The organism is Halosolutus amylolyticus, assembly GCF_023566055.1.
GTDB lineage: Archaea > Halobacteriota > Halobacteria > Halobacteriales > Natrialbaceae > Halosolutus > Halosolutus amylolyticus.
On record NZ_JALIQP010000003.1, the window covers coordinates 507,316 to 564,072 of the forward strand.

At 66.4% G+C, this 56,757-nt stretch carries 51 protein-coding genes, 1 tRNA gene and 1 pseudogene (1 of these 53 only partly in view); 27 read left to right on the plus strand and 26 right to left on the minus strand.

The annotated features are described in order from the left end of the window. Nucleotides 1-212 precede the first annotated feature (212 nt). The 5 genes from MUN73_RS14955 to glmU form a co-directional block, all read right to left on the minus strand. Nucleotides 213-1,892: a right-handed parallel beta-helix repeat-containing protein gene (locus tag MUN73_RS14955; protein ID WP_250141299.1), complete on the minus strand. Its 1,680-nt coding sequence runs from the start codon at nt 1,890-1,892 to the stop codon at nt 213-215. Between the two features lie 226 nt (nt 1,893-2,118). Continuing rightward, the gene (locus MUN73_RS14960) at nt 2,119-2,781 is read right to left on the minus strand and encodes a helix-turn-helix domain-containing protein (protein WP_250141300.1); all 663 of its coding nucleotides are present in this window, start codon (nt 2,779-2,781) and stop codon (nt 2,119-2,121) included. A gap of 184 nt (nt 2,782-2,965) precedes the next feature. After that, a complete protein-coding gene (locus MUN73_RS14965) occupies nt 2,966-4,648 on the minus strand; it encodes an alkaline phosphatase family protein (RefSeq protein ID WP_250141301.1) in 1,683 nt (560 codons plus the stop codon). A 237-nt stretch (nt 4,649-4,885) separates the two neighbouring features. Then, on the minus strand, nt 4,886-6,211 hold the full coding sequence (gene glmM / locus MUN73_RS14970; RefSeq protein ID WP_250141302.1) for a phosphoglucosamine mutase: 1,326 nt from the start codon (nt 6,209-6,211) through the stop codon (nt 4,886-4,888). Nucleotides 6,212-6,340: 129 nt separating this feature from the next. Continuing rightward, on the minus strand, nt 6,341-7,936 hold the full coding sequence (gene glmU, locus MUN73_RS14975) for a bifunctional sugar-1-phosphate nucleotidylyltransferase/acetyltransferase (protein WP_265339238.1): 1,596 nt from the start codon (nt 7,934-7,936) through the stop codon (nt 6,341-6,343). A gap of 61 nt (nt 7,937-7,997) precedes the next feature. On the opposite strand from glmU, the gene MUN73_RS14980 reads away from it, so the two are divergent. Continuing rightward, nucleotides 7,998-9,878 (plus strand): polysaccharide deacetylase family protein, encoded by a 1,881-nt coding sequence (locus tag MUN73_RS14980; protein ID WP_250141304.1) that lies wholly within the window; start codon nt 7,998-8,000, stop codon nt 9,876-9,878. Between the two features lie 91 nt (nt 9,879-9,969). Here MUN73_RS14980 and MUN73_RS14985 read toward each other — a convergent pair whose 3' ends face one another. The 9 genes from MUN73_RS14985 to MUN73_RS15025 all read right to left on the minus strand — a co-directional run bounded on the left by MUN73_RS14985 (nt 9,970) and on the right by MUN73_RS15025 (nt 19,581). After that, nucleotides 9,970-11,097: a guanosine monophosphate reductase gene (locus MUN73_RS14985; protein WP_250141305.1), complete on the minus strand. Its 1,128-nt coding sequence runs from the start codon at nt 11,095-11,097 to the stop codon at nt 9,970-9,972. Between the two features lie 128 nt (nt 11,098-11,225). Beyond that, the gene (locus MUN73_RS14990; protein WP_250141306.1) at nt 11,226-11,489 is read right to left on the minus strand and encodes a lipoyl domain-containing protein; all 264 of its coding nucleotides are present in this window, start codon (nt 11,487-11,489) and stop codon (nt 11,226-11,228) included. 2 nt (nt 11,490-11,491) lie between these two features. Continuing rightward, complete coding sequence (locus tag MUN73_RS14995; RefSeq protein ID WP_250141307.1) at nt 11,492-12,517, minus strand: alpha-ketoacid dehydrogenase subunit beta; 1,026 nt, start codon at nt 12,515-12,517, stop codon at nt 11,492-11,494. Continuing rightward, nucleotides 12,517-13,536, minus strand: a complete 1,020-nt coding sequence (locus MUN73_RS15000; RefSeq protein ID WP_250141360.1) for a thiamine pyrophosphate-dependent dehydrogenase E1 component subunit alpha — start codon at nt 13,534-13,536, stop codon at nt 12,517-12,519. The genes MUN73_RS14995 and MUN73_RS15000 overlap by 1 nt, the downstream gene beginning before the upstream one ends. Nucleotides 13,537-13,718: 182 nt before the next feature. Continuing rightward, nucleotides 13,719-14,222 carry a hypothetical protein gene (locus MUN73_RS15005; RefSeq protein ID WP_250141308.1) on the minus strand — a complete coding sequence of 168 codons (504 nt, stop codon included), beginning with the start codon at nt 14,220-14,222 and terminating at the stop codon, nt 13,719-13,721. After that, nucleotides 14,212-15,588, minus strand: a complete 1,377-nt coding sequence (locus tag MUN73_RS15010) for a signal peptidase I (RefSeq protein ID WP_250141309.1) — start codon at nt 15,586-15,588, stop codon at nt 14,212-14,214. Before MUN73_RS15010 ends, MUN73_RS15005 begins: the two co-directional genes overlap by 11 nt. 1 nt (nt 15,589) lies before the next feature. Further along, nucleotides 15,590-16,747: a hypothetical protein gene (locus MUN73_RS15015; protein WP_250141310.1), complete on the minus strand. Its 1,158-nt coding sequence runs from the start codon at nt 16,745-16,747 to the stop codon at nt 15,590-15,592. 473 nt (nt 16,748-17,220) lie between these two features. Beyond that, nucleotides 17,221-18,702, minus strand: a complete 1,482-nt coding sequence (locus MUN73_RS15020) for a vWA domain-containing protein (RefSeq protein WP_250141311.1) — start codon at nt 18,700-18,702, stop codon at nt 17,221-17,223. Between the two features lie 30 nt (nt 18,703-18,732). After that, nucleotides 18,733-19,581, minus strand: a complete 849-nt coding sequence (locus tag MUN73_RS15025; protein WP_250141312.1) for a SipW-dependent-type signal peptide-containing protein — start codon at nt 19,579-19,581, stop codon at nt 18,733-18,735. Between the two features lie 291 nt (nt 19,582-19,872). Between MUN73_RS15025 and MUN73_RS15030 the strand changes: the two genes are divergently transcribed. Beyond that, nucleotides 19,873-20,421 (plus strand): DUF7344 domain-containing protein, encoded by a 549-nt coding sequence (locus MUN73_RS15030; RefSeq protein WP_250141313.1) that lies wholly within the window; start codon nt 19,873-19,875, stop codon nt 20,419-20,421. 130 nt (nt 20,422-20,551) lie between these two features. Further along, nucleotides 20,552-22,330, plus strand: a complete 1,779-nt coding sequence (locus MUN73_RS15035; RefSeq protein ID WP_250141314.1) for a histidine kinase N-terminal 7TM domain-containing protein — start codon at nt 20,552-20,554, stop codon at nt 22,328-22,330. Here MUN73_RS15035 and MUN73_RS15040 read toward each other — a convergent pair. Then, the gene (locus MUN73_RS15040) at nt 22,302-23,417 is read right to left on the minus strand and encodes a hybrid sensor histidine kinase/response regulator (protein ID WP_250141315.1); all 1,116 of its coding nucleotides are present in this window, start codon (nt 23,415-23,417) and stop codon (nt 22,302-22,304) included. The two genes, MUN73_RS15035 and MUN73_RS15040, sit on opposite strands and share 29 nt — an antisense overlap. A gap of 206 nt (nt 23,418-23,623) precedes the next feature. Between MUN73_RS15040 and MUN73_RS15045 the strand changes: the two genes are divergently transcribed. Further along, nucleotides 23,624-24,445, plus strand: a complete 822-nt coding sequence (locus MUN73_RS15045) for a winged helix-turn-helix transcriptional regulator (protein ID WP_250141316.1) — start codon at nt 23,624-23,626, stop codon at nt 24,443-24,445. Between the two features lie 122 nt (nt 24,446-24,567). Beyond that, complete coding sequence (locus MUN73_RS15050) at nt 24,568-25,152, plus strand: DUF7344 domain-containing protein (RefSeq protein WP_250141317.1); 585 nt, start codon at nt 24,568-24,570, stop codon at nt 25,150-25,152. 165 nt (nt 25,153-25,317) lie between these two features. Here the strand turns inward: MUN73_RS15050 and MUN73_RS15055 are convergent, their stop codons facing one another. Continuing rightward, entirely contained in the window at nt 25,318-25,824 is a 507-nt protein-coding gene (locus MUN73_RS15055; RefSeq protein ID WP_250141318.1) for a GNAT family N-acetyltransferase, read from the minus strand. A gap of 217 nt (nt 25,825-26,041) precedes the next feature. Here MUN73_RS15055 and MUN73_RS15060 point away from each other — a divergent pair, with 217 nt between their 5' ends. Continuing rightward, nucleotides 26,042-27,460 (plus strand): DolP-mannose mannosyltransferase, encoded by a 1,419-nt coding sequence (locus tag MUN73_RS15060; protein WP_250141319.1) that lies wholly within the window; start codon nt 26,042-26,044, stop codon nt 27,458-27,460. A gap of 187 nt (nt 27,461-27,647) precedes the next feature. Here the strand turns inward: MUN73_RS15060 and MUN73_RS15065 are convergent. Beyond that, nucleotides 27,648-27,750, minus strand: a tRNA-Gln gene (locus tag MUN73_RS15065). A 101-nt stretch (nt 27,751-27,851) separates the two neighbouring features. After that, entirely contained in the window at nt 27,852-28,601 is a 750-nt protein-coding gene (locus tag MUN73_RS15070) for an HNH endonuclease (protein WP_250141320.1), read from the minus strand. Between the two features lie 306 nt (nt 28,602-28,907). Between MUN73_RS15070 and MUN73_RS15075 the strand changes: the two genes are divergently transcribed. Continuing rightward, nucleotides 28,908-29,369, plus strand: coding sequence for a universal stress protein (locus MUN73_RS15075; RefSeq protein WP_250141321.1), 462 nt, complete (start codon nt 28,908-28,910; stop codon nt 29,367-29,369). A 44-nt stretch (nt 29,370-29,413) separates the two neighbouring features. Here the strand turns inward: MUN73_RS15075 and MUN73_RS15080 are convergent, their stop codons facing one another. Together MUN73_RS15080 and ribH are read right to left on the minus strand one after the other, a co-directional pair. Continuing rightward, entirely contained in the window at nt 29,414-30,562 is a 1,149-nt protein-coding gene (locus MUN73_RS15080) for a pyridoxal phosphate-dependent aminotransferase (protein ID WP_250141322.1), read from the minus strand. 25 nt (nt 30,563-30,587) lie between these two features. Beyond that, complete coding sequence (ribH, locus tag MUN73_RS15085; RefSeq protein ID WP_250141323.1) at nt 30,588-31,001, minus strand: 6,7-dimethyl-8-ribityllumazine synthase; 414 nt, start codon at nt 30,999-31,001, stop codon at nt 30,588-30,590. Nucleotides 31,002-31,254: 253 nt separating this feature from the next. On the opposite strand from ribH, the gene MUN73_RS15090 reads away from it, so the two are divergent. The 14 genes from MUN73_RS15090 (at nt 31,255) to MUN73_RS15155 (ending at nt 45,437) form a co-directional block, all read left to right on the plus strand. Beyond that, nucleotides 31,255-32,466, plus strand: coding sequence for a 5-(carboxyamino)imidazole ribonucleotide synthase (locus MUN73_RS15090; RefSeq protein ID WP_250141324.1), 1,212 nt, complete (start codon nt 31,255-31,257; stop codon nt 32,464-32,466). 71 nt (nt 32,467-32,537) lie between these two features. Beyond that, nucleotides 32,538-33,170, plus strand: coding sequence for an AIR carboxylase family protein (locus tag MUN73_RS15095; protein WP_250141325.1), 633 nt, complete (start codon nt 32,538-32,540; stop codon nt 33,168-33,170). A gap of 218 nt (nt 33,171-33,388) precedes the next feature. Then, the gene (locus tag MUN73_RS15100) at nt 33,389-33,802 is read left to right on the plus strand and encodes an NADH-quinone oxidoreductase subunit A (RefSeq protein ID WP_250141326.1); all 414 of its coding nucleotides are present in this window, start codon (nt 33,389-33,391) and stop codon (nt 33,800-33,802) included. Then, a complete protein-coding gene (locus tag MUN73_RS15105) occupies nt 33,799-34,506 on the plus strand; it encodes an NADH-quinone oxidoreductase subunit B (protein WP_250141327.1) in 708 nt (235 codons plus the stop codon). Before MUN73_RS15100 ends, MUN73_RS15105 begins: the two co-directional genes overlap by 4 nt. Further along, nucleotides 34,503-36,170 carry an NADH-quinone oxidoreductase subunit D gene (locus MUN73_RS15110; RefSeq protein WP_250141328.1) on the plus strand — a complete coding sequence of 556 codons (1,668 nt, stop codon included), beginning with the start codon at nt 34,503-34,505 and terminating at the stop codon, nt 36,168-36,170. Before MUN73_RS15105 ends, MUN73_RS15110 begins: the two co-directional genes overlap by 4 nt. Nucleotide 36,171: 1 nt before the next feature. After that, a complete protein-coding gene (locus MUN73_RS15115) occupies nt 36,172-37,260 on the plus strand; it encodes a complex I subunit 1/NuoH family protein (protein ID WP_250141329.1) in 1,089 nt (362 codons plus the stop codon). Beyond that, nucleotides 37,257-37,718, plus strand: coding sequence for a NuoI/complex I 23 kDa subunit family protein (locus tag MUN73_RS15120; RefSeq protein WP_250141330.1), 462 nt, complete (start codon nt 37,257-37,259; stop codon nt 37,716-37,718). The genes MUN73_RS15115 and MUN73_RS15120 overlap by 4 nt, the downstream gene beginning before the upstream one ends. A 38-nt stretch (nt 37,719-37,756) precedes the next feature. After that, entirely contained in the window at nt 37,757-38,023 is a 267-nt protein-coding gene (locus MUN73_RS15125) for an NADH-quinone oxidoreductase subunit J (protein WP_250141331.1), read from the plus strand. Beyond that, nucleotides 38,020-38,463, plus strand: coding sequence for a hypothetical protein (locus MUN73_RS15130; RefSeq protein WP_250141332.1), 444 nt, complete (start codon nt 38,020-38,022; stop codon nt 38,461-38,463). The genes MUN73_RS15125 and MUN73_RS15130 overlap by 4 nt, the downstream gene beginning before the upstream one ends. Continuing rightward, nucleotides 38,460-38,765 (plus strand): NADH-quinone oxidoreductase subunit NuoK, encoded by a 306-nt coding sequence (gene nuoK, locus MUN73_RS15135; RefSeq protein WP_250141333.1) that lies wholly within the window; start codon nt 38,460-38,462, stop codon nt 38,763-38,765. The genes MUN73_RS15130 and nuoK overlap by 4 nt, the downstream gene beginning before the upstream one ends. Nucleotide 38,766: 1 nt before the next feature. Further along, on the plus strand, nt 38,767-40,809 hold the full coding sequence (nuoL, locus tag MUN73_RS15140; protein WP_250141334.1) for an NADH-quinone oxidoreductase subunit L: 2,043 nt from the start codon (nt 38,767-38,769) through the stop codon (nt 40,807-40,809). Continuing rightward, nucleotides 40,806-42,335, plus strand: a complete 1,530-nt coding sequence (locus MUN73_RS15145) for a complex I subunit 4 family protein (RefSeq protein WP_250141335.1) — start codon at nt 40,806-40,808, stop codon at nt 42,333-42,335. The genes nuoL and MUN73_RS15145 overlap by 4 nt, the downstream gene beginning before the upstream one ends. Then, nucleotides 42,335-43,903, plus strand: a complete 1,569-nt coding sequence (locus MUN73_RS15150; protein ID WP_250141336.1) for an NADH-quinone oxidoreductase subunit N — start codon at nt 42,335-42,337, stop codon at nt 43,901-43,903. The genes MUN73_RS15145 and MUN73_RS15150 overlap by 1 nt, the downstream gene beginning before the upstream one ends. A gap of 49 nt (nt 43,904-43,952) precedes the next feature. Beyond that, a complete protein-coding gene (locus MUN73_RS15155; protein ID WP_250141337.1) occupies nt 43,953-45,437 on the plus strand; it encodes a DHH family phosphoesterase in 1,485 nt (494 codons plus the stop codon). 41 nt (nt 45,438-45,478) lie between these two features. Here the strand turns inward: MUN73_RS15155 and MUN73_RS15160 are convergent, their stop codons facing one another. Next, entirely contained in the window at nt 45,479-45,712 is a 234-nt protein-coding gene (locus MUN73_RS15160) for a hypothetical protein (RefSeq protein ID WP_250141338.1), read from the minus strand. A gap of 147 nt (nt 45,713-45,859) precedes the next feature. Between MUN73_RS15160 and MUN73_RS15165 the strand changes: the two genes are divergently transcribed. The 4 genes from MUN73_RS15165 (at nt 45,860) to acs (ending at nt 51,469) form a co-directional block, all read left to right on the plus strand. Then, nucleotides 45,860-46,666, plus strand: coding sequence for a CBS pair associated ParBc domain-containing protein (locus tag MUN73_RS15165; protein WP_250141339.1), 807 nt, complete (start codon nt 45,860-45,862; stop codon nt 46,664-46,666). 118 nt (nt 46,667-46,784) lie between these two features. Continuing rightward, on the plus strand, nt 46,785-47,528 hold the full coding sequence (locus MUN73_RS15170; RefSeq protein WP_250141340.1) for an NAD(P)H-binding protein: 744 nt from the start codon (nt 46,785-46,787) through the stop codon (nt 47,526-47,528). A 76-nt stretch (nt 47,529-47,604) separates the two neighbouring features. Continuing rightward, a complete protein-coding gene (locus MUN73_RS15175; protein WP_250141341.1) occupies nt 47,605-49,305 on the plus strand; it encodes an acyl-CoA mutase large subunit family protein in 1,701 nt (566 codons plus the stop codon). Nucleotides 49,306-49,429: 124 nt separating this feature from the next. Further along, nucleotides 49,430-51,469, plus strand: coding sequence for an acetate--CoA ligase (acs, locus tag MUN73_RS15180; RefSeq protein WP_250141342.1), 2,040 nt, complete (start codon nt 49,430-49,432; stop codon nt 51,467-51,469). A 48-nt stretch (nt 51,470-51,517) separates the two neighbouring features. Here acs and MUN73_RS15185 read toward each other — a convergent pair whose 3' ends face one another. The 4 genes and pseudogenes from MUN73_RS15185 to MUN73_RS15200 all read right to left on the minus strand — a co-directional run bounded on the left by MUN73_RS15185 (nt 51,518) and on the right by MUN73_RS15200 (nt 53,960). After that, the gene (locus tag MUN73_RS15185) at nt 51,518-51,832 is read right to left on the minus strand and encodes a DUF7520 family protein (RefSeq protein WP_250141343.1); all 315 of its coding nucleotides are present in this window, start codon (nt 51,830-51,832) and stop codon (nt 51,518-51,520) included. A 292-nt stretch (nt 51,833-52,124) separates the two neighbouring features. Next, nucleotides 52,125-52,364, minus strand: a pseudogene (locus MUN73_RS15190) (DUF6684 family protein); the annotation flags it as partial. 39 nt (nt 52,365-52,403) lie between these two features. Then, nucleotides 52,404-52,787 (minus strand): DUF7541 family protein, encoded by a 384-nt coding sequence (locus MUN73_RS15195; protein WP_250141344.1) that lies wholly within the window; start codon nt 52,785-52,787, stop codon nt 52,404-52,406. A gap of 108 nt (nt 52,788-52,895) precedes the next feature. Further along, complete coding sequence (locus tag MUN73_RS15200) at nt 52,896-53,960, minus strand: polyprenyl synthetase family protein (RefSeq protein ID WP_250141345.1); 1,065 nt, start codon at nt 53,958-53,960, stop codon at nt 52,896-52,898. A gap of 112 nt (nt 53,961-54,072) precedes the next feature. Here MUN73_RS15200 and MUN73_RS15205 point away from each other — a divergent pair, with 112 nt between their 5' ends. After that, nucleotides 54,073-54,327 (plus strand): MTH865 family protein, encoded by a 255-nt coding sequence (locus MUN73_RS15205; RefSeq protein ID WP_250141346.1) that lies wholly within the window; start codon nt 54,073-54,075, stop codon nt 54,325-54,327. 206 nt (nt 54,328-54,533) lie between these two features. Beyond that, nucleotides 54,534-55,844 carry a M28 family peptidase gene (locus MUN73_RS15210; protein WP_250141347.1) on the plus strand — a complete coding sequence of 437 codons (1,311 nt, stop codon included), beginning with the start codon at nt 54,534-54,536 and terminating at the stop codon, nt 55,842-55,844. Nucleotides 55,845-55,888: 44 nt separating this feature from the next. On the opposite strand, the gene MUN73_RS15215 is transcribed toward MUN73_RS15210, so the two are convergent. Further along, on the minus strand, nt 55,889-56,757 hold the 3' portion of the coding sequence (locus MUN73_RS15215) for an RNA-guided endonuclease InsQ/TnpB family protein (protein ID WP_250141348.1). 400 nt of this gene lie beyond the right edge of the window; only the last 869 of its 1,269 coding nucleotides appear in the window; the start codon falls outside the window, past its right edge; its stop codon occupies nt 55,889-55,891.

Genomic DNA, 56,757 nt, shown 5'->3' on the forward strand with positions numbered 1-56,757 from the left:
CCCCGGATCGATCCACCGACCGGCGAGGCGTTCTCCACGCCGACGTTCGTCCGGCATCCGACGTACTCACGGTTATCGGAAGGAGGGCGACAGCGTGGCGTTATTATACGGGGGTTAAACGGCCAGTGACGGCGAATCCGTGCCGCGGTGGCTCGGACTTTGCGGGAGGGAGGGCCGAAGCGTCGATTCGGGGTACCCGCGGCGCGGTTCCGTCACTCGTAGGAGTTCTCCCAGACGACGACGCCGCTCGCACCGAGGTCGCGGATCCCGTCGACGAGGCGGTTCTTCTTGAAGGCCGGGTTCTCCGACGACGAATAGAGGCAGACGGCCTCGTGACCACCCGACGATTCGAGGTCCGAGTCGCGAACGACTGCGTTGCTCCCGATGTCGATATACGGGTACTGGCTGGCGCGGAGGGTGCTTTTGTAGACCGTGAGATCGGACGCCGTGTTGACGATCGCGTTCCGGTCGACGCCGTTGCGACCGTACTGCGTGACGTCGACGTGGCTGAAGCGACAGCCGTCCCGTTCGCAGCGGATGCCGTCGCGGAAGCCGCTCTCGTCGCCCGCTCGCCCGCTGATCGAGAGGTATTCGGCGAGCACCTGCTCGGTTCGATCGCTGTCCCGGATCCAGAGCGGATAGCCGCCCGCCGTCTCGTGCGTAATCTCCGTGTCGACGATCGTCGTTTCGCCGGCTTCGGGGGAGACGACGATCCCGTGGTTCACGTCCGAGCCCTCGAGTTGCAGGCGCGTGTTCTCGATCCGCGCGCTCTCGCAGGTGTTCATCACCGAGATCGCGTGGCTGGTCGGTTTCGGCGACGTCACCTCGATCGCGGCCCCGTGGACCGTGATGTTCCGGCCGTTCTCCATCCGGATCCCGCGCTGGGATCGGTCCTGCGAGCGCGTGTGATCGACCTCGACCGTCGGCCAGCGGACCTCGCTCCCGCGCCCGCCGACGCGGATGTTCGCGCCGTTGCTGTTCCGGTAGAGGCCCCCGTGGACGATGATCTCCCCGTCGCCGCCGGCCGCGTAGAGTCCGTTGTTCGGGAACGCGCCGAGCCAGCACCGCCGGAACTCGAGGGTTCCCGCGTTCTGGTTGGCCTCGATCCCGATCGGTCCCCGCCAGCGGTTCCCGTCGTTCGGCGTGTTCTCGACCCATGCACCGCCGTCCGGCGCGCGGAACCGTTCGACGATCCCCCAGCCGTCGGAGTCGGTGACGTTGAACATCCCCGGCCCCCAGGTACCGCTGTCGTGCTGGCCGTGAATCGTCACGTCGCGCACTTCGAGCCGATCGGAGACGTAGGCCTCGATCGTCCGAATCCCGGTGTCGGGCGCCGTCTGATCGACGTCGAACCCCTCGAACCGGAGCTGTCGACCGGGACTGTAGGAGACGCCGAGGCGGAACAGCCGGTACTGCGGGCCGTCGAACGCGTAATAGTCGGCCGGCACCAGCGTCGCGCCGTCGCCGACGAAGCCGACGTTCTCGAACCCCGTAAACCGGAACTGTTCGTCCATGAAGTACCGTCCCTCGGGAAAGACGAACAGCGTGTCGTCGGCGCGTTCGGCCTCGAGCACGGGCGTGATCGATTCGTTCCCGGTATCGTCCGCCCCCGCCTCGACGACGTCGACGACGGTCGCGTAGTCGTCGTAGTAGTGCGCGTACGGATCCGACGTCGACGCGCTCGCAGTCGTCGTCAGTCCGATGCCGGTTGCACCCGCAGCCGTGAGTCCCTGCAAGAAGGTCCGTCGCGATCGTTCCGAAACAGTTGCATTCTCTACAGTCTGCGAAACAGTCGTATCCTGTACAACCGATCGGTCGTCACCCCGACGGTCCGACCGAGAACGAGGAACGTCCCCACGATTCGAATTCCGCATATCACTTCGATCCGACATTGATAGCCACTTTCCAGTGGGAATGTAGGGGTCCAGTAACTACGGGTTCGGATAGCAAGCTTTTAAGTCCGACTCCGACCGCCAACCGCGACGTCGACCGGTATCGTCACGCCGCGGGCAGGCGTTTAATACCTACCTAAGCGGGGAATCCGCGACACGGCCTGCCCCGCTTCGACGAGCCACGATCGGACCCGGCCGGGCGGATCGACGAGTCGTCGATCGGCGATCACCCGACCTCGTCCGGCGAGTGTTCGTGCTCGATCGTCGCGGCGATCAACTCCGAGACGGCGCGTCGAAGCCGCTGGGAGACCGCCGAATCCGAAATCTCGAGCCGATCGGCGAGGTCGTCCTGGGTGATCTCCCGCGGAATCTCGTAGTAGCCGGCGTAGTACGCCATCGTGAGAATGTCGCGCTGTCGTTCAGTCAGGAAGTACGTCCTGTCGTCGGAGACGGACGAGTCGTACAGTTGCGTCATGCGAAAGGAGATTCCCTGGTCGCGACAGCACGCCTGAAAGGCGGTCAGCGCGTCCCGATCCGGGAGGTGGACCCGGGTGATCCACCCCTTCTGACCGCTCGTGACGGAGAAGACGAACACCCCGTGTGCGGCACACTGGTGAGGGACGATCTCGAGGTCCGTCTCGACCGTGACGCGATAGATCGTCCGGTTCTCGAACGTGGCGACCCGGGTCCTGTCCGCGACGGTGGGGTCGGCCGCAATCGCGTTCTCGATGGTCTCGTACTCGTCGCTGAAGGCGGACACGAAGTGCAGTCGTCGCCCGTCGACCGTCGTCCCGTACTCGTATCTGAACGTCACGCCGGGACACCGCTCGATCGTCGGCCCCAGCGGCAGTTCGTCGTGGACGAGGTTGACTTCTGCGATAAATCCCATTGAGAGATCGATGTCGTACCCGATCGTCCGGCCCTCCAGCCCTTACTTATACCGCGAGTAAGGACCGTTGTGCCGACGCGAACGGACCACCATCGAGCCGACTCGCACGGTCTGCCGGACCGATGTCCCGGCACAACCGCAGTGGGGCTTACGGTCGGCTGGAACTGACTTCCAGCGGACCGTATCAGTTCAGGTAGCCGAGGTCGGCCAGTCGATCGGTCACGTCCGCGTCCGGTTCCGATCGGTCGCCGTCGGCGTCGCCGTCGTACGCCGGATAGGACGTCGATTCGATCGGGTCGACGACCGGGACGACGCTCCCGTCCATGCGATCGCTGTAGGGAACGCCCATCGCGGCCATCACCGTCGGCGCGACGTCGAAGATGTGCGCCCGATCGATCGCGGCGTCCTCGTCGACGCCCTCGCCCGCCGCCACGAAGACGCCGTCGAGTTTGTGATTCCACGGTTCGGCCGGCCCGAAGTAGTCGCCGGGGCCGACCTGTTCGGTGAGCACGTGCTCGAAGTCGGCGGGGATCGTGACGACGTCGACCGTGTCCTCGACGGCCGCTCCGTGGAAGTACCGCTCTCGCGGCGCAACCGTTTCGAAGAACGGGTCACCGTCGGGCGTTTCGACGCCCTGGAGGTCCCGGATGAGTTCCTCGCGGAGTTCCTCGTACTCCTCGGGCGGCACGACGCCCGCCGGGTCCCGCCCCTCGAGGTTGATCCGGATACCGAGTTCGGTCCGTGCACGCACGTAAGCTTTCGACTCGGCGAAGTCGACCTGCTCGTTCGCCGTTCTCGAGATGCCGCCCGGCGCGTACTCGATCGCGAGGTCCGCCAGCCCGACCCGCTCGAGGGCGGCCCTGATCCGGCTGGCGGTGACGCCGAACCGGGCGGCGATCGAGGCCGCGCGCGCGGCCGCTCCGGGCTCCCAGCTCTCGCACTCCTCGCCCTCGCGAAGTCGTCTTCGCATCGGCGTCCACGACGGCATTCCTTTCCCGCCCGTCGTCGTCTCGAGGTAGCCCTCGTCGCGCAGGAATTCGTTGATCCGGAACTCGTAGCCATCGTAGGGTCCCATCCCGTGATCGCTCACGAGGAAGACCCGGTCCGGGTCGCAGGCCTCGAGCGTCGCCGCGATCTGTTCGTCCGCCGCCTCGTAGACGCTGTCGACGTGGCGCTCCTCGCCGTCGAACTCGTGGAAGACCGTGTCGGTCTTCTGGAACTGGAGGAAGCCGAAGTCCGGGTCGTACTCGTCGACGAGGTAGCGAAACGCCTCGCCGCGCATCCGGATCAGGCTCCGGTACTCCTCGATCTTCGCGACGTCCGACAGCGAGTCGTCGTCACGCGTGTAGCTCGGGTAGACGCGGTAGTCGCCGATCGCGTCGCGAACCTCCTCCAGCAGTCCGTCGGGGTGACAGGACGGATCCTCGGGACCGAGAAAGCCCGGGATCACGGCCCCGTCGAACTCGTCGGGCGGGTGGGTGACCGGCGCGTTGACGACGACGCTCGACCGATCGTGGCGGTCGAGCAGGGTCCACAGCGGGTGTTCGCGGACGTCCTCGTTGCTCGTCACGTGCCAGTCGTAGCCGTCGTAGCCGACGAAGCCGATCGTGCCGTGTTTCCCGGGGTTGACCCCGGTGTAGATCGACGGCCAGGCGCTGGGCGTCCACGGCGGGATCTGGGACTCGAGCGGCGCGGTCACGCCCTCCGAACAGAGCCGTTCGACCGTGGGTATCCGATCGTCGTCGAACAGTCGCTCGAAGACAGGGAGACAGCCCGCATCGATCCCGACGAGTAACGTCTCCAGGCCGGTTGATTCGGTCGCGGTACTCCTCGATGCGTCGTCGTCTCGGCGGAACGTCCGGGTCATCGGTTCAGTGAAGATCGGTCGGTACCAGTCGATACGGTCGGCCGCTGCCGACGGCACCACGGCAGCGGTATCGTTCGGTACAACACGGGTAACTACCCCGTTCGAGGTAGCTGGAACACTTCATTATCGGTTCGTTAAACGCTTCTACCGCCTGAAAACGAGGTCCGCGATGCCGGGCGATCGATCGTCGAACGACCCGATCACCGCCCGCGATCGGCCCCGGAGTGACGGGGGGTGTCACGAGGCCGCGTCGATCGCGTCCTCGAGCACCTCGACGGCGATCGCTTCGAGTTGCTCGGCCCGGTCTCCGGTCCGGGCCTCGGCCGTGATCCGCACGACGGGTTCGGTCCCGCTCGCACGCAGGAGGATCCACCCCTCGTCGAGGTCGACGTAGACGCCGTCGAGCGTCTCGACGTCCTCGTACCGATCCTGGACGCGATCGCTGACCCGGTCCATGACGGCCGCCTTGTCCGCGACCTCGATCGACCTGCGGCGGATGGGGTAGGTTTCGACGCTCGCGACGGGTTCCGAGAGCGGCCCCCGATCGGCGACGAGTTCGACGAGTTTGCACGCGGCGAGCGGCCCGTCCGGGCACAGCGTTTCCTCGGGCCAGATCCACGCGCCGCTCGGTTCGCCGCCGAAGACGACGTCCGGGTCCGTGGTTCGCTCCGCGACGAAGACGTCGCCAACCTGCGTTCGCCGCACCGACGCGCCGACCTCGGCCAGCGCGTCGTCGACGGCCATGCTCGTGTCGACCGGCGCGGCGACGGCGTCGCCGTCGCTCGCGGCCTCGCGTGCAAAGAGCGCGAGGAGCACGTCTTTCGGGACGAACGTCCCCGTCTCGTCGACCGCGAGCATCCGATCGGCGTCGCCGTCGTGGCCGATGCCAAGTTGCGCGTCCGTCGATTCGACGAGCGAGGAGAGGTCGGAGAGCGTCTCCGCGGTCGGTTCGCTCGGACGACCCGGAAAGCTCCCGTCTCGCTGTCCGTTCAGCGTGACGACGTCGCAGCCGAGGTCGGCGAGGACGCGGGCGGTGATCCCGCCGGTCCCGTTCCCGACGTCGACGATGACGCTCGGCGGGTCGTCGATCGAGACGGCCTCCCGCAGTGCCGTCCCGTGACGATCGATCGCGTTCGCGAACGGTTCGATCGAGCCCTGGCCGTCCCACGGCTGGAGGTCGAATTCCCCCCGGTCGACGCGCCGAGCGATCGCCCGGCGCTGGTCGGGGTCGAACGCCTTGCCGGAGGCGGACCAGAGTTTGAGCCCGTTGTCCGGCGCGGGGTTGTGCGAGGCCGTGACGACGACGCCCGCGTCGGCGTCCGCCCACGAAACGGCTCTCGCGATCGTCGGCGTCGGCGCGACGCCGGCCTCGAGGACGTCCGCACCGCACTCCCGGAGGCCGGCGGTCAGCGCGTCCGCCAGCACCGCGCCGCTCTCGCGCACGTCCCGCCCGACCACGACCCGATCGTAGCCGTCGGACGCGACGGCACGCCCCACGTCGAGCGCGAGGGCGGCCGTTACTTCGTCCCCGACGGTGCCGCGGATACCGCTCGTTCCGAACATACCGTTCCCCAGTCCGGAATCCCCGATTACTATGCCGTCGTTAACCGGGTGTTCTGCGGGTCACGGAGAATCGAAAGCGGGCTACGGAGAATCGAAGCGAACGGCCACGGCTTCGGCCGAGGGTGGCGGTTACCGATCGCTCGTGACCACTTCGCCTGGGGCGGTCGTCGCTCCCGGCGAGAGCCGCACGCCGGCGTTGAGACTCGTGTTGATGCCCGTCCTGACGCCGTCGCCGAGGACGACGCCGAACTTCCGGCGGCCGGTCGAGACGCGGTCGCCCGAGACGGTCATCTCGACCGGGTCGTCGTCGTGGCGCAGGTTCGCGACCGTCGTTCCCGCGCCGAAGTTGACGTCCCGGCCGAGGAGGCTGTCCCCGACGTAGGAGAGGTGGCCGACGGTGGCCCCGGCCATCAGGACGCTGTTCTTGACCTCGACCCCGTGGCCGATCTTCGCGTCTTCTCCGACGAGGGTCGCCCCGCGGACGTAGGCGTTCGGGCCCACGGTCGCGCCCGATCGAATCAGGGCCGGCCCCTCGACGACGACGCCCGATCGGACCGTCGCCCCCTCCTCGACGACGACCGGCCCCTCGATTTCGGCGTCGTCGCTGACGTCCCCTCGAAGTGACGGCTCCAGGTCGGCCAGTTTCCACTCGTTCGCCTCGAGCAACTCCCACGGCCGTCCCATGTCGAGCCACCGATCGAGTTCCACGTGGCCGACGTCGGATTCGTCGAGTACCCGCGCGAGGACGTCCGTGAGTTCGTACTCGCCGCGTTCGCTCAGCGGCACGTCGAGACAGTCGAGTGCCCCCGCCGGGAAGACGTAGACGCCCGCGTTCGCGAGGTTCCCAGGCGGGTCCGCGGGCTTCTCGACGATTCCCTCGACGGTGCCGTCGGCCACGTTCAGGATCCCGTAGTTCGACGGCTCGTCGACGCGAACCGAGCCGACGGCCGGCCCCGCGTCGAACAGCGCGGAGAGCGACTCCCGATCGAACACGACGTCCCCGTTGAGCACCGCGAACGGCTCGTCCCCGAGAACCTCGCTCGCGGCGCGCAGGGCGCCGCCGGTCCCGTCCTGTTCGTCCTGGGTGGCGTACCGGATCGGGACGCCTCCGTACCGATCGCCGAAGTAGTCGCGGACGACGTCGCCCTCGTAGCCGACGACGAGGACGATTTCGTCGGATCCAGCCTCGATCGCCGCGTCGACGGTGTGTGCGACCAGTGGCCGCCCGGCGACGGGCAACATCGGTTTCGGGATCGATTCGGAGAGCGGACGCATGCGCGTTCCCTGTCCAGCCGCGAGAACGACGGTTTGCATGCTCGCCCGGTCGGCCCGATCGGGTTTTCTTATACAGGCGCTAATGCTGCCGTAGCGTCGATCTGCGGTCGGGTCGTGTCCGTCCGCCGGATGGACGACCGCGTCGAGTTCGTCGCGCCGCTCCGGTCGCACGTCGAACGCCGTGATCATGTAGGGGCTGGCCGTCGCGTGTTCGAGGTAGTCGTCGTCGGCCGCTTCGGTCATCGATGGGGCGAACGGGCGCCACTCCTCCCGGTGGGTAATAGCGAGTGAAACAGTGAGGCGACGACGCGCGATCCGACGATCGAGGCCACCCGTCGAAACCGGTCGAGCACCCCTCTCGCGGCAGTTCGGGCGTCCGCCCCGCGCTGCCCGGCGTATAGTTGCTACACGCGCAGCGAACGATCGAGCGCGCCCGCTCGCGGATCCCATCGAGCGAATTCGGATTAAGGGATCTATCACCAAATGGTGCGACCCGGAACGAGCGGACGATATGGAGCAGAGGGTTTCCAGACGACGCGCATTGGCTGCGCTCGGTGCGACCTCGACCACGCTCGCTAGCGCCGGCTGTCTCGGCCTCTTCTCGGAGGAGGCGGGTGGCGACACCGACGACGGCGGATCGGACGCGGACGTGACAGACGGCGACGGTCCGACCTGGCCCGCGATCGAAACCGGCGAACTGCTCTCGGACTTCGAGGACCTCGATCGGTGGGAAGTCCAGAACGGGCACATCGAGGCCGCCCCGGACGAGGCGCTAACCGGCACACAGGCGGCAGTCGTCGAGAGCGACGACGGGACGGCGGGGGTGAGCAGGTTCTTCCCCGACGGACTCGACCTCGAAGCGTGGGACACCTCGATCGCAGTCCGACCGGATTCCGTGAGTCGAATCGTCGTCGAATTCGTCGCCCCGAGCCGCGAGGAACGGCTCAATACCGTCCGAACGGTGCCCGACGAGTTCGACGGCTGGTTCCGGCTCGACTGCGGCTACGAACACAAGCCGGAGGGCGAACCGGACCTGTCGAACGTCACCCGGCTCAACGTCATCGCGGTCGGTCCCGACGGCGGGCCGACCCGGATGCTGGTCGACGATCTCCGGCGGACCGAGGCCGTCGACAACGGGAAGGCCATCCTCGCGTTCTACGGCGGCCACGACTCCCACTACGATATCGCGGCGGAGCGGCTCGAAGAACGGGGCTGGGCGGGTGCGGTCCCGGTCGATCCCGGGCGCGTCGGGAACCAGGGCCGGATGGACTTCGCGGAGCTGCGGGAGCTCCGGGACCGCGGCTGGGACGTCTGCTCGTACCCGCGATCGGAGAGCGACCTCACCGAGCAACCAGAAGAGCGACAGCGGACCGTTATCGGGAGTGCTCGCAACTCCCTCGCGGACAGCGGCTTCCCCGACGGCTCGCGCCACTTCTTCGCCCCCGACTGGCGACGGATGACCGGGACGACCCACGCGATCGTTCGGGAACTCCACGAGTCGGGGTTCCTGTTCGGAAGCTGTACCACCGGCGCGCCGCCGACCGGGATCCACATGACGCCGGTGATCTGGGGCCCCGCGCTCCACAACGGCGTGCGCCGCCACATCAACCTCTGCGACCAGTACCAGCAGCTCACCGTGATCCGCGTTCCCCGGATCGTCGAGGGGGAGTCGGGCGGGAACAGCATGTCCCTCGCCGACTTCGAACACCTGCTCGACCACATCGAGCACCGCGGTCTCGACGTGATCACACCCTCCGATATCGTCGATGGCACGATGGACGGCGACGACAGCGGAGCCCAGGATGAACCCGAATCGCGGCCGGACGGACGTATCCTCGACGCGGGAGCGTCCTACTCGTTCGAGGGGACCGGAACGAGCGACTCCGCCGAGTTCGAACTCGAGGAGAGCATCCTCATCGGTCAGTTCTCCCACGACGGCGAGTCGGAATTCCTCGTCGACGTGACGCCGATCGACGGCGACCTCGACGATGAACGGCTCGTGACCGCGACGGGAGCCACGAGCGGCGAGTCGATCATGACCGTCGACGGCGGGCGGTATCGGCTCACCGTCGAAGCGGACGGCCCGTGGTCGATCGATCTCGATCAACCCGCGATCCACAGCGACGACCTCGCGGATCTCCCGGTCGAGGCGTCCGGAACCGGGTCCGGGTTCGTCGGACCGCTGTGGACCCCCGACGATCCGAGTCTCAGCGTGACCCACGACGGCGACGGTGCGTTCATCGTCGACGGCTACGGCGCGGACGGAAGCTGGGAACAGATCGTCAACAAAACCGGCGCGTTCGACAACTCGCGATCGTACGCCGCGAGTGGGGTCGTCTGGATCAACGTCGAGGCCGACGGCAACTGGACGCTCGACGTGAGCGACTCGTGAGCGGGCTGTAAGAACTCGTAAGCACCTCGTGAGCGGCGATCGGCAAAAGTAAGCCCGTCGTCCCCAGGCCGCCGCGCTCCCGATCGGACCGTCAGTCGTCGCTTTCGGCGGCGGAGGAGACGGTCTCGTCGTCCGCCAGTTGCGATTCGTCGACGGACGTCGCTGCGCTATCCACGCTGACGCCCTCCCAGTCGTGATCGGCGTGGTACCCCTCGCGCTCTTTCGCGCTCGGCGCGACGCGGATGAACTCGACCCCTTCGCGGGCCTCCGGGATCGTGTGGCCGCCGCAGTAGGAGAGGCCGGACTGGATCCCGGCACAGAACTCCTCGACGACGTCGGCGACCGGTCCCTTGTACGGCGTCAGCGCCTCGACCCCTTCGTCCGCGCGGACGTTGTTCTCCTTGTCGTCGCGCTTCTCGCCGGCGGTCGTCGTCGCCATCCCGCGCGATCGCTTGTAGAGCGTCCCGTCGACCTCGACCACCGCGCTCGGCGCTTCCTCGGTGCCGGCGAAGAGGCTCCCGAGCATCACGGTGTCCGCGCCCGCCATCAGCGCCTTCACGGCGTCGCCGGAGGTTCGGATGCCGCCGTCCGCGCAGACGGTGACGTCCATGTCCTCGGCCGCGTCCGCGCAGTCGTCGACGGCCGTCAGTTGCGGGACGCCGACGCCGGCGACCTTCCGGGTGGTGCAGTGGGACCCGGGGCCGATGCCGACTTTCACGCAGTCGGCACCGGCGGCCGCGAGGTCCTCGACGCCCGCAGGGGTGGCGACGTTGCCGGCGACGAGATCGGTTTCCGGGAACTCGGCCCGGAGCGTTTCGACGGCGTCGATCGTCCGTTCGAGGTGGCCGTGAGCCACGTCGACGACGAGGACGTCGACGCCGGCCTCGACCAGGCCGGCGCTGCGGTCGACGTAGTCCTCGTTGATCCCCACGGCGGCGCCCACCCGTTCGTCGGCATCGGTCACCCGCGCTACCTGATCGGCCTGTTCCTCGGGAGTGAGAAAGCGGTGCAGGACGCCGAGTCCCCCGGTACGCGAGAGTTCGATCGCCAGTTCGGCCTCCGTGACGGTATCCATGGCGGCGGAGACGAGCGGCGTCTCGAGTTCGATCGACGGCGTGAGATTCGTCGCGAGGTCGACGTCGCTTCGACTGTCGACGGGCGATCGGTTCGGGACGAGGAGCACGTCACCGTAGCTCAGCCCGGTGCGAAGATCGTTCATGACCCCTCAAAAGTAGGGCCTCCTGCCGAATACGTGTTCCGACTCCCGTCGATTCCCGCGAGCCCGCCAGTTCGCCGTTCTGGACGAACTCGATCGAAGACCCGGAAGTAGAGCCGAGTCGACGGCCATCAGGCGGCGTCGATCCACCCGAGCGTGTCCGCGCGCGTGAACTCCTCGTCCTCGTCGCGCGCGATTTCGACCACTTCCCCGGCGACGGGTGCCGGCACGTCGACGCTGACTTTCTCCACCTGGATCTCACAGAGCGTCTCACCCTCGTCGACCTGCCGGCCCTCCCTCGCGAACCAGTTGACGACGATGCCTTCCTCCTCCTCGACGTCGTCGGGCCAGACGTCGGCCGCCTCGATCGGCACCCGATCTTCGGTTCCGCTCATCGTTACTCCCGGGTGCGACGGACGGCCGCTTCGATGTCCTCGGCGTCCGGGATGACCTCGTCTTCCATCGGCCGGGCGTACGGAAGCGGAACGTCCGGGACGGCGACCCGCTCGACCGCCTCGAGGTCTGCCAGGCGTTCCTCGGCCGCGCTCGCGACGATCTCGCCGGTCACCCCGAACGATCGGTAGTCCTCGTCGACGACGACCAGTCGTCCCGTCTCGCCGATCGACTCGAGGACCGTCTCCGTGTCGAGCGGAACGAGCGTCCGGAGGTCGATCACCTCGACGTCGATCCCGTCCTCGGCGAGCGTCTCGGCGGCCTCGAGCGCCCGGTGGACGTGGAGGCCGAGCGTGACGACGGTGACGTCGGTCCCTTCGCGCTTGACGTCGGCGCTGCCGAAGGGGACCGTGTACGGTTCGTCCGGTACCGGCGTCTTGGGGCCGTCGGGGGCGGGCATCCACCCGATCCCCATCAGCCGCTTGTGGAACATGTAGACCACCGGGTCGTCGTCGCGGATGGCGTTGTGCATCAGCCCCTTCGCGTCGTAGGCGGTCGACGGGACGACGACCTTCATTCCCGGGAGGTGGGCGAAGGTGCCGTACAGCGTCTGGGAGTGCTGGGCGGCGTCGTTGTAGGTGCCGCCGACGGCGGTCGTCAGTACCATCGGAACGGAGACGCTTCCGCCGCTCATGTACGTGTTCTTCGCCATCTGGTTGTAGATCTGGTCCATCGCGACGCCGAAGAAGTCGACGAACATCAGTTCGGCGATCGGCCGCATTCCGGCCTGGGCCGCGCCGACGGCGGCCCCGAGGTAGGCCGTCTCGCTGATCGGCACGTCCATCACCCGATCGTAGCCGAACTCCTCGCGGAGCCCCTCCGTGCTGTCGAAGATGCCGCCGTAGTCGGCGACGTCTTCGCCCATGTAGAACACCTCGTCGTCCTCGCGCATCTCGTGGGCGATCGCCTCGACCATCGCGCGACTCATCGTCAGTTCCCGTTCGACCGCCTGCGGTTCTTGCTGTGCCATCAGTCGTCACCCTCTGATTCCGCCAGTTCGTGGTTCGGTTCGTCGGTCGTCACGCCCGAGGGCGGGTTGACGAAGACGTCCTCGTGGGCGTCCGCCGGCTCCGGTTCCGGCTGGTCTTTGGCCCACTCGATCGCCTCGTCGACGCGATCGTGGGCCCGCTCGCGGATCGCCTCGATGTCGTCGTCCGAGACGCCGGCCGCCCGCAGATCGTCTGCGAGCCGTTCGATCGAGTCGCGCTCCTGTGCGGCTTCCGTGTCCGCGTCCGGGCGATAGCTCTGCGGATCGCCCATGAAGTGTCCCATCCGGCGGTGGACCTGGACCTCCATCAGGGTCGGGCCGTTGTCCGCCCGCGCGCGGCCGATCGCGTCCTTCGCGGCGTCGTACACTGCCGTCGCGTCGTCGTAGTCGACGCGAACGCCCGGCATGCCGAAGCCGTCCGCGCGCCGGGAGCCGTCCTCGACGTCGGTGATCCGGTCTTTGGGCATGCTGATCGCCCAGTCGTTGTCCTCGATCACGAAGACGACCGGCAGTTCCTGGACGGCCGCCAGGTTGAGCGACTCGAGGAACGCCCCCTGGCTGATCGCGCCCTCCCCGAGGACGGCGACGGCGACGCTGTCCTCGTTTCGTTTCTTCGCCGCGAGCCCGGCCCCGACCGCCGGCGGACAGCCCTCGGCGATGATGCCGCTACAGGCGAAGTTGACGTCCGGATCGAACAGGTGCATGTGGCCGCCCTTTCCCCCGCTCAGGCCGGTCTGTCGGCCGAAGATTTCGGCCGTCATCCGCTTCAGGTCGACACCCTTGGCGATCGCGACGTGGTGTGGCCGGTGCGGGGCCGTCACCGTATCGTCGTCGCGAAGGTGTCGACAGACGCCCGCGGCCGCGGCCTCGTGTCCCGCCGCGAGGTGGAGTTCGCCGGGAATCGGTCCGGCCGAGATGTCGAACGCCGGTTGTTTCCCCTCCAGGTACTCCTCCTGAAGGCGCTCCTCGTAGTACCGCGCCGTGACCATGTCCTCGAACATGGCCTGTAATTCGCTAACGGCTACCATGGAAATCCGCGGAAGTATACACCGACCACCTACTTGAGCGTACCCCGAGATCCGCCCGGTGGTTCGCCCGATCGCGAACTCCCGATCGTCGGCCGGATCGTCGCCCTACGAAAGTCGATCCAGACGCCCATTGAGTCCGACATCGACGAACGGAATCACGAAGAGCGGGGCTTGGCGTCGTCCGCGTCAGCAGCGTCGTCGTCCTTATCGACGCTTTCCGTACCGTCATCGTCGTTCGCATCGTTCTCGCCATCACCGACGTCGGTCTCGTCATCACTCACGTCGTTCCCATCGTCGCTCTCTCGATCCTCATCGTCGCTTTCCTCGTTCTCGTCGTCGTCATCATCGTCGCTTTCCTCGTTCTCGCCGTCGTCACTATCGATCGACTCGTTCCCGTCACCGTCCTCTTCGTCAGCGGGCGCGCTATCGTCCGAGTCGCCGTCCTCGCGTTGGTCGTCGTCCCCGGTCTCGTTGCGGTCGGCCGACGCGACCCCGGTATCGGCTCCCGACACGTCATACGCATCCACGGATACCTCGCCGTCGACGACAACGTCGAGCGTTTCGGTGTCAGTAAAGACCGCCTCGGTGTAGCCGATCGCGGAGAGGCCGCTGAGGAGGACGAGTAGGCCGAGAAGCGCGGCTAGCGGTTTACTCGTCACGGACCTCACCTCCGGTCTCCACGCAGTCCGCGTCCCACGAGTCCAGTTCGACGTCCCAGTCGACGGCCGCGTCGGGGTTCTCGGAACCGACGGGGATTTGTTCCTCGGCCCAGTCGAACTGGCTCGAACGGGCCGCCCGAGACGTGTTGGAGGCTATCGACGTCGACCCATTCGATCGCGATTCCTCGGCGGTCCGGGTCTGCGGATCGTCCTGGGCGCCCATCGTCGACTCGGAGGTCTCGGGTTCGCTCTCCGGACTCGAGGGCGGTTCGCTCGGCAGTTGTGACCGCGCGGCGAGCACGAGGGCCAGACTGGTCGTCGAAGCGGTGACCACCACCACCGAGACCATGTCCGGCACGCCGGTCCGGAGATAGCTCGTGTACGTCACCCAGCCGCTGTATCCTGCCAGTGCGGCGAGCAGGATCGGTGAGATCGTCAGATCGATCGCGGTGAGCTGGTACCCATCCGCACCCGCGTCGGCCGCTGTTTCGGCTTCAGATTCGAGGTCTGCGCCGACGTCGTCGCTCGTCGCTCGATCGGTCGCGGCCATCTCCACGGACCGTTTTTCGGTCTTTGTCGCGGCCCCCGGACTCGCCTCCTCGGGTGCCAGCTCGTGATCGGTCGCCGATCGGCCGCCGTCCCTGTCTCCGTCTTTTCCCGATCGCCCCGCGTAGATCGCCCACGCTTCCGAGAGGACGAACGCGGCGATTGGGAGCACGACCAGCGCGGCGAAGCCGAGCGGGGTGTTGACGAACGCGATCATGTAACCGACGAGCGGGATCGTCCCGATGACGTGACCGATGTACTGATCCGCATTCACAGGGGCCGAGTCGACGTTGTCGTTCGCATCACCCTGGGTCCGGAACTGGCGGTCGTCGCCGCTCCCCTCCACCGAGACGACGCGATGGGTCGTCGGCGTCCCCTCGTCCGATCGCTGGTAGGTGATCACGTCCCCGCTCTCGACCGTCGACGGATCGGTGTCCGCGACGAGGACCACGTCCCCCGGCGAGATCGCCGGCTCCATGCTGCCCGAGAGCACGACGAAGCTATACTGGGCGCCGACGAGTTGGGGGACCGCGACCACGACGAACGGGATGACGACGGCGACCACGAGCAGGGTTGCGGCGATCCGTCCCGCTCGTCGCAACTTCTCACCCGACACCGGACCGAGCCAGCCGGAGTCGTCGTCCGACGGCTGGCGCTCCGATTCCGGTGGCCCGTTCGGATCGGAATCCGTCACCGAGTTCGATGGGATCCCAGAATCGGAATCCGCCTCCGTTTCCGCCGCCGGTACTCGCTCGGCCGTCTCCGCCTCGTGTGTCGGTCGATCCGTCTCCGCCGTCTCCCCTGTCGTTCGCTCTCTCATGTCAGTGACACCCTCCCTCGGCCGCACAGATCGCGATTGTCACGTGGCTGATTCCGTAGTACTCCGGAGAATCGTCGCCGGAATCGCGTCGTGGCGCGTACACGAGTCCGTCCCCGTCGCTCCCCTCGAGCGCTCCAGTCGTATTCTCGAACGGCCCGTCGACCGGCGGTTCGTACGTCTCGATCGCCGGACCGGTGCCGTCCGGATCCCGACCGCCGGCGACGTCGACTCGACAGAGCGCCGGTCCTCGGTGGCCGTCCTCATCGACGATGTCGAACGCGATCGCGACGGTTTCCCGATCGCCGCTGTCGGGCTTGTCTGCGACGTCCGTGACGCGGAGTTCGTATCTCGACGCCCCCTCGGAGAACGCGTACGTTCCCGGCTCGATCCGATTCTCACCGATCCCGGCCGGCCCGTCGGCCTCGAGTTCCAGTTTGCCGACGTCGAGACAGCAGGGGCAGGGATCGGCTGGCGGGCACGGTGGAGCGGGGTCGAATGGCGGCGCGGACCGATCCGTGTGCCTGCACTGGCGTCCGACGACCGCCAGCGACGGCGCCGCCGACTCGTCGCCGACGTATCCCGCGATGTCCCACTTGACCCGGAGACACACCGCGTCGCCGGGGGCGACGCACTCGCGCCCGTCGATCGGCGCGTCGGGGTCCCGGCCGCCGTCGAGGGCGATTCCCCTTGCGAGGATGTCGAACACGTCGCGGAACGATCCCGCTGTCAGTTCCCCGCCGGGCAACGGGTCGCCGGTTTCACAGTTCGCGTACGAGAGGGTGAGACGAGCGACCTCGCCGAACGTTCCGAGGGACCCAGAATCGGGACACGTCCCCCTGAGCCAGAGGTCGGCGGGATTGTTCTCCGTTCGCTCCGTCGGTCCGATCTCAAGGACCGCAGCCCCACGCCTGTGGTGCCCGTCGTACGCGATCGGAAGGTCGAAGCGACCGTCGCTTCGGCCCGTTTCGCCGGCGTTCGGCCCGTCGACGAGCTCCCAGTCGATTCGCAGATCCAGCGCGCCCGTCGTGAGGACGGCGCCGACTCGCTCCGCGTCGCTGAGCAACGACGTCGTCGCTCCGTTCGTCGCAAGGCCGCCGGATCCGACCGCCACCCCCGCGAGCAGGCGGCGACGCGTGATGCCCGGTCGATCGTCAGCCATCGACGCGGGATCCACCTCCGTTCTGCCCGTCCTCGAAGAACCGGCGGCGTCGCGCGCCGCACTCCGACGGTCGATCTCGAGGACTGCGTTCGCGCATGAGTTGTTCGATCGACTCTCGATCGATTCCGTACCCGGATATGTATACTCCGTGTACCGCCCGGTACACCGGCCGTGTCGGGCCGGTATACTCGTCATACCGGCCGCGTATCCGCATCAAACCGTCGCCGAGACCGCACTCGGTGCTGCCGATCAGCCCGGCCCCCGACACCGATCGGTTTCGGAACGGTCGTTCGCTCACTGTGTCTCCGCTCATCATCTCCCCCGGACGGCCCACCGGCGGAGTCGAACCGCCGTCGCACCCGTGTGGGCCGATCGATCGCGAACGAGGGTGACGCGACCGCGTCGCGGTTCGCGCGCCGTCGATCGTCGCGTCTCGCGCCTCGATCGCCCGTCGTCGATGCCGATCGGTTATCCTACGCGGTCGACCCGCTGCCGTCGTTGTGTCGGGCCTGTTCGGCGTAGAAGCCGACGTCGAACGTGACAGAGTCGGTCTGGACCTCGTTGCCGACGTCGGTCGGCAGCTCCCACTCGAACCCGAGACAGTGGGTCGCTGCTGGCTCGAAGGGGTCGCGGTCCTCGTGATCACCGGCGGCGGGTTCGCCGCCGTCGATCTCGTCGTACACGCTCTCGCGATCGCCGTCGAGCGGGATGCCGTCGTCGGTTTCGAGGATTCCCATGAGTTCCGCGAGCGTGCCGCTGAAGATCTCCTTCTCGCCTGCGATGATCTGTCCGATGCGGCTGAACGCGTCGATCAGTTCGTCCGCGTCGCCGGCGTCGAAGAAGTGAGCGTCCGCCGGGTCGCTGGCCATGGCCTGCAGCGTGGTCGTGTCGGCGGAGCCGAACGCGACGGTGTAGAGTTCGATCCCCTCGTTCTTCGCGTTCGTCGCCTCGTCGGTCGGATCCGCGCTCCCGTCTCCGTCGTCGTCGACGTTCGCTTCGCCGTCCGACATGACGACCATAATCTTGTCCGCGCCGCTACGAGCGTTGGTTCCGTTGAGCAACTCGTCTTGTGCCGTGGTCACGCCGCCCTCGATGTTGGTCTGGCCGCCGGAGGAGAGGCCGTCGATCGCCGACTTCGCCGCGGCGCCGTCGTCGGTCAATCCCTGGTCCAGCGCCGCACTGGACGAGTAGCTGACGACGGTCACTCGGGCGTTTCCACCCAGTTCGTCGACGAGACCCTTGGCCGCGTCTTTCAGGTCCGACATCGAACCGGACATCGAACCGGAGCGGTCGAGGACCAGCGCGACGTCGACGTCGTCGCCGCCGTTCTCTTCGTCCGCGTCGTACTCGCAGTCGCAGTTCTCGTCGTACCAGACGCGGGTCTCGATCGAGTCGGCGAGTTCCCCCTCACCTTCGCCGTCGGTGTCGTCGACCTCCGACTCCGGTTCGGTGAGCCCGTTGTCGTCGTTCGCCGTCAGCGAGCCGTTCATCCAGATGTATCCCGGATTGTCGCACAGGTGGAGGCTCGTCGTGAGGCAGCCGGAGTCGCCAGGCTTGACGTCTTCGAGCGCGATGGGTGAGATTTCGTCGCCGTTGACAAGCCGTTCGCGGGCCTGCTCGTCGCAGAACCCGTGTTCGAGGACGTACTGGTCCCAGTCTTCGATGTCGCCGGTGTCCGGCACCTCGTCGAGGAGGTAGACGCCCTCCTCGGCGTCGATCACCTCGGCGCCGTCGTAGCCCATCCCCCGGATCTCCTCCAGGCGGCCCGGGCCGCCGTGGTACCTGACCTGGTAGTCGAGCAGGAGGTCGAGTTCTCCCGCCGCCAAGCTGTTTCCGTCGAACGATTCCTCGTCGTTGAAGTACGCGCTCGTACCGAGGGCTGCGCCGGCGGATGAAACGCCGACCACGCCGACCCCAGCCAGGAGCTTACGTCGTGAAATGTTTCCGTTCGTCATTGGTTGCGTGTTCCGTCAATTACGTGTGGGTCAGTTGTTGCCGTCCGAGTCGTCCGCGAACGGGTTGTTCTCGCCGGTGTTGTGCCGCGACTGCTCCGCGTGGAACGCGAGATCGAACTCGACGCTGTCCGTCTGGATCTCGTTCCCGACGGACGTCGGCACCTCCCATTCCAGGCAGACGCAGGTGTCGTCGTGCTCGTCGGGCTCTTCGACGCCTTCGAAGGGGACTCGATCGCCGGGTTCGGCGTCGCCGTTCCCGTCGCCGTCGAGCGCGATCCCGTCCGCGAGGGCCGCCAGCACCTCTTTGAGCGTTCCGCTCTCGATTGCATCGCCGTCGACCGTAGCGCCGTCGGCATCCTCCCCGCAGTAGCGTAGCGTCGCCTCGATGGCGTCGGCGAGTTCGCCCTCGCCGTTCGGATCGCCCGGATCGTTGGCGTCCCCGCCGGCCTGGGTCTCCGGCTCGGGTTCGGTGTAACCGTTCTCGTCGTTCGCGGTCAGCTCGCCGCCAGCCCACACGAACGCGGGGTTGTCGACGATCGAGAAGCAGAAGTCCAGCGAGCCGCTGTCGCCGGGCTTGACGTCTGCGAGGCCGTAGCTAACGGACACCTCGTCGCCCTCGTGTTCGTCCACGCCGCCCTGGACGGTTCCGCTCGTCGGTTCGCCGAGGTTCTCGCCCTCCACGCCGTCCTGATCGGCGGTGAACTCGTAGTGAACGTACAGATCGAGTTCGCCGGCCGCCAGGCTGTTGTCGTCGAACGATTCCTCGTCGTTGAAGTACGCGGTCGTGCCGAGGCCGGCTCCCGCGGACGCGACGCCGATCGCGCCGAGTCCGCCGATTACCTGCCGCCTCGACAGCGAGTAGCTTCTGTCTTCTGTCATGGGTGTTCGGTGTCCCCCCCGGCGCCGATCGCCGATCGCGTCGGTTCGGCCCGGACGGGCTGATTCGGGCGTCGATCGGGGGGACTATACCTATGAGCCGATTCGGTGTGACCGAACGATCCGTGGAGCGATCTAAACCCGCCGTTCGGCGATCTTATTGATGGCTTGTGGGTCTAGGCCAGGGAAACTAGCAGACCGGTATGCTAACCCGACCGGACGGCACGATCGGTTTACCGGCCGGTACAGCGATCATACATACCCGGCTCGACTTCCCAGTGGGCGTGCGAGTCCATGTTCACACGGAGCACCACCGTCCCGGAACGGGAGATCCACCAGGTCCTGAGCAACGCCAGGCGTCGGCGGACGCTCGAACAGCTCCGAAGTTCGAGGGGAACGATAACCCTTCGCGAACTCGCCGAGCGGATCGCGACGATAGAAACCGGGGAGTCGCCCGCACCCCGCAACGTGCGCCAGAGCGTCTACACGTCGCTCCACCAGACCCACCTTCGCCGCCTCGACGAACTCGGCATCGTCGAGTACGACGAGAATCGAAAAGTGGTCAGGCTTCGCGAGCGCGCCCGTCGCGTCTCGCTCTACATGGAAGTCGAGACGCCCTTCGGAATCAGCTGGGCCGAGTACTACCGGCTCCTCGGCGTCGGGAGTCTCTTCGTCGTGGTCGCGGCGATGGGAGACGCCCCCGGCTTCTCGGCCGTCGACCCGCTGCTGTGGGGCGTGTGTTTCCTGCTCGTCTACGGGCTCTCGTCCGCCTACCAGCTCTGGCGGAACCGCTGGACGGTGCTACAGCTGTTCCGATCGTCGGTACACCGCGTTCGAAGATAATCCGCGATCGGCTCCGCTGCGGTACGTTCGCGGTCCGCGGTCGATCGATCGCACCGACGATCCGGCGCGACGCGGGCCAGTGTCAACTGCCCGTAATGTCTATGTGCCATGTGTACGAATGGCGTAACGAATGCGCTGGCAACACACGATCTACGCCTATCCGATCCTGCTGGCGACGGCGATCTCACTCGGCCACGCCGCGTACGCCCTGATTCGAAGCAGATCCCACGGCCAGCGACCGACGCTCCTGCTGTTCGCCGCCATGAACGTGGCGATCGCGATCTGGACCGGGTTCGGGGCCCTCGGCCTCATCAGCACGGTTCCGCGGTTCAAGTACTACGCCTATGTGATCAGCCACGTTGGCGCCGCCGGCGTCGGACCCTTTCTGCTCCTGTTTGTTCTGGCGTACACGGATCGGACCAAGTGGCTCCGTCCGTCGATCGCCGTCGGCGTCTTCGTCGTTCCGGCGACGTTTATCGCACTGCTCGTTACTAACCCCTACGAACTGGCGCTCACCGAGACGCGTATCGTCGAGGCCAACGGCGTGCTCGTCTTCCGCGCCACGAGGGGGCCGGCGCACATGTCCCTGAGTTTCGTCTACACACTGTTGCTCGCGATTGTCATTCTCGGGGTGATCGGCCACGAGACCGTCCGTCAGGGCCGTCGGTACCTCCCGCAGGCGTCGTTGCTGACCGTCGCCGTCGTGACGCCGATCACCGTGAGTGCACTCACGATTGCGAACGTGCCGCCGTTCACCGTCGACAACGTCAACTTCGTCTCCGTTTCAACTGCGGTCTCCTGCATCGCCCTCGGAATCGCCACGGTTCGGTACCGATTTCTGGATCTGCAGCCGATCGCCAACCGGACCGTCGTCGATCACTCGCCGGACGGGATCCTCGTCGTCGACGTGGACGGGAGGGTGGTCGACGCGAACGAGGCGGTCTCCGCGATGCTCGATCGCGACCCGATCGTTGGCGAAGCGGTAGACGACCTCCTGCCCGAGGCTCGCGTAACGAGCGACCCCGGCGCGACGACGGAACTCGAACTCGCGTCCGACGCGGTCGACTTTCTGGTCGTTCGGTCGCGCCCGCTCCGCCGGCAGGGCCGACACATCGGTTGGGTCGTCGTCTGCAGCGACGTCACCGAACACCGACGCCGGGAGCGCGAACTCGAAGCGTTCACCGGCGTCGTCTCGCACGACCTCCGGGCGCCGCTGCGGACGACCGATCGGTACCTCGAACTCCTTGAGGACGCGCTCGACACGGAACTGGACGACGAGACGCGACAGTTGCTCGCCGTCGCCAGGGAGAACAGCCGCCGGATGCAGGAGATGGTCTCGGACCTCCATCGATACTCGCGGATCGGCGCCACGGAAGACGAGTTCGGGTCGGTCGACTGCGAGGCCCTCGTCGAAGCAGTTCTCGACGGGCTGCGATTCGAGATCGAGGACCGGAACGCGACCGTCGTCGTCGAGGACCTCCCGACCGTCCGCGGCGTCGAGCACCTGCTTCGGCGCCTGTTCCAGAACCTCCTGGAGAACGCGCTCACGTACGCGGACACGACGGCCCCCGAGATCCGGATCGCCGCGACACGGGCCGACGGTGCGTGGCGGTTCGCCGTCCGCGATAACGGCGCGGGGATCGATCCGTGCGACCTCGACCGGGTCTTCGATATCTTCACTCGCGGCTCGAACGCGACGGACGAATCCGGCACGGGGATGGGGCTCGCGATCTGCAAGAAGATCGTCGATCGACACGGCGGAACGATCGATATCGACTCGACGCTCGGCGACGGAACTGTGGTTACGTTCACCGTTCCCGACGCTCGACCGACCGACGAGCGACGACCGTCGAGCGACGAGCGAACGCCGGTCGGTTCGGTCACCGCGAGTGGACTCGATCGAGCGTGACCGTCACCGTCGTTCCGCCGGCTTCGTTGTCTTCGATCTCGAACTCGCCCCCGAGTTCCTCGAGCACCGTCGTCACGAGGTACAGCCCGACCCCCATCCCCGAGGCCTCGTCGAACCGGACGCTGGGATCGGTGAGAAGATCCTTCTGCGTGTCCGGTATCCCGACGCCGTCGTCGGCGATCGAGACGGTCGCTCGGTCGGCCGACGTCTCGACGGTCACCGTCACCCGCGGAACGCTGCGATCCGAGTGTTCGACGGCGTTTTGCAGCAGGTGTACGAACGCCGAACCGAGCATCGGCGACCCGGAAACGAGGATCGGAGCGCCGGATTCGGGCCGTTCAATTCGCATCGACGCGTCGTACTCCCGGCGTACGTTCGCCACCGATCCCTCCACGACGTCGATCAGATTACAGGGGGCGTGCCGGACGTCGTCCTCCGAGATCACGCTCGTCAACTCGGCGGCCGTGTCGGTCAGTTTCGCGACGTGGCCGGCCGCTTCGAGTACCGTCTCGATCGTCGCCTCGTCGCCGTGCTCGCGCTCCCGGCGGATCTGGTCGGTCAGTCCGACGATCATGCTCACATCGTTTCGGATGTCCTTCCTGAGCAGTCGGTTCAACAGCGCGAGTCGCTGGTTTCGATCACGGAGTTCGGACCGGCGGCGAGTTCGCTCGATCGCGTATCGGAGCGTCCGCAGGATCGCTTCGGCGGTGATCGACTCCTTGACCAGATACTCTTCTGCTCCACGCTGGATCGCTTCGACCCCCACTTCGGCGTCGTCGCGGCCCGTAAGCACGACGATCGGCAGTTCCGGTGCGGCCTCGACCATCGACTCGACGGTCGATACCCCCCGACTGTCGGGGAGCATGAGATCGAGGAGAACGACGTCCGGGGGCCGCGTGCGAACCCGCTCTTCGGCGTCGGCGAGGCGATCGACGTGGTCCAGCTCGGCGATAGCGATCGGCGCGTCGACGCCGCGCTCGTCGCGTCTGGTTCGGTGTCCGTGGACGAGTCGCTCGACGTACCGTGCGTCGTCCGCGTCGTCTTCGACGAGAAGCACGTCTACTTCGAGCGATCGAGTCGTACTCATTGGATCCCCCGTCGGCGAAGGCGAAATCGGACGGAGAGCGCGGCTTCGACGTCGAGTGTGGGCTTCGCATCTCGTTTCCCACACCCGCTGCCGGCCTCGATTCGTCCGATCGGCGACGGTCTCGAATCGTCGCGTGCGCTTCGGCGTTGTCTCCTCTCACACGTTGGATAACCAATAACTTTACCCTCGTAGCTCAGACAATCGGTATGGTCGACCAGGAACCCGGCATTCCGAACGACGCGCGGATCGCGCTCGACGTTCTCTCGTTGCTCTCGAAGAAGTGGCATCCGATCGTCATCGTGACGCTCGACCGCCGGGGTCCCCTGGGGTTCAACGAACTCCTCGAATCGATTCCGAACCTCTCCGGAAAGGTGCTCACGGAGACGCTCGAAGCGCTGTCCGAAACCGATGTGGTCGATCGGACCGTCGTGAGCGAGTCCCCGCTCCGGGTCGAGTACGATCTCACCGAGGCGGGACGGGACATGCGGCCGATCTTCGACGCGCTCGCCGAGTGGGGAACTCGGCACCTCGAAGCATCGCCCCCGACGATCCTGATCGCCGACGCCGATCGGCGCCTCACCGAACTGTACGGCCAGTGGCTGCCGGACAGATACGCCGTCGCACGCGCGCACAACGATTGCGAACTTCGATCGGCCCTCGACGACGACCCGGACGTCCTGCTCCTCGAAAAGAGTCTCCCCGGCGTCGACTGCGAGGCGGTGGTCGAATACGTCGCCGAATCCTGTCGAACGATAGTCCTCGTCGGTGATCGACCGGGCGTCGACCTCCTCGAACTGAGCTGCGACGACGTGCTCCAGAAACCGATCGTTCGCGAGACGGCGATCGATGCCATCGACGAACAGCTGTCCCGCAGGGGCGAGCCCGCGGACGATCGAGAGCGGGCGGCGCTCGCCGCCAGGCGATCGCTCCTCGAATCCGTTCACTCGCGGGAGCGCCTCGAAGCGGACCCGAGGTACCGCGAGGCACGATCGGAGGGAGAGTCGTTCAACCCGTCCCGCGACGGCTGACGGTCACGCATTCGGTCCGTAGGGTCCGATCACGGTAACTTACCGCGAGGTAACTATCCGACGTACGTTTTGGTTAGCTCGAATATAAGTTTCGGCCGTCCGACTCCCACCCGTGGGGATCGATGGAATCGATACAAATCGACTCGGGGGGAGCGGAGCACGGCAGACAGGACTCGATCGAGGCGGATCCCCCTGATTCGTTCGCGTCACTTTCGAGGGACAGCCTCTTCGAAGTCCTGTCGAACGCACGGCGTCGGTCGATAATCGCGTACCTGAACGGCACCGACACCGAGACGGTGACGGTTCGCGACCTCGCCGAACAGATCGCCGCCTGGGAAAACGGCATCTCGGTCGCCGAGGTAACCTACAAGGAACGAAAGCGGGTGTACACGTCGCTCTACCAGCTACACCTCGAAAAACTCCACCGATTGGGCATCGTCAGGTACGATCAGGACAGGGGAATCGTCGAGCAGACGCCGATCACCGCGCAACTGGAGTCGTATCTGGATACCGATGTCGACGACGAGGACGACGGCGGCACCTGGGCGCGACTGTCGCTCGCCATCTCGACCGGCTGTGCCGTGATCGTCCTTCTCGCCTGGGTCCTTCCCGTCGGCTCGGTAAACGGGTTCGGTATCGCGTCACTCATCGCCGTCGCCTTCCTCGTCGTGTCGATCGCGCAGGTCCTCGACGAACACGACGGGTAACGTGAGCCGACGTCGATCCGGGCGGGAGTCGGGCCGACCCGCTCTCGAGTCCGCCACGTCCGACCGTCGACCCGCCGGTTGGATCGGTCGATCGCAAGCCGGAAGCTGTGGTCACCACTCGCAATCCCGACGCTGTGGCTACAAGTACCACAAGCCGGACTGGGCTCACAGATCCAGTTCCATCTCGTGTTCCCCACGGTTGCGCGCCGTCGTCTCGAAACCGGCCGATCGGTAGAGGTTCATCGCGATCCGATTGTTTCGATCGACGGTCAGCCAGACGTGGGTCAGCCCGTTGTCCTGGCCGTGTCTGAGCAGGCCCCGGATGAGATGGGTGCCGATTCCGGCTGACTGGTACGTCGGCCGGACGAAAATCGCCAGTTCGGCCGTCTCGTCGTACGGCACCAGGACGGCGTGCCCGACCACGTCGTCCCCGTGTCTCGCGACGGTGTTCAGCCCGTCTTCGAGGAGGCCGTCGATCCACTCCCGCGTCCGGGACTCGTCCCTCGGCGGCAACCCCTGCGATCGCGAGTCGTCGTCGAAGTGGCCGTACATCTCCACCAGCGGTTCGGGGCCGCCATCGTACTCGCTAACCGTGATCGTTCGCCCCTCCCGATCGGTGACCGTCGTCGGTGGACGCGGGAACTGGGACGGATAGTCGGACGTGGTCGCCATGTCCAGTACTCGGGGTCGCCCCTCCCTAAGCGTAGCCCGGATTCCCGATTGCTGGGAGCGGTGGCGTCCGAACCGATCGCACCACGGTACCGCCGCAATCACTGCCGACTCGACAGCGGTGACGGAATCGTCTCGCCCCGCCGACGTGTGATCGAGGACTCCTTGCGAATCAACCCCTCAGTATGAGGTAGTTCTCCGGCATCAGTACGATCACAGGATGCGTTTCGGAATCACACCCGTTCACCTCCCCGACGATCGACCCGGCTGGATCGCCGCTCTCGGTCCGATCGTCGCCGTCCTGTTCGTCGGCGGATTCGTCGCGTATCTCCTGACCGAGTGGCCGCGGATCGCGACCGATCCGGCGTTCTTCCAGCACACGGGCTGGTACGTCCTCCAGGGCGGCGTCCCGTACGTCGACGTCTGGGACGTGAACCCGCCGGTTCCGTTCGCCATCACGGCCGCGCTCGCCGCCGTCTCCGGCGGGGACATGCTCGTCCTGCACGGTCTGAGCGTGGCGCTCACCGTGCTCGTCGCCGCCGCGAGCGTCATGCTCGTCGGGTGGGTGGCATACCTCGTGACCGGGCAGAACGCGGCCGCGATCGCCGCCGGCCTCACGATGCTCGTCGTCCCGGAACTCTTCGTGCTCCCGTTGCTGGGGGTCCGATCGCAGTTCTATTCGCTGTTCTTCGGGACCCTGGCGCTCGCGCTGGTCCTTCGCGATCGGCCGTTCCTCGCGGGGGCCGCGGCGGCGCTAAGCGCCGGGTCGTGGCAGGCGGGAGCGGTCTTCGCACCGTTGGTCGTCGGGATCGCCGCCCAGCGGATCGGCCCGAACGCCGCGCTCCGGGCGATCACGGGCGGCGGCGTCGTGACCGGACTCGTCGTTCTCGCGTTCGCGGCCGCGGGCGCGCTCGTTCCGATGATCGTCCAGGCGATCGTCGCGCCGCTGGCTGCGGGATCGTCGTCCACCCTGGCCGAGCACGTCTACTCGATCCTGCTGGTGTTCGGCTACGGATCTCTGCTCCTCCCGGTGGCGCTGTTCGGCTGGGTCTACGCCGCCGTCCGCGACCTTCGCGACCAGTGGTGGGTGCCGACGGGCGGGTTGCTCCTCGGCCTCCAGGTGCTGTTCGTCGATATGGACGGCGCGACGGACACGTTTCTCTGGCTCGCGTTCGTCGCGATCGGCGTGGCAATCGCCGTCGATCCCCTGCTGACGCACGCGTATCGATCGGTGACGGCGGTGACCGATCGTCGACCGACCGCCGCGATCCGACCGAACCGCCGACTGCTGTCGATCGTCGCGGTCGTCGCCGTCGCCGGGCTCCTCGTCCTTTCGGGGCTCGTCTGGAACACCGGCTCGCCGTCCGTGAAGTCGACGCTCACGTCGATGGAGCAGGAGGCCGAGCCGGAGGGCGAGACGCCGTCGGTAACGCCTGGCGACGCGGACGTTCCGTCGATGCGGACCATCTACTGGGAGCAACTCGAACCCGAGACCTGCCACTACCGGTTGAGCTGGAACGAAGTACGATGGGTCGCGATGACCGACGATCGACTGGACAGACGACAGTGCGACGGGTGGCCGAGTCGTCTCGATCGCGCCAGCGGAGAGCGGTCGCTCGGCAATCCCGGTCTCGGATAGATTTAGCCACTCCCACCGCGTATTTATCAGTGTTCGAATCCTGACGGTGAACGATCGACGCCCGGCTGCGGCCGTGACGGGCAGTTGAGCGGTGAATCGACACCGCCGACCGGGGCGCGATCGGCCGGGATACCGAGCCCGAACCGCCGAACACACGTGCGCCTCACGAGTTTGTTCGGCGCAAAAGTAGTCCCGGGCGGATTCGAACCGCCGTCCTGAGCTATCTTCCGTGACGGATCGAACCGGACACGTCCAAAGGCTCAGATGATTGGCCACTACACCACGGGACTTCTCACGGTGTTCGACGCCCCGCGTACCTCGCAGTTCGTACGGAACTGCTCACCACCACGGGACTTCGTGTCCGGTCTAATCACTCGTCGGTACAATAGTGTTACTTTTCATCCCGGGACGGAGCGCGGATCTCACCTGCTTCCACCCTCCGGTGGCACGGCCGACAGAGGGTGATCACGTTCGCCAGCGTGTGCGCCTCCGCCGGCCGATCGAACTCGCGAACGGGTGTCAGATGATGCACGTCCGGGTTCTGGCCGAGTTCGTCCGGTCCGGCACCGCACTGTTGGCACTCGTACCTGTCTCGCTCGAGGGTCTGCCGTCGAACCCGCCACCACGACCGACCGTATTCGATCGGACCACCCTCCCACTGGTGGTGAGCCGGTCCGACGACGTTCTCGGAGAGCCAGTCGCCGTAGCACTCGAGCGTACAGAATACGCCACGACTCCGATTCGCCGCTCTGGACGGGACGACGTCGAATTCCGCCCCACAGTACCGACAGGGTACGGACACGCGTTCTCCCGGTTCCGATGGGTTTTCGGGTAGAAGTCCGTCAGTCCCCCTGACACAATCGGGACAGTACGTCCCAATTTTGTTCGATGGATAGAACGAAAACGAGTCACCGCAGGTTGCACACGTCCCGGTCTCGCTCGCGTCGCTCCAGTTCCCGTTGTGCTCACCCGCGTTCGGATCGCAGTCGTCGCAGTACTCCAGCCGCGATTTCGGATCGTAAAACGCCGTCCCACACCCCTTGCAGGTCCGGTTCGGCAGCGGTTCACCGTGCACTTTCGTATGGTGCTGGCGCATCCCCTGTTCCGTCCGGAGGGATTTTCCGCACGTCGGACAGTCCATGTGCCAGTTCGCCGCACCATCCCGGATAAATTCGCGGCCCAAACCCGTATCGATCGCGTCGCTCATCTGGCTCATCGACGAGATGACCACCGCGACCGGATCAGGACCGCCGCGACGACGATCGAGCAACGACAGGACCGTCTCGAAGCGATCGTCGAGGACCGCAACCGGGTCGACGCCCGTGTCCCGGAGATCGACGTCGCGGCGACCGATACCGATCTCCGGGTCATCGGCCGTCGACCGAGATTCCGCTCGCGGTGTGAGTTAACGACGTACGTTTTTGACCTCGGAGCCCGTACCGGAAATATGGCACGCCACGTTCTGGTTCCGATCGACGGCTCGGGGCAGTCATGGAAGGCGTTCGAGTACGCGCTGTCGAACCACGAGGGGAGCACGATCACCACGCTCTCCGTGATCCATCCGGCGCACGGACTGTTTACGGATGCGGACGACCACGGTCTCTTTGCCCCCGACGACGGCGGACTGTTCGATTCGGGGGCGCGCGAGCAGGCCGAGGACGCCGGCGAGGAACTGCGCGAAGCGGCCCGGCGGCGGTTCGAGGATGCCGATCCCGTGGATACGACGCTTGAGACAGTGGTCGAAGCGGGGCGGCCCGCGAACACGATCGTCGACTACGCGGACGAACACGACGTCGACGGGATCGTCATCGGGAGTCACGGCCGCGACGGCGCCTCGCGGGTGCTCCTCGGCAGCGTCGCCGAAACGGTCACCAGACGGGCTGGCGTGCCGGTGACGATCGTCCGGTAACCGATCGATCGGGAAAATACGGAGGGTCGATCCGTCGAACGCCGCTACAGGTAGTCCTCGGCCGCGAGTCGTTCGATCCCTTCTTTCAGCCGTTCTTCGCTCGCGGCGTAGGAGATCCGGGCGTAGCCCGGGGTCCCGAAGGCGCTGCCGGGAACCGTGGCGACGTGGGCGTCCTCGATCGCGCCCTCACACCAGGACTGATCGTCGTCGGCGACCGGGAGCATCATGTAGAACGCACCCTCCGGTACGGCGACGTCGACATCGTGGTCGTCGAGCAGGTCGACGACGAGGTCCCGGCGCTCGCGGAAGGCCTGCACCATCCGGTCGACGGCGGTGTCGGTGTTCTCGAGCGCCTCGATCCCCGCGTGCTGGACGAAGTTGACGGCCGAGGACACCGAGTGGCTGTGAAGCTTGCCGGCCTGGTCGATCAGGTCCTCGGGGCCGGCGAAGTAGCCGAGTCGCCAGCCGGTCATCGAGTAGGCCTTCGAGAAACCGTTGACCGTCACGGTCCGATCGGCCATCCCCTCGAGCGTCCCCAGGCTGGTGGGCTCGACGCCGTAGGTGATCTCCTTGTAGATCTCGTCGGAGATGACGGTGACGTCGTGTTCGACGGCCAGGTCACGGACGCCCTCGAGGGCCGCGTCGGAGTAGACGGCGCCGGTCGGGTTCGACGGCGAGTTGACGATCAGCAGTTCGGTGTCGTCCGAAACGGCGGCTTCGAGGTCGTCGAGCGCGGGCTCGAGCTGGAAGTCCGACTCGGAGAGGTCGACCCGGGTAAGATCGCCGCCGGCCATCTTCACCATCGCCTCGTAGGAGACCCACGCGGGGTCGAGCAGGACGACTTCGTCGCCGTCTTCGATGAGCGCCTGCACGATCTCGTACAGCGCCTGCTTCGCGCCCGGCGTGACGATGACCTCGTCCGTGGTGTGCTCGAGGCCGGCGTCGGCGAGTTTGTCGGCGATCGCCTCGCGCAGGTCGATGATCCCCGCGGAGGTGGTGTAGCCGGTGTGGCCGGCGTCCATCGCATCCTTGCCCGCCTGGACGATGTTCTCGGGCGTGGGGAAGTCGGGTTCGCCGACGGAGAGGTCGACGACGTCTGCGCCCTCGTTCTCGAGTTCGGTGGCGAGTGCGGAAATCGCGAGCGTTGCGGACGGTTCGACTCGGGTTACGCGGTCGGTGAATTCCATGGTCATGGGTGGGTGTCGCTTCGCTGAGGTACTATTCGGCGTCGGGCAGTTCGGACACGAGGTCGATCGCGCCGTCGACGGCCTTGGCCGCGTTCTCGACGCGTTCGCGCGCCTCCGCGGCGGACATGCCGGGTCCCGTCACGCCGAGCGTCACGGGGGTGTCACGCTCGAGGCTCACGTCGGAGAGCCGCTGGGCGGTCGCGTCGCTGATGACCTGGTCGTGGTCCGTATCGCCGGTGATGACCGTTCCGACGACGGCGACGGCGTCGACGGCTTCGCGGCGAGCGAGCCGGTCGGCCGCCAGCGGGGCGTCGTACACGCCGGGGACGTGAACCGTGTCGTACACCTCCGCGCCGGCAGCGTTCGCCGCCGCTTTGGCCTCCTGCTCCATCTGCTCGGTGATCGGCCGGTTGAACTCCGCGACCACCAGTCCGAGCGTGGTCATACCCGAGCGGTGGTGAGGACGGGTAAAAGAGGTACCGTTCTCGGGTAGCCGGGCCGGAAGTCGATTCGGGTCGACTGGCGCCGCGAGCGATCTCGTCCGGAGACGGCGATCGGTTCCCGGTCGGTCGTCCGGCCCCGGCGCCGCTCGAATATCCTCGTTCGTGCTCAAAATAGACGCGATTCGTCCACCGGGTAAGCACGATCGTGACGTCAATTGAGAACTCTTAAGCGCCGACGCGGACAACCGGCGCGCAATGACAACGCTGGAGACGCCAGGACCGACGATCGGCGTCGTCGGAGGAGGACAACTCGGACGGATGCTCGCCGAGGCGGCGGCCCCGCTCGGGGTCGAACTCGTCGTACTCGACCCGACGCCGGACTGTCCGGCCGCCCCGGTCGCCCGCGACCAGATCGTCGCCGACTTCGACGACGAGGCGGGGATTCGCGAACTCGCTGCGCGGGCCGACGTACTGACGTTCGAGATCGAACTCGCGGACCAGGCGGCCCTGGAGCGCGTGAGCGAGGACTCCGGGACGCCGGTTCACCCGAAGCCGTCGACGCTGGAGACGATCCACGACAAACTCGTCCAGAAGCGCGAACTCGCGGACGCGGGCATTCCGGTTCCCCCCTTCCGCGAGGTCGAGGATGCGGCCGACGTCCGCGCAGCGATCGACGACTACGGCGCGCCGGTCATGCTCAAGGCCCGCACTGGCGGCTACGACGGCCGCGGGAACGTGCCCGTCGAGTCGAAGGCCGACGCCGCGGAGGCCCTCGAGTCGGTCGCCGGCCCCGCGATGGTCGAGTCGTTCGTCGACTTCGAGCGCGAGATCTCGGTGATCGCGGTCAAGGGTGACGACGAAATCGCCGCCTTCCCCGTCGGCGAGAACGTCCACGAGGACGAGATCCTCCGGGAGACGATCATTCCCGCGGGATCGAGCGACGCAGTCACGGAACGCGCCCGGGACGTCGCGGCGGACGTGCTCGACGTGATGGAGGGTCGGGGGGTCTACGGAATCGAGCTATTCGAGACGAGCGAGGCGCCACGCGCCTCGGACGACTCGAGCGGACGAAGGCCGCGAGAGAGCGACGAAAAAATCCTCCTCAACGAGATCGCCCCACGCCCGCACAACTCCGGCCACTGGACGATCGAGGGCGCCCAGAGTTCGCAGTTCGAACAGCACGTCCGCGCGGTGCTCGGCTGGCCCCTCGCCGCGACCGACCTCCGATCGTCGACCGTCTCGGTCAACCTCCTCGGCGACGTCGACGAGTCGACGGAGGCGGCGCTGGACGGGATCGATCGCATCCTCGAGACGCCCGGCGCGAACCTCCACTGGTACGGGAAGCGCCAGGCGCGCCCGCTTCGCAAGATGGGCCACGTCACCCTGACCGGCCGGGACGGGGCGTCGACCGACGACCTGCTCGCGACCGCGCGCGAACTCGAGGACGCGGTGACGTTCCGATCGTAGGGGACAGACTCTCCTGCCGCTCGCGCCGCGTTTACCATCGATTGAAGTCACCTGCCCGACCACCAGGAACTATGAGCGACAGCGTCACCGACCTGATCGATCGACTGCACCGCGAGGCTGACCAGGACCGACCGTCCGCGGAGACCCCCGACGTAGGGATCGTCATGGGGAGCGACTCCGATCTCGACGTGATGATGACCGGCGGCCGCCGCCGCGGGGCGTACGACGCCTTCGTCGACGAACTCGGCTTCGCCGAGCAGACCGACTACGAGGACGCGCCCGACGAACGGTTCACGTTCGAGACCTACGTCACGTCGGCCCACCGCACGCCGGACTTAATGCAGGCTTACGCCGAGACCGCCGAGGATCGGGGGATCGAGGTGATCATCGCCGGCGCCGGCGGGAAGTCGGCCGATCTGCCGAACATGACGGCCTCGATCGCGTACCCGCTCCCGGTGATCGGCGTCCCGGTCCAGGAGAAGTCCGTCGACTCGGTGATCGGCATGCCGACGGGCGCGCCGCTGGTCGCGGTCGACGCGGGGAAGTCGTTCAATGCGGCATTGTCCGCGGCACAGATCCTCGCCCGACAGCACGACCCGGTTCGCGAGCGACTCGTGGCCTATCACGAGGACTTGCGCGAGGGCGTCGGCACCGTTTCCAGGGACCTGCACGACCGGGGGACGGACGCGTTCTCGTCCGAGTAACGTCGACCGGTCGCGTTGCACGCCACAGCCGACCGGATCGATCGACCGGGTAATGCGATACTACCGATTCGTTCAGCCCGCAAGTGAGTATATATAGTATGCGGTGATTATTCAGGTTGGTTCTGGGCCACTGAAGTCGCCGCTTTGCCCGTTTCCGGCCCCAAAACGAACAATCAACCCTTATGTGCGTGCGGTTTGAAGTGCCGAACGTTACGGAGATGAATGATTGGATCGCCATCGGGATGCTGGCGCTCGTGGGACTGTTGATACCGCTCGGAATGATGTCGGTATCGTACCTCCTGCGGCCGAGCGTTCCCGAAACGAGCAAACGTGCCACCTACGAGAGTGGCGAGGTCCCGACCGGCGGAACGCGCATCCGGTTCAATATCCAGTACTACATGGTTGCGCTTCTGTTCGTCGTCTTCGACATCGAGACCGTCCTGCTGTTCCCGTGGGCGGTCGTCTACCAGGATGCGCTCGCGGCCGAGGAGTACGGTCTGCTCCATGCGCTCGGGCCGATGTTGCTGTTCGTCGCCATCCTGCTGGTCGGACTCGCATGGGCGTGGCGCACCGGTGCTGTACAGTGGGCACGGACACCCCGACAGTTAGAGTCCGGAGCTGATCGACCATGAGTAGCGACAACCCACGGCAGGACATCTACGAGAGTACCGCTCCGTCGACGGACACCCGCGAGTCGCGGATGGGTGAAGGCGTCGACGATCGCTTCAACTCGAAGCTCCGTGAGGCCTTCGGCGCGTCACCGTTCATCCTCACGAAGTTCGACCAGTTCATGAACTGGGTTCGCGGCAACTCCATGTTCATGCTCCAGTTCGGGATCGCGTGTTGCAGTATCGAGATGATCCACACGTACGCGATCAAGCACGACCTCGATCGCTTCGGTGCCGGGGTCCCCCGGGCCTCGCCGCGGCAGGCCGACGTGATGATCGTGCCCGGGACGATCGTCTCGAAGTTCGGGCCCCGCATGAAGCGGGTCTACGACCAGATGCCCGAACCCAAGTTCGTCGTCGGGATGGGATCGTGTACGATCTCCGGCGGCCCCTTCCAGGAGGGATACAACGTCGTCAAGGGCGCCGAGGAGATCATCCCGATCGACATTCACGTTCCAGGCTGTCCGCCGCGACCGGAGGCGCTCGTCTACGGCGTCATGAAGCTCCAGGAGCGGATCCGGAACGGGGAGACCTCCCCCGTCGTCGTCAAGCCGTACGAACTCGAGGAGTTCGGCGATCTGGAACGGGACGAACTCGTACAGAAACTCGCGAACGAAATCGACGAGGACGACCTCGTCATGCGGTACAACTGGGCTGATTCGCCATGAGCACGGGAACTGGACTCGAGCGGGAGACACAGCGGGCCGTCGAGGTCACCGAGGACGAACTCGAGGCCCTGATCGGTGATCGCGCGCTCGGGCGCGACGATCACCTGAACGCACCCGGCTTCGTCATCCGCCCGGACGACGTCCAGGACGTGCTCGCCGACCTCGAGGAGGAGGCCGGCTTCGATCACCTGTCCTGCCTGACCGCCCAGCAGTACACGGACCGGTACGAGTCGATCTACCACCTCAAGAAGTACGCCGATCCCACGCAGGAGGTCTCGATCGTCGTCCCGACGTCGATCGACGATCCGGTGAGCGAGTCGGCCGAACCGGTCTTCCGGACCGCCGACTGGCACGAACGCGAGGCGTTCGACCTCGTCGGGATCGACTACGAGGGCCACCCCGATCCGCGCCGGATCCTCCTGCCCGAGACCTGGCAGGGCCACCCGCTCTCGAAGGGCTACGACCAGGAGAAGCCACAGATCGTGACCCTCTCGGAGCACGCCAACCCGATCCAGCCGGATCACCACGACGCCGAGTCGGACACGATGTTCCTGAACATCGGACCCCACCACCCGGCGACACACGGCGTCCTCCACGTCAAGACCGTCCTCGACGGCGAGACGGTCGTCGACGTCGACCCCGACGTCGGCTACCTCCACCGCTGTGAGGAACAGATGTGCCAGCAGGGGACCTACCGCCACCAGATCATGCCCTATCCCGATCGCTGGGACTACGTCTCGGCCGGCCTCCTCAACGAGTGGGCCTACGCCCGCGCGGCCGAGGACCTGGCCGACATCGAGGTGCCCGAGTACGCCCAGATCATCCGGACGATGGGCGCGGAACTCTGCCGGATCGCCGCGCACATGCTCGCACTCGGGACCTTCGCGCTGGACGTCTACGGCGACTTCACCGCCGTCTTCCAGTACGCCTTCCGCGATCGGGAGGTCGTCCAGGACATTCTCGAGGATCTGACGGGTCAGCGCCTGATGTTCAACTACTTCCGGCTCGGCGGGGTCGCCTGGGACCTGCCCGAACCCCGCGAGGAGTTCTTCGAGAAGACGCGCGACTTCCTCGACGAACTCCCGGCGAAAGTCTCGGAGTACAACGACCTCATCACCTCGAACGAAATCTTCCAGCTTCGGTGCGTCGACACCGGGATTCTCGAACCCGAGGTGGCCAAGGACTACGGCTGCACGGGGCCGGTCGCTCGCGGGTCGGGCATCGACTACGACCTCCGCCGGGACGATCCGTACGGCTACTACGAGAACCTGGACTGGAACGTCGTCACCGAGGACGGCTGTGACAATTACAGTCGCGTGCTCGTGCGCATGCAGGAAGTCGAGGAGTCCGCGAAGATCATCGAGCAGTGTGTCGACCTGCTCGAGGAGTGGCCCGAAGACGAGCGGGAGATCCAGGCCAACGTGCCGCGGACGCTCAAGCCCGACGCCGACACCGAAGTCTACCGCGCCGTCGAGGCCGCGAAGGGCGAACTCGGGATCTACATCCGATCGGACGGCACCGACAAGCCCGCTCGGTTCAAGATCCGGAGCCCGTGCTTCCACAACCTCTCGGCGCTCGAGGAGATGGTCCAGGACGAGTACATCCCGGACCTGATCGCGTCGCTGGGCAGTCTCGACATCGTTCTCGGGGAGGTGGACCGCTAGTATGGCTGGGACGATTCCGGCGGTGCCGCTCCAGGATACCGTCCTGCTCCCCGAGCGGATCGGCGAGTTGACGGGCCTCGACGGGTTCGGTTTCGCCGGGGAACTCGTCGCGGCGTTTATCGCCGCGTTCATCGTCGGTAATCTGATGCTCGCGATGACCGGCGTCGCCGGCCCGTGGGCGAAACGAAAGATCACCGCCGCGTTCACGGACCGGATCGCGGTCAACCGGCTCGGCCCGGCCGGCCTGTTGATCATCGTCGCGGACTCCGTCCGCCTCCTCTCGAAGGAACTGATCATCCCCGAGAACGCCGATCGGCCGGCCTACGACCTTGCGCCGATCGTCGTCGCGGGGTCGGCGCTGCTCGGGTTCGCCGTGATCCCGATGGGAAGCGGCGTGCAACTCGCCGACCCCGAGGTCGGCCTGGCCTACGTGTTCGCGATCGCCGGGATCGCGAGCATCGGCCTGGTGATGGCCGGCTACTCGTCGTCGAACAAGTACTCGATGCTCGGCGGCCTCCGTGCGGTCGCCCAGAACATCGCCTACGAGATTCCGCTCGTGGTGACGGGGATGTCGGTCGTGATCTTCGCCGGGTCCTTGCAGATGAGTACGATCGTCGAGGCCCAGGCCCAGACGCTGGTCGACCTCGGCGTCGTCTCGATACCGACGTGGTACGCGCTGGTCAATCCCTTCGCGTTCGTCCTCTTCCTGGTGGCGAACTTCGCGGAGGTCGGTCGGAATCCCTTCGACACGCCCGAAGCGCCGACCGAGATCGTCGCCGGCTACCAGACCGAGTACTCCTCGGTCTACTTCGTCCTGATCTACCTCGGGGAGTTCCTCCACATCTTCCTCGGGGGTGCGATCATCGCGACGATCTTCCTCGGTGGGCCGGCCGGTCCCGGCCCGGCGGAGATCGGCATCGTCTGGTTTATCGTCAAGATCTGGGGCGTGTTCCTGCTGACCCAGTGGCTCCGATCGGCGGTGCCGCGGGTCCGGATCGACCAGTTGATCGAGATCGGCTGGAAGGGACTGCTCGTCCTTTCCTTCGCGAACCTCGTGCTCACCGCAGTAATCGTGGGGGTACTCGTATGATCGGACTACTCAAATCGATGGCAACGACGATGAAGCACGCGCTGGACGGCTCGACCTTCACGGTCGAGTACCCGGAGACGGCACCCGACGTCTCGCCGCGATTCCGTGGCGTCCACAAGTTCAGTCAGGAGCGGTGTATCTGGTGTCGCCAGTGTGAGAACGTCTGTCCGAACGATACGATCCAGATCGTTATGGACGACCAGCGAAACGGCGAACAGTACAACCTCCACATCGGCCAGTGTATCTACTGCCGACTCTGCGAGGAGGTGTGCCCGGTCGACGCCATCCTGCTCACCCAGAACTTCGAGTTCACCGCGGACACGAAACACGACTTCGTGTACAACAAGGAGCAGCTGAAGGCCGTTCCGTGGTACAAGGACATCGATCCGCTCGAGTCCCGCGAACCCGATCGGGGCGCGTGGATCGGCGAAGGTGAAGGGGAGGTCGATTACCAGTAACGGGTCGCCCGTCCCCAGAGAACGGGCAACTACCAACAATGACATACGAGCTGATCGCGTTCGCGCTGTTCGCCGCCGTCACGCTCGCCAGCGCGCTCGGCGTCGTGCTCATGCGTGATCCATGGCACTCGGCGCTGTTGCTGGGCGTGGCGCTTTTGAGCATCGCGGTGCACTTCGTGATCCTGGCGGCGGAGTTCGTCGCCATGATGCAGATTCTCGTCTACGTGGGCGGGGTGCTCATCCTCATCACGTTCGCCGTGATGCTCACCCAGCGCGAGGACACGGACGAGGTGGTACAGACATGACGAACGGTCCGAAACTCCGACTCGGCGGCTCCCTGGCTCCCGGCCTTCTCGCCGTCGCCCTCTTCGGGGTGATGGCGTTGATCGTCGTGAACACGCCGTTCGCGGCGATGCCGGCGGAGGGCTTCGCGCCGGCCGACACGACGATCACCGAGAACATCGGCTACGCATTGCTCGACCTCTCGGCGCTCCAGCAGATCGACAGCGAGCCGTTCCTCGTCTCGTTCCTGCTGATCGCGGTCGTGCTGGACGCCGCGCTCGACGCCTCGCTCGTCCTCGCGAAACGCGAGGAGGCGGGCGAACCGGTCGCCGCGCTCTCGAGTACGGGAGCGGAGACTGGCTCGGGCGCCGGTGCCGGCGCGTCCACCCCGGCCGATCGGGCGGTCGCCGACGGCGGGAACGAGTCGACGGTCGACGCGGACGCGGGAGGTGACGATCGATGAGCGTCGCCGTCGAGTACTACGTCCTGCTGTCGATGGCCCTGTTCTCGATCGGGCTGTTCGGCATCCTGACGCGTCGCAACGCACTGATGTTCCTGATGTCCGTCGAACTCATGCTGAACGCGGCGAACATCAACCTGATCGCGTTCGCGTTCTACCACGGCAACCTCACGGGGCAGGTGTTCGCGCTGTTCACCATGGCCCTGGCCGCCGCAGAGGTCGCCGTCGGACTCGGGATCATCCTGGTGCTGTACCGTAACTTCCGTGACGTCGACGTCACGGTACCAACGACGATGAGGTGGTAAGATGGCAGCCACAGGCACATTCGGCTTCGCTCCGGCGATCGCACTGTTCCCGCTCGCGGCCTTCGTCATCGCGCTCGTCTTCGGCAACTATTTGCCGAAGAAGGGGGCGATCCCGGGCATCGCAGCGACGGGCGGTTCGTTGCTGCTCTCGCTGTTGATGGTCCGGGCCGTCGCGAGCGGCGAGTCCTATCACGAGACGCTGTACACGTGGGCGGCCGGCGACGCGACGAGCGAGGCCGGCGCGCAGGGGATCGAGTTCACGTTCGGGGTCCTGATCGATCCGCTCTCGGCGCTGATGCTGGTGATCGTCTCGTTGATCGCCTTCCTCGTCCACGTCTTCAGCCTCGGGTACATGAACGCCGAGGGCGAGACCGGTCTCCCGCGGTACTACGCCGGACTCGGCCTCTTCACGTTCAGCATGCTCGCGTTCGTTTACGCGGACAACCTGCTGATGGCGTTCATGTTCTTCGAACTCGTGGGACTCTGTTCGTTCCTGCTGATCGGGTTCTGGTTCCGCACGAAATCCGCGCCCTCGGCAGCGAAGAAGGCGTTCCTGGTCACGCGCTTCGGAGACTACTTCTTCCTCGTCGGCGTCGTCGCGATCGCGGCCACGTTCGGCACGCTCGGCTTCGCCGGTGACGACTCCTTCGTCACTGCGGCGGAGACGGCGATCGACGACGGGACGACGCTGTTCGGCTTCGACGCCGGGACCTGGGTAACGATCACCGGCCTGCTCGTCCTGGGTGGGGTCATCGGGAAGTCCGCACAGTTCCCGCTTCACACGTGGCTCCCGGACGCCATGGAGGGCCCGACGACCGTCTCGGCGCTGATCCACGCGGCGACGATGGTCGCCGCGGGCGTCTACCTCGTCGCCCGGATGTACGGCTACTACGCACTCAGCCCGACCGCGCTCGCGATCATCGCGTTCGTCGGCGGCTTCACGGCGCTGTTCGCGGCGACGATGGGCGTCGTCAAGGACGACATCAAGCAGGTGCTGGCGTACTCGACGATCAGCCAGTACGGCTACATGATGCTCGGGCTGGGCGTCGGCGGCTACGTCGCCGGGGTCTTCCACCTGATGAACCACGCGTTCTTCAAGGCCCTGCTCTTCCTCGGTGCCGGTTCCGTCATCGTCCTCATGCACCACGAACAGGACATGTGGGAGATGGGCGGCCTGAAGGACAAGGCCCCCGTCACCTACTACACGTTCCTCGCCGGCGCGCTCGCGCTCGCGGGGATCGTCCCGTTCTCGGGCTTCTGGTCGAAAGACGAGGTCCTCTACGACGCGCTGATCGTCGGCCTCGAGGAACCGGTCATCCTCGCGGCCTACGCGATGGGCCTGCTCGCCGTCTTCTTCACCGGCTTCTACACCTTCCGGATGGTATTCCTGACCTTCCACGGTGAACCGCGAACCGAGACGGCCGAGGACCCCCACGCGGTGGGCTGGTCGATCAAGGCCCCGCTGGTCGTCCTCGGCGTCCTCGCGACGGTCGCCGGCCTCGTGAACCTCGCCCCGATCGCCAAACTCGCGAGCCTGGACATCACGTACCTCGAGTTCTGGCTCGACGGCGAGTACGGCGTCGTCGAGGGGCTGACCTACCACGCCTACCACGAGACGGTCCCCTTCGAGGAAGGGGCGATCGGTTCCGAGACGCTGACGCTGGTGCTCGGTGCCGGTCTCTCGCTCGGACTGGCGCTGGCTGGCGCGTTCACGGCACACACCTTGTACAACGTTCCCGAACCGACGCGCCACACGACGAAACTCGGCGCCGCGTACGACGTCCTGCGGAGCAACTACTACCAGGACGAGTACCAGGTCTGGCTCGCGGAGGGCCTGACGCTCCCGCTCGCTCGCGCGGCCGATCGTTTCGACCAGACCGCGATCGACGGCGCCGTCGATGGCGTCTCGACCGTCAGCCTGTTCGGCGGTGATCGGGTGAAGCGACTGCAAACGGGGATCGTGACGAACTACGCGGCACTGCTGGTGACCGGATTCATCCTGTTACTGCTGGTGCTCGGCTATCTCGGCGGGTGGTTCCTATGATGATCGAGACACTCATCGCTGTCACGCTGGTCGGCGCGCTCGTCACGTTCGTCGCGCCGAATCGTATCGCCGGCAAACTGGCCTTCCTCATCAGCCTCGTTCCCGCGGGGCTCAGCCTCTGGCTGTTCGCCGCCTTCGACGGCAGCGGAAATGCCCTGCTCGACGGCGACCTCGCGTTCGAGTCGCAGGTCGAGTGGCTCCAGTTCGGCGACTACGCGATCTCGTGGTTCGTCGGCCTCGACGGCATCTCCCTGCCGCTTGTCGTGCTGACGACGATCCTGACGACGCTGGCGATCGTGAGTTCGTGGACGCCGATCGACGAGCGCGAGTCGCAGTTCTACGGTCTCCTGCTGTTCATCGAGACGAACCTGATCGGCGTCTTCGTCGCGCTGGATTTCTTCCTCTGGTTCGTCTTCTGGGAGGCCGTGCTGATCCCGATGTACCTGCTGATCGGCGTCTGGGGCGGCCCGCGCCGGAAGTACGCGGCGATCAAGTTCTTCGTCTACACGAACGTGGCGTCGCTCGTGATGTTCGGGTCGTTCGTCGCGCTCGTGTTCGGCCTCGGCGACGAGGTCACGAGCTTCGCCCTGCCCGAGATCGCGAGCGCGATGCTCGCGGGCGGCCCGGAGGGCTTCCTCGGCCTCGGCGGCACGACGCTCGCCTCGGTCGTCTTCGTCGCGATGTTCCTCGGGTTCGCGGTGAAGGTCCCGGTGGTGCCGTTCCACACGTGGCTTCCCGACGCCCACGTCGAGGCCCCGACGCCTGCCTCCGTGTTGCTCGCGGGCGTCCTGCTGAAGATGGGGACTTACGCGTTGCTCCGGTTCAACTTCACCATGTTCCCCGACCAGGTCGAGGCCTACGCCGTCCCGATCGCCGCGATCGCGGTGATCAGCGTCATCTACGGCGCGATGCTGGCGCTGGCCCAGACCGACCTCAAGCGGATCGTCGCCTACTCGTCGGTCTCGTCGATGGGCTACGTCATCCTCGGACTGATCGCCTACACCCAGTGGGGCGTCGGCGGCGCGACCTTCCAGATGGTCTCGCACGGACTCATCTCGGGACTGATGTTCATGGCCGTCGGCGTCGTCTACAACGCGACTCACACCCGGATGGTCACCGACATGTCCGGGCTTGCCGATCGGATGCCCGTCGCCGTCGGCATCCTCGTCGCCGGCGCGTTCGGCTACATGGGGCTGCCGCTGATGAGCGGATTCTTCGGCGAGTTCACGATCTTCTTCGGGTCCTTCGGCTCCGAGCAGCTCCCGTACTCGCAGGTGTTCACGCCGCTGGCGATGTTCGGCATCGTCATCGTCGCGGGCTACCTGCTCTTTGCGCTCCAGCGGACCGTCTTCGGTCCGTACCACCTCGAAACCGACTACGAGGTGGGCCACGCCCCGCTGCACGACGTCGCCCCGATGTTCGTGCTGCTCGGACTGATCATCCTGCTTGGCGTGGCGCCGGACGTGATCTTCGAGATGATAACCGACGCTGTCGATCCGATTATCGCGAACGGAGGTGAACTGTAATGGCACTCCTCGAACTCCCCGAGTGGACGGCGCTCGCACCCGTCCTGCTCCTGGTCGGGACCGCGATGGCACTGTTCCTCATCGATAGCATCTCGCCTCGATCGACGAACCGGGCGCTGCTGGCGGGGACCGCGACCGCCGGTTCGCTGGCCTCGCTCGGCGTCGCCGCGTGGTTCATCGCCGCGGGCGTCGGCGCCACCGGCGTCGAGAGCACCGGCGCGATCGAACTGTTCGACGGGCAACTCGTCGTCGACGGCCTGGCGCTGTACTTCACGATGATCGTCGCGATCGTGACGGCGCTGGTCTCGGTCGCGAGCTACGACTACCTGCAGGATCACACCTACCAGGCCGAGTACTACTCGCTGGTCATGCTCGCGGCGACCGGGATGGCGACGATGGCGACCGCGAACAGCCTCGTGACGATCTTCATCGCCATGGAGCTGTCGAGTCTGCCGTCGTACGCGCTCGTCTCGATCCTCAAGGACAACCGCGGGAGCGTCGAGGCCGGCCTGAAGTACTTCCTGATCGGCGCGCTCTCGTCGGCCATCTTCGTCTACGGGATCAGCCTCGTCTACGGCGCGACCGGGAGCCTGCAACTCGACGCGATCGCGAACGTGATCGTGGGCGGCTCCGACGCGGTCGCAGGCGGGATCGAGCCGGGTTCGGGCCACGACGTCGCCGAACTGGGCGGCCTGCTCGGACTCGGCATCCTGATGCTCGTCGGCGGCTTCGCGTTCAAGACCGCGAGCGTCCCGTTCCACTTCTGGGCGCCCGAAGCCTACGAGGGCGCGCCGGCCCCGATTTCGGCGTTCCTCTCGTCGGCCTCGAAGGCCGCCGGCTTCGTGATCGCGTTCCGCGTGTTCACGACGGCGTTCCCGCTCGAGGCGACGACCGAGGTGATCGGGATCGAGTGGACCTGGGCCTTCGTCATCCTCGCGATCGTCACGATGACGGTCGGGAACTTCGCGGCGGCGACCCAGGACAACGTCAAGCGGATGCTCGCGTACTCCTCGATCGGCCACGCCGGCTACGTGTTGATCGGCCTGGCCGGAGTGACCGCCGACGGCGGCGAGGTCGTGATGAGCGCGGCGATGATGCACCTGCTGGTCTACGGCTTCATGAACACGGGTGCGTTCCTGTTCGTCGCGCTGGCCGAACACTGGGGCGTCGGTCGCACCTTCGAGGACTACGGCGGCCTGGCGAACCGGGCTCCGGTCGCCTGCGTCGCCCTCGGCATCTTCATGTTCAGCCTCGCGGGCGTGCCGCCGCTGGGTGGCTTCTGGAGCAAGTACTTCCTGTTCACCGGGGCGCTCCAGGTCGGCACCACCGCCATGCTCGTCGTCGCCGCGGCGCTGGTGGTCAACAGCGCGCTCTCGCTGTACTACTACTCGCGGCTGGTGAAGGCCGTCTGGATCGAAGAGCCGATCGTCGAGCGCGACGCGCTCACCCAGCCGACCGCACTGTACGCGGCGATCGTCGTCGCGGCGGTGATGACGGTCGTCCTGCTCCCTGCGTTCGGACCGGTCGCCGATACCGCATCTGAAGCGGCGGCCGCCGTCCTCGGCTGAAATCGCCGACCCGGTAGCTTTTACCCGTCGCGCTCGCAAGCCGCGATATATGGGTTTCCGGCTGGTGCTCGGCTGTGGGTCCGTCGGTCAGCGGGTCGTCGAACGGCTTTCCGACGGGCACCGTCTCCTCGTAATCACCGAGGACCAGCGCACGGTCGAGACCCTGCGCGACGAGAGCGTCCCGGCGCGCCGCGGTGATCCCACCGATCGATCGGTCATCGCCGACCTCGAGACGCCAGGCGTGATCTTCGTGGCCGCCGACCGGACCGACGTCAACCGCGCCGCACTCGAACACGCCCGGGCGGAGTTTCCGTCGTCCTCGATCGTCGTCTACATGGGCGGGAACGCGACCGAAACCGACCGACGGGAGTGTCGCGCCCTCGCGGACCACGTCGTCGACGCCGAAGCGGCGATGGTCGACCAGGTGCTCGCCGAAACCACGACCACGTCCGCCGAGGCCGCCATCGAACTCCGGGCACAACTGCAGACGATCGACGGTCGGCTGGGGGTGATGATGCACGACAACCCGGACCCGGACGCGATCGCGAGCGCGGTCGCGCTGGTCGACATCGCGGCGTCGGTCGGCGTCGACGCCGACGCCTGTTACTACGGCGAGATCTCCCACCAGGAGAACCGGGCGATGGTCAACCTGCTGGATCTCGACCTGCGGAATCTCGCGCCGGACGACTCCCTGTCGGAGTACGAGGCGTTCGCCCTGATCGATCACTCCAGGCCCGGGGTCAACGACCAACTGCCGGACGACCTCCACGCCGACATCGTCATCGACCACCACCCGCCCCGCGGGCCGGTCCCCGGGGAGTTCGTCGACCTTCGAGAGTACGTCGGCGCGACCAGTACCGTCCTGACGGAGTATCTCGATCGGTTCGACGTCCCGTTCGATTCGGCGACGGCGACGGCACTGCTGTACGGCATCCGCGTCGACACGAACGACTTCACCCGCGAGGTGTCCGCCGCGGACTTCAACGCCGCGTCGTTGCTGTGGCCCCACGTCGACACGACCGTCCTGCGCCAGATCGAACAGCCGACCGTCGAGGGCGAGACCCTGGAGACGATCGCGCGGGCGATCAAGAACCGTGACCAGCGCGATTCGGTCGCGGTCGCGAGCGTCGGCCGGATCGGGAACCGCGACGCCCTGCCGCAGGCCGCCGACCAGTTGCTCGCGATGGAGGGCGTCGAGACGACCCTCGTCTTCGGGTTCATGGACGAAATGGCGTTCCTCTCGGCTCGATCGCGGGCCGGCGACGTCGACCTCGGCGAGACCCTGCGGGACGCGTTCGACCAGATCGGGAGCGCGGGCGGCCACGCCGACATGGCCGGCGCGCAACTCGAGATCGGCATCCTCGCCAGCGCCGACGGCGAACGGGAGGTCGACTCGATCGTCAGCGTCGTCGAGGAGGTCATCGCCAACCGGTTCTTCGAGGCGATCCGGACCCAGCCCGGCATCCCGGTCGGGACCTACACGCGGACGAGCGAGTGGCTGTTCACGATGGACGAGGACGAGGAGACGTCCTGATCTCCCGGGACACGCGCCACGATCGATCCCTCGAACTGGGGTTATAGCTTCCTGGCGATGCGCTCCATGGCGAGAACGAGCCTGTAGAAGAGATACAGGAACAGGAGGGAAACGACGAGCGACGCGACGCCGCCGAGCAGTTGGATCACTACGGTGACCGGAATCCCGAAGAGGAGGGCCCCGACCAGACTGCCGACGCCGATCGTCAACAGCCCGAGACCGAGCACGATAGCGTACGCGACGAGACCGCTCTCTGGCGGGTGGGCACTGGACATACGTTCGCTACCGATGATAGTGACAAAATCGTTCGGATGACGGTCGGCAGGCCGTCTCCCCTCGCCGGCGCGATCCGATCGATGGCCGGGGGAGTCGTCGACGGCGACAGGACAGTACTTTTGCTCGCGGACGCCCAATCCTCGGGTATGGAGATCGCGTCGGAACGGAGCAAACCCCGGGTCGAGGAGTACATGACGCGCGACGTGGCGACGGTTTCGCCCGACGCGACCGTCGGGGCGGTCGCAAAGCGGATCGCCGAGAGCGACAAGCACAGCGGATTCCCGGTCTGTGAACGCCGTCGGGTCGAAGGGTTCGTCAGTTCCCGGGACCTGTTGCTCGCCGACGACGGCGACCCGATCTTCAAGGTGATGACGACCGATCTGCTCGTCGCCCACCCCGAGATGAAGGTGACCGACGCGGCCCGGGTCATCCTCCGATCGGGGATCCAGAAACTCCCGGTCGTCGACGACGCGGGGAACCTCGTCGGCATCATCTCGAACGCGGACGTGATCCGGAGCCAGATCGAGCGGGCGACCCCCGAGAAGGTCGGGAAACTGATGCGGACGCTCGAGCAGATCCACGACGTCACGCTCAGCCAGGAACGCCGCACCGTTCCGCTCGACGAACTCACTCCCACCCAGGGCCGGGTCTACGCCGACGAACTCGAGGGGCGACGGTACGAACTGGAGCACGGCCTCGCCGAACCCCTCGTCGTGATCGACAACGCCGGGACGCTCCTGCTGGCCGACGGCCACCACCGCGTGCTCGCGGCGGACCGACTGGAGATCGACGAGATGGACGCCTACGTCATCGTCGTCGACTACGAGGTCGATCTCGGGATGGCCAAGACGGCCGAGAAGGAGAACCTCGAACGGATCGACGACATCGAGGTCGTCGACTACGCTCGCCACCCACTGGTCCAGACGACCAAACGGCTCCAGTCCGGGGAGTAGGACCTCCTCTCCGTTTCGATCCGTCGCTTCGCATAGCCAGGTCGGGTTCGTCCCGGCGACTGTCGCCCCGCATGACTACTGGTGAGGGTTATCCGTACCGGGCGAGTATCCCTCGTCAATGACCGACGCTGGAGCGACTGCCGATCGCGTCCTGATCGCCGGCGGGACCGGCGACACTGGCACCGAACTGCTGTCCGTCCTCCGCCCGACCGACCTCACCGTCCGTGCGACCTGCCGGTCGTACGCCGACGTGGACACCCTGGATCGCCTCGGTGCGGACGAGGTCGTCGTGGCGGACTTCTTCGACCCCGCGGACGCCGTCACCGCCGTCGAGGACTGTGACACCGTCTACTGCGCACTGGGGACCGCACCGAGTTACCGGCACACGATCGGGGGCAAACTCGTCGATCGAACCGGCGTACTCAACCTCCTGACGGCGGCGGTGGCCGAAGACGTTTCCCACGTCGTCCACACCAGTGCGATCGGGGTCGGCAACTCGAAGGCCGGACTGTCACTCCCCGCCCGACTCCTCATCCGCGGATCGCTGAAGGCGAAACAGGACGCCGAGATGGCGATCCGGCGCTCGGGGCTGGACTACACGATCGTTCGTCCCGGGAAACTGACGGACGCACCGCCGACCGGCGACCTGCTGGTCGGCGAGGGCGGCGACTCGGTGTCGGGATCGATCGCACGGACCGATCTCGCACGGGTGCTCGCCGCGGCGCCGTTCACCCCGGACGCGCGGAATCGAACGTTCGAGGTCGTCAGCCGGGACGGACTCGAGGGGACGCCGTCGAATCTCGTCGACGTCGACTGGGCGTTCGATCGGGTGCAGGCCGATAGCGATCGGATGCGCCTCTGAGGACGCCGGCCAGCGTCGTGGGGCGTGCCAGCAGGTCCCGGAATCCTTAATGCTCGGCCCGGCAAAAATTGCGATTATGTACGACGACGAGGACCTCGAATCGATCCGGGAGGCCACGGAGGAGTGGGAAGAAGAGACGCTCGATCCCGTGCTGGAGCGTCACGGGGAGCGCCAGGATCGATTCGCGACGGTCTCGAACCTCGAAGTGGATCGGCTCTACACGCCCGACGACGTCGCCGACCTCGACTACCTCGAGGATCTCGGCTTTCCGGGCGAAGAGCCCTACACCCGGGGTCCGTACCCGACGATGTACCGCGGGCGGACGTGGACGATGCGCCAGTTCGCCGGCTTCGGGACCGCAGAGGAGACCAACGAGCGCTTCCACTACCTGATCGACGAGGGTCAGACCGGGCTCTCGACGGCGTTCGACATGCCGACGCTGATGGGACTGGACTCCGACGACCCGATGAGTCAGGGCGAGGTCGGCAAGGAGGGCGTCGCCGTCGACACGCTCCGGGACATGGAGATCCTCTTCGACGGGATCGATCTCGAGGAGATCTCGACGAGTTTCACGATCAACCCGTCCGCACCGGTGATCTACGCGATGTACGTCGCGCTGGCGGACCAGCAGGGCGTCCCGCGCGAGAAGATCCGGGGCACCCTCCAGAACGACATGTTCAAGGAGTTCATCGCACAGAAGGAGTGGGTGATTCCTCCGGAGCCCTCGCTCGATCTCGTCACGGACGTCGTCGAGTTCAGCACCGAGGAGACGCCGAAGTTCCACCCCATCTCCGTCTCGGGCTATCACATCCGCGAGGCGGGGTCGACCGCCGTCCAGGAACTCGCGTTCACGCTCGCCGACGGCTTCGGCTACGTGGAGGACGCGATCGATCGCGGCCTGGACGTCGACGAGTTCGCCCCGCGGCTCTCCTTTTTCTTCAACTGTCACAACTCCTTCTTCGAGGAGATCGCCAAGTACCGGGCGGCCCGGCGGATCTACGCCCGCGTGATGGACGACTGGTACGGTGCTGAGAAGGCCGAGTCGAAGCGCCTCAAGTTCCACACCCAGACTGCGGGCCAGTCGCTGACCGCCCAGCAGCCGCTGAACAACGTCGTCCGGGTGACGATCCAGGCGCTGGCCGGCGTCCTCGGCGGTACCCAGTCGCTTCACACCAACAGCTTCGACGAGGCGCTCGCCTTGCCCTCCGAGAAGGCGGTCCGGGTCGCGCTGCGAACCCAGCAGATCATCGCCGACGAGTCCGGCGTCGCGGACATCGTCGACCCTATGGGCGGGAGTTTCGCCGTCGAGGCGCTCACCGACGAGACCGAACAGCGAACGATGCGCTACCTCGAGGAGATCCGCGACATGGGCGACGGCTCGGTCCGTGACGGCATCCTGCAGGGCATCGACGACGGCTACTTCCTCCGCGAGATCCAGGAGGCCTCCTACGAGTACCAGGAACGCGTCGAGCGCGAGGAGGAGGTCGTCGTCGGGGTCAACAAGTACACGCTCGAGGAGGACACCAGTCCCGACATCCTCCAGATCGACGAGACCACGGAGGAACGCCAGCTCGCCCGCCTCGAGGACGTCAAGGCCGATCGGGACGACGACGCCGTCGAAGACGCGCTCGACGAACTTCAGGCGGCGATCGATCGCGGCGAGAACACGATGCCGTACATCGTCGACGCCGTCAAGGCGTACGCGACGATGGGCGAGATCATGCAGGTGTTCGAGGACGCACACGGCGCCTACAGCGAGGAGATCGGACTGGCCTGAGCGCCCGCCGTCCATCGCGAACGCACGATCGAATCGGTTCGCATTCGTCGGGTCGGAAAACTGCGGGACGAGACGCCGATCGGGGTAACGTTTATCCCGTTCATGTGCGATGGTCTCGGTATCCATGAGCGACGAATCCGGCGACGGAACGGAGGTCGAACTCGAGGCACGACTCGAGGAGCAGGATCGGTTCGAGCCTCCCGAGTCGTTCGTCGAGGGGGCGAACGTCACCGACGAGGCGATTTACGAGGAGTTCGAGGAGAACTGGCCGGAGTGCTGGGAACGAGCAGCCGACCTGCTCTCGTGGGACGAGGCGCACGACACCGTTCTCGAGGACGGCGACGCGCCGTTCTACGAGTGGTTCACCGGCGGCGAACTCAACGCGTCGTACAACTGCCTCGATCGCCACGTCGAGGACGGACGGAAGAATCAGGCGGCGATCAAGTGGGAGGGCGAACTCGGCGAGACCCGAACGTACACCTACGGCGACCTGCTGAACGAGGTCGAGGCCTTCGCGGCGGCGCTTCGTGAGCTCGGCGTCGAGGAGGACGACGTCGTCACGTTGTACATGCCGATGATCCCGGAGTTGCCGATCGCGATGCTGGCCTGTGCCCGCATCGGCGCACCGCACTCGGTCGTCTTCGCCGGCTTCTCGGCGGACGCGCTCGCCACGCGGATGAACTCGGCCGACAGCGAGTACCTCGTCACCTGCGACGGCTACTACCGCCGCGGCGACGCGCTCAACCACAAGGAGAAAGCCGACAAGGGGCTGCGCGGGGTGGACCACGACGTCCAGACGGTCGTCGTCGATCGACTCGGAGACGAACTCACGCACTTCCTCGGGAACGACGCCCACGACTACGACGACCTGGTCGACGCCCACGAGGGAGCGACGGTCGAGCCGGTCTCGCGGGACGCCGAGGACATGCTGTTCCTGATGTACACCTCGGGAACGACCGGCGAACCGAAGGGCGTCAAACACACGACCGGTGGCTACCTCTCGTACGCGGCGTGGACCTCCCACGCCGTCCTGGACGTGAAGCCGGAGGATACCTACTGGTGTGCGGCCGACATCGGCTGGATCACGGGCCACTCCTACATCGTCTACGGCCCGCTCGCCCTCGGAACGACGACCATGATGTACGAGGGGACCCCCGACTATCCCGAGCGCGATCGCCTCTGGGAACTGATCGAGAAGAACCGGGTGGACATCTTCTACACTGCCCCCACCGCCATCCGCTCGTTCATGAAGTGGGGCGAGGAGTATCCCGCAGGGCACGACCTCTCGAGCCTTCGCCTGCTCGGCACCGTCGGGGAGCCCATCAACCCGCGCGCCTGGAAGTGGTACTACAAGCACATCGGCGGTGAGGAGTGCCCGATCGTCGACACCTGGTGGCAGACCGAGACCGGGGGCATGATGATCACCACGCTGCCGGGGATCAACACCATGAAACCCGGCTCCGCGGGGCCACCCTTGCCGGGGATCGACGCGCAGGTCGTCGACGTCGAAGGAACCCCCGTCGACCCCGGCGACGCGGGCTATCTCACCGTCCAGAACCCCTGGCCGGGAATGCTCCGGACGCTGTACGACAACGACGATCGATTCCTCACGGAGTACTGGCAGGAGTACTCCGACCCGGACGCCGTCAACAGACAGTTGACGACCCCTCACTCGACGGAGTCTCGTGAGGACGCCGACGAGTGGGTCTACTTCCCCGAGGACGGTGCGACGATCGACGAGGACGGCTTCGTCACCGTGCTGGGTCGGGTCGACGACGTGATCAACGTCTCCGGCCACCGACTCGGCACGATGGAGATCGAGTCCGCGATCGTCGGGGTCCCCGGGGTCGCCGAGGCAGCCGTCGTCGGCGGGGACCACGAGGTCAAGGGGCAGGCCGTCTACGCCTACGTCATCCTCGAGGACGGACAGGAGCCGACCGACGATCTGCGCGAGCGAATCGTCGACGGCGTCGAGGACGGCATCGGGCCGATCGCCCGCCCCGAACAGGTGGTCTTCACGCCCGAACTGCCCAAGACCCGATCGGGGAAGATCATGCGCCGCCTGCTCGAGGACATCGCGAGCGGCGACGAACTCGGCGACACGTCGACGCTACGGAACCCGGGCGTCGTCGACGACATCGCAGAACAGGTCGAGACCGACTAGCGGCGTTTCGCATCCACACTGCCGACCGCGGCCGATCGCGACCCGCGCTCACTCTGCATTCTCGTCGAACCGCGACACGATGTGTAGCGCCAGTAGTCCCACTGCCAGGAGCGTTCCCACCGCGAGAACCCCGTAGAGCGCCATCGTCACGGGCGAGACCGGGACCGAGACCCCGGCGACGGCGAGCGTCTCGATGCCCGATCGAGCGGGAAGCGCGTAGCCGAGCACCGCCCCGAACGCGGCGGTGACGGCGACGAGCGCGAGTCCCAGGCCGACGACGACGCGGCGGCCCGCGAGCGACCGCATCTCGGCTTCGCCCGCAGTCCGGGACCGATCGGAATCGGGGGCTCGATCCGGCGTCATCGCTGACAGGTCAGTGCGCGTGTCAGAGCCTTTTTGTCCGGTTTCGGTGATACGGAGACCGTGAAAGAGAAGGAACTGTTCGGCCTGGTCCTGGTCGGGATCGCGCTCCTGATGGCCGTCTCGGGGTACGTCCTCATCGCCACCTGAGTACGCGAGCGGAGAGACTGGCCCGTCACTCCTGGTCGGTCGAATCGCCTTCCTCGACCCCGGCCGCCGATTCGACGCCGTCGATCGCGTCCCCGGCGTCGCCGTCGTCGACCGTCGGTGCCGAGTCGCCGCCGTCGATCACCGACGCCGACTCGCCCCGGGTCCGCGGATCGGTCTCGATCACCCGGGCCGCCAGGCCGGTCGCGATCGCGAGCACGGTGGCGATCGACAGGAGGATCGCGAACTGGAGACCCGACTGGAGCGGGTCGACCCCCCACGGGTTGAAGACTGCGAAGGTGGCGACGAAGAACAGGATGATCGCCAGCGGAATGGCGTTGACTACGAGGTCGATCGCGATTTCGGTGTCGAAGGCTCGTCGGCTCATTGGTAGTGGTACCGTTGGTGGAGTGCGCTGGAGGGTCGGTCATCCGTCCCGATACCGGCCGATCACGGCCCCCAGTACCGCGAACGCGCCGGCGACGGCGATCGCGGTTCCCCGGGTCGCCAGTCCGACGAGGGCGTCGCTACCGGCGATCGTCAGCAGGTCGGTTCCGACGGCGTACAGGAACGTGCCGCCGGCGACGAAGACGATCCCGAGCCCCGCCGCGATCGGCCACGGACTCGTCACGTGGTTCGACTCGGCGACGAAGCCGGCGACGCTGGCCACGAACAGCACGAGTCCGCCGACCGCGAGGGGGCCGAGGCCGACGAGGATGCCGACCTCGGACAGGACGAGGGAGACGGCGAGCAGGAACGGCCACGGACTCGCGGTCGTCCGATCGTCGGTCCGGGTGGTGTGATCGGCCATACGCACCCTACCACGGCCCCGCAGTTGTAACTGGTCCCGGAGATCGGCGGTGACGACAGTCACGGATCCGTGACAGAATCGGAGACGGGAGAGCGGGATCGACGGCCGTTACGCGTCGCGATCGATGACGAACTCGGTGAACTCGTGGAGTTTATCGACGGTCCCGGGATCGAAGTCGAGACCGTCGATCTCGGCACGTGCCTCGGCGGCCAGGTCGAGGGCACGCTCACGGGCACACGCGAGGCCCCCGGTGTCCTCGATGATCGAGAGGGCTTCGAGGACCTCCTCGTCGGTGTTGGTGTCGGCCTGGAGGATCTCCTGGAGGCGGCGGGCGCGCTCGGGATCGCTCTTCTCGATCGCGTGGATGACGAGGAGGGTCTTTTTCCCCTCGCGGATGTCGTTGCCGAACTCCTTGCCGAACTCGCCGGCACGGCCGAGCGAGTTCTCGACGTCCAGGATGTCGTCGCCGATCTGGAACGCGACCGCGGTCAGTTCGGCGTACCGCGCGACGGCTTCCTCCACCTCGGCCGGCTGATCGGTGATGATCGCGGCCAGTCGGGCCACGATCCGCCCCAGGCAGCCGGTCTTGCACGCACACATCTCGAGGTACTGCTCGGGTGTGACCCGGACGTCGCGTTCGTTGTGCCAGCAGATGTCCATCCCCTGGCCGAGGTGGGTCCGGTTGAGTTCGTCCATCAGCATCTCGTAGGCGGCCAGCCGGCGATCGGCCGGCAGGTTAGCCGGGTCCCGGGTCAGGATCTTCAGCGGCAGGAAGTACATCGCGTTCCCGGCGTTGAGCGCGACGTCCTCGCCGTAGAGGTGGTGCAGGGCCGGTTCCCCGCGGCGCATCGCGGCCTCGTCCTCGACGTCGTCGACGATGATCGTCCCGTTGTGGAGGATCTCGGGGATACAGGCGTAGGGCAGGTACGCCGCCGGGTCCTCGCCGAACGCGTCGATGAAGACGAGAAAGAGCACCGCGCGCCACCGTTTGCCGCCCCGATCGAGCAGTTCCCAGATCGGATCCGACAGGGCCCGCTGGAGCCCATCGGGATCGTACTCGTACGTCGCCTCGCCGAAGAACGACTCGAGATAGTCGACGTCGATCTCGCGTGGAATGAGGTCGGCGATGGCCTCGTCGATAGCTGGCCGCCACTTCGCAAGCGTCTCCCGCATACACCCTCAGAGAGGGAGCGGCCTCAAAAAGATTCAGTTCTTCGTGGACAACACTGATTGGATTTATTACTATTCCGGAACCCTTAATCGGGCGGCAAGGTGACGCGGGAACATGGCAGACGAAGCCGAACTTCGCGAGCAACTCGTCGACGCGTTCGAGGGCGCGGACTACCCCGTCAGCAACCAGATGGATCTCGTACCGGCACTGCCGAACGGGCCGGCGACCTCCTTCGAATCCGGCGATCTCAGCTTCACCGCGATGGAACTGGGCACCAAGGCCTCCGGCCAGCAGGAGTTTCCCTACGACGACGTCGACTCGCTCGTCGACGACATCATCGCCGGACTGAAAGACGAAGGCGAACTGTAGGGTTGCGATCCGTTCACGGTCTCCGCATCGGCCGCGGCCCGCGACGGGTCAGGACCTGCGACTCCGGATAGTTCGAAAACCGTAATGTTGTTTTCATGACAACCGCCGACGACCAGGGCCGGCACCGTTCTCGACCGATCGGCGTCCCGTCGTCGATTGCGTCTCGATCCCGAACAGTTACCCGCTCGTGGGTCCTCGCCACTCGCATGACGACCTGGATCGGTGACGTCTTCACCAGTGACGTCGGCTGGACGCACCTCGAGCGACTGGTCGATATCGGCAACCGGATGGCCGGCAGCGACGGCGAACGCGAGGCCGCGGAACTGACCCGCGACGCGCTCGCCGAGGCCGGCGCGCGAAACGCCCGACTTGACACCTTCGACGTTCAGGGCTGGACGCGCGGCGACAGCACGATCGCGGCCGGCGAGGAGAACCTCGACTGCATCGCGCTTCCCCGCAGTCCCGCCGACGCCATCGCGGCACCGCTCGTCGACCTCGGCTACGGCCTGCCGGAGGACTTCGAGTCGGCGGACGTCGAGGACGCCGTCGTGATGGTCCGCAGTGACATCCCGGACTACTACGATCGGTACGTCCACCGCCGGGAGAAGTACTACCACGCGGTCGAGAACGGGGCGGCCGCGTTCGTCTACCGCAACCACGTCGAGGGCTGCCTGCCGCCGACCGGCAGCGTGGGGACGGAAGCGGATCCGATCGGGGAGATTCCCGCCGTCGGCGTCTCCGCGGAGGTCGGCGCACGGCTGGCGCGCCGGTACGAGGGCGACGACGTGACCGTCTCGGTCGACGCGGAGATCCACCCCGCGGAGAGCCAGAACGTCCACGCCGAACTCGGACCGGACACCGAGGATCGCGTCCTGGTCACGAGCCACGTCGACGCCCACGACATCGCGGAGGGGGCACTCGACAACGGCGCCGGTACGGCGATGGTCGTCGAGATCGCGAACGCGCTCGCGGACCGGGAGGACGACCTCGAGACCCGCGTGGAGTTCGTCGCCTACGGGGCCGAGGAGGTCGGTCTCGTGGGGTCCGGCTACCACGCCGAGGAAACCGACCACGGGACGATCGAAGCGATCGTCAACAACGACGGCGTGGTCCGCGATCGGACGCTCTCGCTCACCACGCACGGGTTCGACGGCCTCGAGACCGCCGCGAACGCCGTCGCCGAGCGGTACGACCACCCGATCGAGACGGTGCCCGAACTCGGCCCCCACAGCGACCACTGGCCGTTCGTCCAGTGGGGCGTTCCGGGGTATCACGTCACCTCGACCTCCGACGACGTCGGCCGCGGCTGGGGTCACACCTTCGCCGACACGCTCGACAAACTCGAAAAGCGCGACCTCCGGGAACAGGCGATCCTCCTGACCGCCCTCGTCGTCGAACTCGCCGACTCGGCCGCGACGATCGAGCACCGCGATCCGGAGGCGATCGCCGCGGACCTCGAGGTCCAGGACCTCGCGGAAGGGATGCGGGTTACCGGCGACTGGCCCTACGACGATTGACATCCCCCCGCCCTGAAGGGCGAGGATTCCCGAGCGTTGGGATATTAAGGTTCGCAACCTCCCCGTTCGCTCGGTGCGAAACGCCCCGAGGGTTGGTTGAACAGGTAGGCTACTGGCCGTGCCAACCGACCGTTACTCATATCCCCCGTAGAAGGATTCTGAGTTATCTTTCTGCGAATGTTCACCGCACCGTTCACGTCTGCGTTCATCGTCGCACCGCACGACTCACAGACGTACAATCCACGCTCCACACGATTCGCGTCACGCTTCCGGCCACAACACGAACACGTCTTGCTCGTGTCGCGCTCGCTCTTGCGGTCTACGAGGATACCGTGTTCTTCGGCCTTGTATTCGAGCAACGTGGTGAAGCGGTCGAACTCCCATCCGTGGAGTTTCTTGTTCCCACGTTGTCCCCAGTTTCGAGACTCGCCGTTCTCGTCCTCACGAATCCTGCTCAAATCACCGATGGCGATGCGTCCGACGTCGTGGTCGATGCACCGCTCAACAATGTGTTTGGCGAGCGCGTGCAGGAAGTGGTCTTTCCGCCGAGACAACTTCTGTCGAGCACGGAGCGCACGTTTGGACGGGCCGTTCTCGCCTTCCGTCTTGTATTCGTCGCGGGTGAAGTAGTGTTTATCCTGCTTCATCTCGTTCCCCGGATACAACTCGGCGTCTCCATCGTCATAGGCGATGGCGAGATAGTTCGTGATTCCGAGGTCGATACCCGCCGTGTTGTCGCCGGGTGCGTCCTCGACGGGAATCTCGACCTTGCAGACGAGATGGAGTTCCCAACGGTCGCCGTTCCAGACGGCTCGAACTTGCTGGATGTTCTCCACGGTTACGTCCGGCCGCGTCTCGTACTCTACAAGGATGAAGTCCGAGCGGTGGTTCTTCAGGTTGAAGCCCTTGCTCA

Excerpts from the sequence above, each read along its gene's own strand:
- MUN73_RS14955 (WP_250141299.1), bottom strand. The coding sequence starts at position 1,892 with ATGTCGGATCGAAGTGATATGCGGAATTCGAATCGTGGGGACGTTCCT.
- MUN73_RS14960 (WP_250141300.1), bottom strand. The coding sequence starts at position 2,781 with ATGGGATTTATCGCAGAAGTCAACCTCGTCCACGACGAACTGCCGCTG.
- MUN73_RS14965 (WP_250141301.1), bottom strand. The coding sequence starts at position 4,648 with ATGACCCGGACGTTCCGCCGAGACGACGACGCATCGAGGAGTACCGCG.
- glmM (WP_250141302.1), bottom strand. The coding sequence starts at position 6,211 with ATGTTCGGAACGAGCGGTATCCGCGGCACCGTCGGGGACGAAGTAACG.
- glmU (WP_265339238.1), bottom strand. The coding sequence starts at position 7,936 with ATGGGATCCGCGAGCGGGCGCGCTCGATCGTTCGCTGCGCGTGTAGCA.
- MUN73_RS14980 (WP_250141304.1), top strand. The coding sequence starts at position 7,998 with ATGGAGCAGAGGGTTTCCAGACGACGCGCATTGGCTGCGCTCGGTGCG.
- MUN73_RS14985 (WP_250141305.1), bottom strand. The coding sequence starts at position 11,097 with ATGAACGATCTTCGCACCGGGCTGAGCTACGGTGACGTGCTCCTCGTC.
- MUN73_RS14990 (WP_250141306.1), bottom strand. The coding sequence starts at position 11,489 with ATGAGCGGAACCGAAGATCGGGTGCCGATCGAGGCGGCCGACGTCTGG.
- MUN73_RS14995 (WP_250141307.1), bottom strand. The coding sequence starts at position 12,517 with ATGGCACAGCAAGAACCGCAGGCGGTCGAACGGGAACTGACGATGAGT.
- MUN73_RS15000 (WP_250141360.1), bottom strand. The coding sequence starts at position 13,536 with ATGTTCGAGGACATGGTCACGGCGCGGTACTACGAGGAGCGCCTTCAG.
- MUN73_RS15010 (WP_250141309.1), bottom strand. The coding sequence starts at position 15,588 with ATGAGAGAGCGAACGACAGGGGAGACGGCGGAGACGGATCGACCGACA.
- MUN73_RS15015 (WP_250141310.1), bottom strand. The coding sequence starts at position 16,747 with ATGGCTGACGATCGACCGGGCATCACGCGTCGCCGCCTGCTCGCGGGG.
- MUN73_RS15020 (WP_250141311.1), bottom strand. The coding sequence starts at position 18,702 with ATGACGAACGGAAACATTTCACGACGTAAGCTCCTGGCTGGGGTCGGC.
- MUN73_RS15025 (WP_250141312.1), bottom strand. The coding sequence starts at position 19,581 with ATGACAGAAGACAGAAGCTACTCGCTGTCGAGGCGGCAGGTAATCGGC.
- MUN73_RS15030 (WP_250141313.1), top strand. The coding sequence starts at position 19,873 with ATGTTCACACGGAGCACCACCGTCCCGGAACGGGAGATCCACCAGGTC.
- MUN73_RS15035 (WP_250141314.1), top strand. The coding sequence starts at position 20,552 with ATGCGCTGGCAACACACGATCTACGCCTATCCGATCCTGCTGGCGACG.
- MUN73_RS15040 (WP_250141315.1), bottom strand. The coding sequence starts at position 23,417 with ATGAGTACGACTCGATCGCTCGAAGTAGACGTGCTTCTCGTCGAAGAC.
- MUN73_RS15045 (WP_250141316.1), top strand. The coding sequence starts at position 23,624 with ATGGTCGACCAGGAACCCGGCATTCCGAACGACGCGCGGATCGCGCTC.
- MUN73_RS15050 (WP_250141317.1), top strand. The coding sequence starts at position 24,568 with ATGGAATCGATACAAATCGACTCGGGGGGAGCGGAGCACGGCAGACAG.
- MUN73_RS15055 (WP_250141318.1), bottom strand. The coding sequence starts at position 25,824 with ATGGCGACCACGTCCGACTATCCGTCCCAGTTCCCGCGTCCACCGACG.
- MUN73_RS15060 (WP_250141319.1), top strand. The coding sequence starts at position 26,042 with ATGCGTTTCGGAATCACACCCGTTCACCTCCCCGACGATCGACCCGGC.
- MUN73_RS15070 (WP_250141320.1), bottom strand. The coding sequence starts at position 28,601 with ATGGACTGTCCGACGTGCGGAAAATCCCTCCGGACGGAACAGGGGATG.
- MUN73_RS15075 (WP_250141321.1), top strand. The coding sequence starts at position 28,908 with ATGGCACGCCACGTTCTGGTTCCGATCGACGGCTCGGGGCAGTCATGG.
- MUN73_RS15080 (WP_250141322.1), bottom strand. The coding sequence starts at position 30,562 with ATGACCATGGAATTCACCGACCGCGTAACCCGAGTCGAACCGTCCGCA.
- ribH (WP_250141323.1), bottom strand. The coding sequence starts at position 31,001 with ATGACCACGCTCGGACTGGTGGTCGCGGAGTTCAACCGGCCGATCACC.
- MUN73_RS15090 (WP_250141324.1), top strand. The coding sequence starts at position 31,255 with ATGACAACGCTGGAGACGCCAGGACCGACGATCGGCGTCGTCGGAGGA.
- MUN73_RS15095 (WP_250141325.1), top strand. The coding sequence starts at position 32,538 with ATGAGCGACAGCGTCACCGACCTGATCGATCGACTGCACCGCGAGGCT.
- MUN73_RS15100 (WP_250141326.1), top strand. The coding sequence starts at position 33,389 with ATGAATGATTGGATCGCCATCGGGATGCTGGCGCTCGTGGGACTGTTG.
- MUN73_RS15105 (WP_250141327.1), top strand. The coding sequence starts at position 33,799 with ATGAGTAGCGACAACCCACGGCAGGACATCTACGAGAGTACCGCTCCG.
- MUN73_RS15110 (WP_250141328.1), top strand. The coding sequence starts at position 34,503 with ATGAGCACGGGAACTGGACTCGAGCGGGAGACACAGCGGGCCGTCGAG.
- MUN73_RS15115 (WP_250141329.1), top strand. The coding sequence starts at position 36,172 with ATGGCTGGGACGATTCCGGCGGTGCCGCTCCAGGATACCGTCCTGCTC.
- MUN73_RS15120 (WP_250141330.1), top strand. The coding sequence starts at position 37,257 with ATGATCGGACTACTCAAATCGATGGCAACGACGATGAAGCACGCGCTG.
- MUN73_RS15125 (WP_250141331.1), top strand. The coding sequence starts at position 37,757 with ATGACATACGAGCTGATCGCGTTCGCGCTGTTCGCCGCCGTCACGCTC.
- MUN73_RS15130 (WP_250141332.1), top strand. The coding sequence starts at position 38,020 with ATGACGAACGGTCCGAAACTCCGACTCGGCGGCTCCCTGGCTCCCGGC.
- nuoK (WP_250141333.1), top strand. The coding sequence starts at position 38,460 with ATGAGCGTCGCCGTCGAGTACTACGTCCTGCTGTCGATGGCCCTGTTC.
- nuoL (WP_250141334.1), top strand. The coding sequence starts at position 38,767 with ATGGCAGCCACAGGCACATTCGGCTTCGCTCCGGCGATCGCACTGTTC.
- MUN73_RS15145 (WP_250141335.1), top strand. The coding sequence starts at position 40,806 with ATGATGATCGAGACACTCATCGCTGTCACGCTGGTCGGCGCGCTCGTC.
- MUN73_RS15150 (WP_250141336.1), top strand. The coding sequence starts at position 42,335 with ATGGCACTCCTCGAACTCCCCGAGTGGACGGCGCTCGCACCCGTCCTG.
- MUN73_RS15155 (WP_250141337.1), top strand. The coding sequence starts at position 43,953 with ATGGGTTTCCGGCTGGTGCTCGGCTGTGGGTCCGTCGGTCAGCGGGTC.
- MUN73_RS15160 (WP_250141338.1), bottom strand. The coding sequence starts at position 45,712 with ATGTCCAGTGCCCACCCGCCAGAGAGCGGTCTCGTCGCGTACGCTATC.
- MUN73_RS15165 (WP_250141339.1), top strand. The coding sequence starts at position 45,860 with ATGGAGATCGCGTCGGAACGGAGCAAACCCCGGGTCGAGGAGTACATG.
- MUN73_RS15170 (WP_250141340.1), top strand. The coding sequence starts at position 46,785 with ATGACCGACGCTGGAGCGACTGCCGATCGCGTCCTGATCGCCGGCGGG.
- MUN73_RS15175 (WP_250141341.1), top strand. The coding sequence starts at position 47,605 with ATGTACGACGACGAGGACCTCGAATCGATCCGGGAGGCCACGGAGGAG.
- acs (WP_250141342.1), top strand. The coding sequence starts at position 49,430 with ATGAGCGACGAATCCGGCGACGGAACGGAGGTCGAACTCGAGGCACGA.
- MUN73_RS15185 (WP_250141343.1), bottom strand. The coding sequence starts at position 51,832 with ATGACGCCGGATCGAGCCCCCGATTCCGATCGGTCCCGGACTGCGGGC.
- MUN73_RS15195 (WP_250141344.1), bottom strand. The coding sequence starts at position 52,787 with ATGGCCGATCACACCACCCGGACCGACGATCGGACGACCGCGAGTCCG.
- MUN73_RS15200 (WP_250141345.1), bottom strand. The coding sequence starts at position 53,960 with ATGCGGGAGACGCTTGCGAAGTGGCGGCCAGCTATCGACGAGGCCATC.
- MUN73_RS15205 (WP_250141346.1), top strand. The coding sequence starts at position 54,073 with ATGGCAGACGAAGCCGAACTTCGCGAGCAACTCGTCGACGCGTTCGAG.
- MUN73_RS15210 (WP_250141347.1), top strand. The coding sequence starts at position 54,534 with ATGACGACCTGGATCGGTGACGTCTTCACCAGTGACGTCGGCTGGACG.